This window comes from Roseateles sp. UC29_93, assembly GCF_042695725.1.
GTDB classification, from domain to species: domain Bacteria; phylum Pseudomonadota; class Gammaproteobacteria; order Burkholderiales; family Burkholderiaceae_C; genus Roseateles; species Roseateles noduli_A.
On sequence record NZ_CP170545.1, the window covers coordinates 4,029,804 to 4,084,310 of the forward strand.

59 protein-coding genes, 1 other RNA gene and 4 pseudogenes (1 of these 64 cut by a window edge) are annotated in these 54,507 nt (G+C 64.8%); 11 read left to right on the plus strand and 53 right to left on the minus strand.

Translation table 11 applies throughout. The annotated features are described in order from the left end of the window. The 6 genes and pseudogenes from ACFJIX_RS18680 to gyrA all read right to left on the minus strand — a co-directional run. Positions 1-1,449: the 5' portion of a bifunctional 3-phosphoshikimate 1-carboxyvinyltransferase/cytidylate kinase gene (locus ACFJIX_RS18680; RefSeq protein ID WP_377153594.1), read on the minus strand. The gene continues 573 nt to the left of window position 1, outside the view; 1,449 of the gene's 2,022 nt are visible here — the first part of the coding sequence; the start codon lies at positions 1,447-1,449; its stop codon lies off the left edge, out of view. A 48-nt stretch (positions 1,450-1,497) separates the two neighbouring features. Beyond that, complete coding sequence (locus ACFJIX_RS18685; protein WP_377153596.1) at positions 1,498-2,388, minus strand: prephenate dehydrogenase; 891 nt, start codon at positions 2,386-2,388, stop codon at positions 1,498-1,500. Positions 2,389-2,421: 33 nt separating this feature from the next. Continuing rightward, positions 2,422-3,582: a prephenate dehydratase gene (gene pheA, locus ACFJIX_RS18690; RefSeq protein WP_377153598.1), complete on the minus strand. Its 1,161-nt coding sequence runs from the start codon at positions 3,580-3,582 to the stop codon at positions 2,422-2,424. After that, positions 3,575-4,702 (minus strand): 3-phosphoserine/phosphohydroxythreonine transaminase, encoded by a 1,128-nt coding sequence (gene serC / locus ACFJIX_RS18695; protein WP_377153600.1) that lies wholly within the window; start codon positions 4,700-4,702, stop codon positions 3,575-3,577. Before serC ends, pheA begins: the two co-directional genes overlap by 8 nt. 107 nt (positions 4,703-4,809) lie before the next feature. Further along, positions 4,810-5,427, minus strand: coding sequence for a DUF2059 domain-containing protein (locus ACFJIX_RS18700; protein ID WP_377153602.1), 618 nt, complete (start codon positions 5,425-5,427; stop codon positions 4,810-4,812). 5 nt (positions 5,428-5,432) lie between these two features. After that, a pseudogene (gene gyrA / locus ACFJIX_RS18705) lies at positions 5,433-8,119 on the minus strand (DNA gyrase subunit A). A gap of 259 nt (positions 8,120-8,378) precedes the next feature. Between gyrA and ompA the strand changes: the two are divergent. The 4 genes from ompA to ssrA all read left to right on the plus strand — a co-directional run bounded on the left by ompA (position 8,379) and on the right by ssrA (position 11,113). Continuing rightward, entirely contained in the window at positions 8,379-9,029 is a 651-nt protein-coding gene (gene ompA, locus ACFJIX_RS18710) for an outer membrane protein OmpA (RefSeq protein ID WP_377153604.1), read from the plus strand. 171 nt (positions 9,030-9,200) lie between these two features. Next, the gene (ubiG, locus tag ACFJIX_RS18715) at positions 9,201-9,902 is read left to right on the plus strand and encodes a bifunctional 2-polyprenyl-6-hydroxyphenol methylase/3-demethylubiquinol 3-O-methyltransferase UbiG (protein ID WP_377153607.1); all 702 of its coding nucleotides are present in this window, start codon (positions 9,201-9,203) and stop codon (positions 9,900-9,902) included. Continuing rightward, on the plus strand, positions 9,899-10,606 hold the full coding sequence (gph, locus tag ACFJIX_RS18720; RefSeq protein WP_377153609.1) for a phosphoglycolate phosphatase: 708 nt from the start codon (positions 9,899-9,901) through the stop codon (positions 10,604-10,606). Before ubiG ends, gph begins: the two co-directional genes overlap by 4 nt. 133 nt (positions 10,607-10,739) lie before the next feature. After that, positions 10,740-11,113: a transfer-messenger RNA gene (gene ssrA, locus ACFJIX_RS18725) on the plus strand. A gap of 494 nt (positions 11,114-11,607) precedes the next feature. Here ssrA and ACFJIX_RS18730 read toward each other — a convergent pair. The 15 genes from ACFJIX_RS18730 to ACFJIX_RS18800 form a co-directional block, all read right to left on the minus strand. Then, positions 11,608-11,985, minus strand: coding sequence for a hypothetical protein (locus ACFJIX_RS18730; RefSeq protein ID WP_377153611.1), 378 nt, complete (start codon positions 11,983-11,985; stop codon positions 11,608-11,610). A gap of 114 nt (positions 11,986-12,099) precedes the next feature. Next, the gene (locus ACFJIX_RS18735) at positions 12,100-13,341 is read right to left on the minus strand and encodes an Arm DNA-binding domain-containing protein (RefSeq protein ID WP_377153613.1); all 1,242 of its coding nucleotides are present in this window, start codon (positions 13,339-13,341) and stop codon (positions 12,100-12,102) included. Next, positions 13,317-13,538 carry an excisionase gene (locus tag ACFJIX_RS18740; protein ID WP_377153615.1) on the minus strand — a complete coding sequence of 74 codons (222 nt, stop codon included), beginning with the start codon at positions 13,536-13,538 and terminating at the stop codon, positions 13,317-13,319. The genes ACFJIX_RS18735 and ACFJIX_RS18740 overlap by 25 nt, the downstream gene beginning before the upstream one ends. A gap of 220 nt (positions 13,539-13,758) precedes the next feature. Further along, positions 13,759-14,235: a hypothetical protein gene (locus ACFJIX_RS18745; RefSeq protein ID WP_377153617.1), complete on the minus strand. Its 477-nt coding sequence runs from the start codon at positions 14,233-14,235 to the stop codon at positions 13,759-13,761. A 19-nt stretch (positions 14,236-14,254) separates the two neighbouring features. Next, positions 14,255-14,959 carry a StbB family protein gene (stbB, locus tag ACFJIX_RS18750; RefSeq protein ID WP_377153618.1) on the minus strand — a complete coding sequence of 235 codons (705 nt, stop codon included), beginning with the start codon at positions 14,957-14,959 and terminating at the stop codon, positions 14,255-14,257. A 5-nt stretch (positions 14,960-14,964) separates the two neighbouring features. Continuing rightward, complete coding sequence (locus ACFJIX_RS18755; protein WP_377153619.1) at positions 14,965-15,399, minus strand: hypothetical protein; 435 nt, start codon at positions 15,397-15,399, stop codon at positions 14,965-14,967. Positions 15,400-15,409: 10 nt separating this feature from the next. Continuing rightward, positions 15,410-15,706 (minus strand): hypothetical protein, encoded by a 297-nt coding sequence (locus ACFJIX_RS18760; RefSeq protein WP_377153620.1) that lies wholly within the window; start codon positions 15,704-15,706, stop codon positions 15,410-15,412. Next, a complete protein-coding gene (locus ACFJIX_RS18765) occupies positions 15,703-15,903 on the minus strand; it encodes a hypothetical protein (protein WP_377153622.1) in 201 nt (66 codons plus the stop codon). The genes ACFJIX_RS18760 and ACFJIX_RS18765 overlap by 4 nt, the downstream gene beginning before the upstream one ends. A gap of 7 nt (positions 15,904-15,910) precedes the next feature. Then, positions 15,911-16,084, minus strand: a complete 174-nt coding sequence (locus tag ACFJIX_RS18770; protein WP_377153624.1) for a hypothetical protein — start codon at positions 16,082-16,084, stop codon at positions 15,911-15,913. Between the two features lie 13 nt (positions 16,085-16,097). Further along, positions 16,098-18,830 (minus strand): toprim domain-containing protein, encoded by a 2,733-nt coding sequence (locus ACFJIX_RS18775; RefSeq protein WP_377153626.1) that lies wholly within the window; start codon positions 18,828-18,830, stop codon positions 16,098-16,100. Then, positions 18,827-19,198, minus strand: a complete 372-nt coding sequence (locus ACFJIX_RS18780) for a hypothetical protein (protein WP_377153628.1) — start codon at positions 19,196-19,198, stop codon at positions 18,827-18,829. Before ACFJIX_RS18780 ends, ACFJIX_RS18775 begins: the two co-directional genes overlap by 4 nt. Before the next feature lie 110 nt (positions 19,199-19,308). Next, positions 19,309-19,632 (minus strand): ogr/Delta-like zinc finger family protein, encoded by a 324-nt coding sequence (locus ACFJIX_RS18785; RefSeq protein ID WP_377153630.1) that lies wholly within the window; start codon positions 19,630-19,632, stop codon positions 19,309-19,311. After that, a complete protein-coding gene (locus ACFJIX_RS18790) occupies positions 19,629-19,820 on the minus strand; it encodes a hypothetical protein (protein ID WP_377153632.1) in 192 nt (63 codons plus the stop codon). Before ACFJIX_RS18790 ends, ACFJIX_RS18785 begins: the two co-directional genes overlap by 4 nt. A 45-nt stretch (positions 19,821-19,865) precedes the next feature. After that, positions 19,866-20,057, minus strand: coding sequence for a hypothetical protein (locus ACFJIX_RS18795; protein ID WP_377153634.1), 192 nt, complete (start codon positions 20,055-20,057; stop codon positions 19,866-19,868). A 53-nt stretch (positions 20,058-20,110) separates the two neighbouring features. Further along, positions 20,111-20,302, minus strand: a complete 192-nt coding sequence (locus tag ACFJIX_RS18800) for a hypothetical protein (RefSeq protein WP_377153636.1) — start codon at positions 20,300-20,302, stop codon at positions 20,111-20,113. A 53-nt stretch (positions 20,303-20,355) separates the two neighbouring features. Between ACFJIX_RS18800 and ACFJIX_RS18805 the strand changes: the two genes are divergently transcribed. Next, entirely contained in the window at positions 20,356-20,760 is a 405-nt protein-coding gene (locus ACFJIX_RS18805) for a helix-turn-helix domain-containing protein (RefSeq protein ID WP_377153638.1), read from the plus strand. Between the two features lie 43 nt (positions 20,761-20,803). Here the strand turns inward: ACFJIX_RS18805 and ACFJIX_RS18810 are convergent, their stop codons facing one another. The 27 genes and pseudogenes from ACFJIX_RS18810 to ACFJIX_RS18940 form a co-directional block, all read right to left on the minus strand. Further along, positions 20,804-21,844 (minus strand): phage late control D family protein, encoded by a 1,041-nt coding sequence (locus ACFJIX_RS18810; RefSeq protein ID WP_377153640.1) that lies wholly within the window; start codon positions 21,842-21,844, stop codon positions 20,804-20,806. Then, complete coding sequence (locus ACFJIX_RS18815) at positions 21,841-22,293, minus strand: phage tail protein (protein ID WP_377153642.1); 453 nt, start codon at positions 22,291-22,293, stop codon at positions 21,841-21,843. Before ACFJIX_RS18815 ends, ACFJIX_RS18810 begins: the two co-directional genes overlap by 4 nt. 12 nt (positions 22,294-22,305) lie before the next feature. Then, the gene (locus ACFJIX_RS18820; RefSeq protein ID WP_377153645.1) at positions 22,306-24,912 is read right to left on the minus strand and encodes a phage tail tape measure protein; all 2,607 of its coding nucleotides are present in this window, start codon (positions 24,910-24,912) and stop codon (positions 22,306-22,308) included. Positions 24,913-24,918: 6 nt separating this feature from the next. Next, a complete protein-coding gene (locus tag ACFJIX_RS18825) occupies positions 24,919-25,035 on the minus strand; it encodes a GpE family phage tail protein (RefSeq protein ID WP_377153647.1) in 117 nt (38 codons plus the stop codon). 8 nt (positions 25,036-25,043) lie between these two features. Next, positions 25,044-25,337: a phage tail assembly protein gene (locus tag ACFJIX_RS18830; RefSeq protein ID WP_377153649.1), complete on the minus strand. Its 294-nt coding sequence runs from the start codon at positions 25,335-25,337 to the stop codon at positions 25,044-25,046. 14 nt (positions 25,338-25,351) lie between these two features. Then, a complete protein-coding gene (locus ACFJIX_RS18835; RefSeq protein WP_377153652.1) occupies positions 25,352-25,861 on the minus strand; it encodes a phage major tail tube protein in 510 nt (169 codons plus the stop codon). 60 nt (positions 25,862-25,921) lie between these two features. After that, positions 25,922-27,109 carry a phage tail sheath protein gene (locus ACFJIX_RS18840; protein WP_377161853.1) on the minus strand — a complete coding sequence of 396 codons (1,188 nt, stop codon included), beginning with the start codon at positions 27,107-27,109 and terminating at the stop codon, positions 25,922-25,924. 1,164 nt (positions 27,110-28,273) lie between these two features. Next, complete coding sequence (locus ACFJIX_RS18845) at positions 28,274-29,077, minus strand: DNA adenine methylase (protein ID WP_377153655.1); 804 nt, start codon at positions 29,075-29,077, stop codon at positions 28,274-28,276. 55 nt (positions 29,078-29,132) lie between these two features. After that, complete coding sequence (locus ACFJIX_RS18850) at positions 29,133-29,405, minus strand: hypothetical protein (RefSeq protein WP_377153657.1); 273 nt, start codon at positions 29,403-29,405, stop codon at positions 29,133-29,135. Further along, complete coding sequence (locus ACFJIX_RS18855) at positions 29,402-29,557, minus strand: hypothetical protein (RefSeq protein WP_377153659.1); 156 nt, start codon at positions 29,555-29,557, stop codon at positions 29,402-29,404. Before ACFJIX_RS18855 ends, ACFJIX_RS18850 begins: the two co-directional genes overlap by 4 nt. A gap of 2 nt (positions 29,558-29,559) precedes the next feature. Next, positions 29,560-30,762 (minus strand): hypothetical protein, encoded by a 1,203-nt coding sequence (locus ACFJIX_RS18860; protein WP_377153661.1) that lies wholly within the window; start codon positions 30,760-30,762, stop codon positions 29,560-29,562. Next, positions 30,759-31,268, minus strand: a complete 510-nt coding sequence (locus tag ACFJIX_RS18865; protein ID WP_377153664.1) for a phage tail protein — start codon at positions 31,266-31,268, stop codon at positions 30,759-30,761. The genes ACFJIX_RS18860 and ACFJIX_RS18865 overlap by 4 nt, the downstream gene beginning before the upstream one ends. Further along, a complete protein-coding gene (locus ACFJIX_RS18870) occupies positions 31,268-32,908 on the minus strand; it encodes a phage tail protein I (protein WP_377153667.1) in 1,641 nt (546 codons plus the stop codon). Before ACFJIX_RS18870 ends, ACFJIX_RS18865 begins: the two co-directional genes overlap by 1 nt. Then, positions 32,905-33,267: a GPW/gp25 family protein gene (locus ACFJIX_RS18875; protein ID WP_377153670.1), complete on the minus strand. Its 363-nt coding sequence runs from the start codon at positions 33,265-33,267 to the stop codon at positions 32,905-32,907. The genes ACFJIX_RS18870 and ACFJIX_RS18875 overlap by 4 nt, the downstream gene beginning before the upstream one ends. Next, on the minus strand, positions 33,264-33,935 hold the full coding sequence (locus ACFJIX_RS18880) for a phage baseplate assembly protein V (protein ID WP_377153672.1): 672 nt from the start codon (positions 33,933-33,935) through the stop codon (positions 33,264-33,266). Before ACFJIX_RS18880 ends, ACFJIX_RS18875 begins: the two co-directional genes overlap by 4 nt. 78 nt (positions 33,936-34,013) lie before the next feature. Next, positions 34,014-34,250 carry a hypothetical protein gene (locus tag ACFJIX_RS18885; protein ID WP_377153675.1) on the minus strand — a complete coding sequence of 79 codons (237 nt, stop codon included), beginning with the start codon at positions 34,248-34,250 and terminating at the stop codon, positions 34,014-34,016. A gap of 227 nt (positions 34,251-34,477) precedes the next feature. Next, positions 34,478-34,789, minus strand: coding sequence for a phage virion morphogenesis protein (locus ACFJIX_RS18890; RefSeq protein ID WP_377153678.1), 312 nt, complete (start codon positions 34,787-34,789; stop codon positions 34,478-34,480). 99 nt (positions 34,790-34,888) lie between these two features. Beyond that, the gene (locus tag ACFJIX_RS18895) at positions 34,889-35,374 is read right to left on the minus strand and encodes a phage tail protein (RefSeq protein ID WP_377153681.1); all 486 of its coding nucleotides are present in this window, start codon (positions 35,372-35,374) and stop codon (positions 34,889-34,891) included. After that, positions 35,358-35,915, minus strand: a complete 558-nt coding sequence (locus ACFJIX_RS18900) for a lysis system i-spanin subunit Rz (RefSeq protein ID WP_377153684.1) — start codon at positions 35,913-35,915, stop codon at positions 35,358-35,360. Before ACFJIX_RS18900 ends, ACFJIX_RS18895 begins: the two co-directional genes overlap by 17 nt. Next, positions 35,912-36,481 (minus strand): glycoside hydrolase family protein, encoded by a 570-nt coding sequence (locus tag ACFJIX_RS18905; RefSeq protein ID WP_377153687.1) that lies wholly within the window; start codon positions 36,479-36,481, stop codon positions 35,912-35,914. The genes ACFJIX_RS18900 and ACFJIX_RS18905 overlap by 4 nt, the downstream gene beginning before the upstream one ends. Further along, positions 36,478-36,717 (minus strand): hypothetical protein, encoded by a 240-nt coding sequence (locus tag ACFJIX_RS18910; RefSeq protein WP_377153690.1) that lies wholly within the window; start codon positions 36,715-36,717, stop codon positions 36,478-36,480. The genes ACFJIX_RS18905 and ACFJIX_RS18910 overlap by 4 nt, the downstream gene beginning before the upstream one ends. Positions 36,718-36,719: 2 nt before the next feature. Further along, a complete protein-coding gene (locus ACFJIX_RS18915; RefSeq protein ID WP_377153693.1) occupies positions 36,720-36,920 on the minus strand; it encodes a tail protein X in 201 nt (66 codons plus the stop codon). Beyond that, positions 36,920-37,228 (minus strand): head completion/stabilization protein, encoded by a 309-nt coding sequence (locus ACFJIX_RS18920; RefSeq protein WP_377161854.1) that lies wholly within the window; start codon positions 37,226-37,228, stop codon positions 36,920-36,922. The genes ACFJIX_RS18915 and ACFJIX_RS18920 overlap by 1 nt, the downstream gene beginning before the upstream one ends. A gap of 55 nt (positions 37,229-37,283) precedes the next feature. Beyond that, positions 37,284-37,391: pseudogene (locus ACFJIX_RS18925) on the minus strand (hypothetical protein); the annotation flags it as partial. Positions 37,392-37,496: 105 nt separating this feature from the next. Beyond that, positions 37,497-38,210 carry a phage terminase small subunit gene (gpM, locus tag ACFJIX_RS18930; RefSeq protein ID WP_377153696.1) on the minus strand — a complete coding sequence of 238 codons (714 nt, stop codon included), beginning with the start codon at positions 38,208-38,210 and terminating at the stop codon, positions 37,497-37,499. After that, a pseudogene (locus ACFJIX_RS18935) lies at positions 38,207-39,216 on the minus strand (phage major capsid protein, P2 family). Before ACFJIX_RS18935 ends, gpM begins: the two are co-directional and overlap by 4 nt. A gap of 37 nt (positions 39,217-39,253) precedes the next feature. After that, positions 39,254-40,090 (minus strand): GPO family capsid scaffolding protein, encoded by an 837-nt coding sequence (locus ACFJIX_RS18940; protein WP_377153699.1) that lies wholly within the window; start codon positions 40,088-40,090, stop codon positions 39,254-39,256. A 156-nt stretch (positions 40,091-40,246) separates the two neighbouring features. Between ACFJIX_RS18940 and ACFJIX_RS18945 the strand changes: the two are divergent. Further along, positions 40,247-42,042, plus strand: a pseudogene (locus ACFJIX_RS18945) (terminase ATPase subunit family protein). Then, complete coding sequence (locus ACFJIX_RS18950) at positions 42,042-43,058, plus strand: phage portal protein (protein WP_377153702.1); 1,017 nt, start codon at positions 42,042-42,044, stop codon at positions 43,056-43,058. Before ACFJIX_RS18945 ends, ACFJIX_RS18950 begins: the two are co-directional and overlap by 1 nt. Positions 43,059-43,121: 63 nt before the next feature. On the opposite strand, the gene ACFJIX_RS18955 is transcribed toward ACFJIX_RS18950, so the two are convergent. Then, complete coding sequence (locus ACFJIX_RS18955) at positions 43,122-44,567, minus strand: zinc-dependent metalloprotease family protein (RefSeq protein ID WP_377153705.1); 1,446 nt, start codon at positions 44,565-44,567, stop codon at positions 43,122-43,124. Positions 44,568-46,044: 1,477 nt separating this feature from the next. On the opposite strand from ACFJIX_RS18955, the gene ACFJIX_RS18960 reads away from it, so the two are divergent. The 4 genes from ACFJIX_RS18960 to ACFJIX_RS18975 all read left to right on the plus strand — a co-directional run bounded on the left by ACFJIX_RS18960 (position 46,045) and on the right by ACFJIX_RS18975 (position 50,272). Beyond that, positions 46,045-46,284, plus strand: a complete 240-nt coding sequence (locus ACFJIX_RS18960; protein WP_377153708.1) for a hypothetical protein — start codon at positions 46,045-46,047, stop codon at positions 46,282-46,284. Positions 46,285-46,305: 21 nt separating this feature from the next. Continuing rightward, positions 46,306-47,028, plus strand: a complete 723-nt coding sequence (locus ACFJIX_RS18965; RefSeq protein WP_377153711.1) for an SOS response-associated peptidase — start codon at positions 46,306-46,308, stop codon at positions 47,026-47,028. Between the two features lie 108 nt (positions 47,029-47,136). Continuing rightward, positions 47,137-47,526 (plus strand): hypothetical protein, encoded by a 390-nt coding sequence (locus ACFJIX_RS18970; protein WP_377153714.1) that lies wholly within the window; start codon positions 47,137-47,139, stop codon positions 47,524-47,526. A gap of 325 nt (positions 47,527-47,851) precedes the next feature. After that, entirely contained in the window at positions 47,852-50,272 is a 2,421-nt protein-coding gene (locus ACFJIX_RS18975) for a hypothetical protein (RefSeq protein ID WP_377153717.1), read from the plus strand. A 456-nt stretch (positions 50,273-50,728) separates the two neighbouring features. Here ACFJIX_RS18975 and ACFJIX_RS18980 read toward each other — a convergent pair whose 3' ends face one another. From ACFJIX_RS18980 to ACFJIX_RS18995, 4 genes are all read right to left on the minus strand, one after another. Further along, positions 50,729-51,493, minus strand: coding sequence for a FadR/GntR family transcriptional regulator (locus ACFJIX_RS18980; RefSeq protein WP_377153720.1), 765 nt, complete (start codon positions 51,491-51,493; stop codon positions 50,729-50,731). A 140-nt stretch (positions 51,494-51,633) separates the two neighbouring features. Then, positions 51,634-52,707: an ABC transporter ATP-binding protein gene (locus tag ACFJIX_RS18985; RefSeq protein WP_377153723.1), complete on the minus strand. Its 1,074-nt coding sequence runs from the start codon at positions 52,705-52,707 to the stop codon at positions 51,634-51,636. A gap of 39 nt (positions 52,708-52,746) precedes the next feature. Next, entirely contained in the window at positions 52,747-53,604 is an 858-nt protein-coding gene (locus ACFJIX_RS18990) for a carbohydrate ABC transporter permease (protein WP_377153726.1), read from the minus strand. Further along, complete coding sequence (locus ACFJIX_RS18995; RefSeq protein WP_377161855.1) at positions 53,601-54,461, minus strand: carbohydrate ABC transporter permease; 861 nt, start codon at positions 54,459-54,461, stop codon at positions 53,601-53,603. Before ACFJIX_RS18995 ends, ACFJIX_RS18990 begins: the two co-directional genes overlap by 4 nt. Positions 54,462-54,507 lie beyond the last annotated feature (46 nt).

The window sequence follows — 54,507 nt, forward strand, 5'->3', positions numbered from 1 at the left end:
GAGCACGTCGTAGCCCAGGGCCTGGGCGACCTCGTCCGTCAGCGTGCCCTTGCCGGAGGCGGTCGGACCGTCGATGGTGATGACGGGGATGTCCTCGACGTTCGCGCGGACGACGCCGAACAGCGTCTCGAAGTAGTCCGGGAAGGTCTTGGCGACGCATTGCGGATCGAGGATGCGAACCGGCACGGCCGCGCCCTGTCGATCATCCTGCAGCCCGTTGAACGCGGCCAGCGAGAAACACATCGCCACGCGGTGATCGTCGTAGGTGTGGATGGCCGCCGGCTTCCAGGCCTTCAACGGGTGGACCCGCAACCAGTCGGGACCTTCCTCCACCTGCGCGCCGAGCTTGCCCAGTTCGGCGACCATCGCGGCGATGCGGTCCGTCTCCTTGACGCGCCAGGAAGCGATGTTGCGCAGCGTCGTCGGGCCGTCGGCGTAGAGCGCCATCACGGCCAGCGTCATCGCGGCGTCGGGGATGTGGTTGCAGTCGAGGTCCAGGGCCTTCGGCGGCCAGGCGCCGCGACGGACCTCGAGCCAGTTCGGACCGATCTCGACGCGCGCGCCCATCGCCTGGGCGGCCTCGACGAAGCGGACGTCGCCTTGTACCGAGGTGGAGCCGACGCCCTCGATGCGCAGCGGCGCATCGGTCGCCGCGATCGCGCCGAGCGCGACGAAGTAGGACGCCGAGGACGCGTCACCCTCGACGTGCACTTCGCCCGGTGAGCGGTAGCGGCTGCCGGCGGGAATGACGAAGCGCTGCCAGTCCTCGTCACGGCGGACCTGCACGCCGAAGCGCGCCAGCAGTTCAAGCGTGATGTGGACGTAGGGCTTGGAGATCAGCTCGCCGGTGACCTCGATGACGACGTCGTTCGCGGCCACGAGCGGCAGCGCCAGCAGCAGGGCGGTGAGGAACTGGCTGGACACGTCGCCGCGCACGCGCACCGGCGCGTCGAGCGTCAGCGTGGCCGGGCCGTTCAGGCGCAGCGGCGGATACCCTTCCTGGCCAAGGCAGTCGATCGGGCAGCCCAAGGCGCGCAGCGCATCGACGAGGTCGCCGATCGGACGCTCATGCATGCGGGGCACGCCGGAGAGCTCGAACGTGCCGCCCTGCGTCGCGGCCAGCAGCGCCAGCGCCGCCGTCAGCGGTCGCATGGCGGTGCCGGCGTTGCCGAGGAAGAGCTTGGCCTCCTTCGTGCGCAGCGTCCCGCCGATGCCGGTCACCGACAGCACGCCGTCGGCGCCGGTCTCGAGCCGGCAGCCGAGCTCGCGCAACGCGGCGAGCATGACCTTCGTGTCGTCCGAATCCAGCAGATCGTGGACGCGCGTCACGCCGTCGGACAGGCCGGCCAGCAGCAGCACGCGGTTCGAGATGCTCTTGGAGCCGGGCAGCGACACGGTGCCCGCGGCACCGCGCAGCGGGGGCAGGTCCAGGAAGGGGATCTTGTACATGGCGCTGTCGCGGCACGCGCGACGTGCCGGCGGAGAGGAGAAGGAGGTTTACTTGGACTTCGACGAGGACGGCGCGGGTGCGCCGAGCTGCCACTGCGCGCGACCCTCGGAGGCCTGGCGGATCATCGCCTCCAGCGCGTGGGGATCGCCCTCGCGGATGGCCTGTTCCATCTGGTCCAGCACTTCGCGGAAGCGTTGCGACTGCGTCAGCAGGTCCTGCTTGTTGGCCATCAGGATGTCGCGCCAGATGGTCGGATCGCTGGCGGCGATGCGGGTGAAGTCGCGGAAGCCGGAGCCGGCCAGGCTGAGGAAGTCGCGGCCCGACGGCTGCTTCTGCACCGAGCTGAAGTACGCGTAGGCCAGCAGGTGCGGCAGGTGGCTGACCGCGGCGAAAGCCTCGTCGTGGTGGTGCGGCGCCATCTTGAGCACCTGGCAGCCCAGCGCCGACCAGAGGTCCGTCGCCTTCTGCACCATCTCCGGCTTGGTCTGTTCCAGCGGCGTCAGGATGACCTGGCGACCCTGGTACAGCGCCGCGTCGGCATGCTGCACGCCGGCGCTCTCCTTGCCGGCGATCGGGTGCGCGGGCACGAAGCTGGAGAACTGCTTGCCCAGCGCGCGCTTGGCCGCGTCGACCACGTCGCTCTTGGTCGAGCCCACGTCCATCAGCAGCACATCGGCGCGCACCAGATGGCGGATCGCCTTGAGCGTCGACTCGGTGGCCGCCACCGGCACGGCGATCAGCACGATGTCCGAGCCGGACACGGCCAGCAGCGCCGATTCCGCGGCGATGTCGATCACGCCCATGCGACGGGCGGTCTCGGTCGTGGACGGGCTCTTGCTGTAGCCGACCACGCGGCGCACGAGGCCGGCTTTCTTCATGGCCAGCGCAAACGATCCGCCCATCAGGCCGCAACCGATCACGCCGAGTTGGTTGTACATCGCGAGAAACCTCTTTCGCTCAGGGCGTCAGCGTCAGGACTTCAGCGGGTAGGCGCCGATGACCTTGTAGAACGCGCACAGCTCCCGCAACTCCGCCAGTGCGGCCGCGACATGCGGCTGCGACGGATGACCGTCCAGGTCGATGTAGAAGTAGTACTCCCACTGACCGGTGCGGGCCGGGCGCGATTCCAGGCGTGTCATCGACACGCCATGCTTCTTCAAAGGAACCAGCAGATCATGCATCGCGCCGGGGCGGTTCGCCACGGAGACGATGAGGCTGGTGCAGTCCCGCCCCGTGGCCGGGGGGGTGGCCATGGTCTGCGGCAGGCAGATCACGGCGAAACGGGTCCGGTTGTACGCCTCGTCCTGCACCGCGTGCGCGGTGATGTGCAGGCCGAAGAGCGTCGCCGCGCGCTCGCTGGCGATCGCGGCGTAGGCCGGGTTTTCGGCGGCCAGGCGGGCGCCTTCGGCGTTGCTGGAGACGGCGCGGCGCTCGGCGTTGGGCAGGTGCTTGGACAGCCAGTTCTGGCACTGCGCCAGCGCCTGGGGGTGGGCCAGCACGGCTTCCACGCCCTGCAGCGTGTTCTCCTTGCGCAGCAGGTTGTGGCGGATCAGCAGGCTGACCTCGCCGACCACGTGCGTGGGCGTGTGCAGGAACAGGTCGAGCGAGCGCGTCACCACGCCCTCGGTCATGTTCTCGACGCCGACGACGCCGTACTGCGCGCTGCCGGAGGCGGTCGCGTGGAAGACCTCGTCGAAGCTGTTGCAGTAGATGAGGTCGGCGGCGCCGCCGAAGTACTCGATCGCGGCCTGCTCGCAGAAGGTGCCGAACGGCCCCAGCACGGCGACGCGCTGCGGCGACTCCAGCGCCAGGCAGGCGGACATGATCTCGCGCCAGATCGCGGCGACGTGCTCGCCCTTGAGCGGGCCGGGATTGGCGCCCCTGATCTTGGCGATGACCTGCGCGACGCGGTCGGGGCGGAAGAAGGGCGTGCCGTCGCGGCGCTTGATCTCGCCGACCTGTTCGGCGACATGGGCGCGCTGGTTCAGCAGCGTCAGCAGCTGCGAGTCGAGCGCGTCGATCTGGTCGCGCAGCGCGAGCAGTTCCGGGTCGGCCACCGGCGCCGGAGGCACGGGGGGGCCGGCCGGCTCGAGCGGCTCAGGCGGCGTGGAAGGGGTCGGCGTGTCAGCCATGTCGGGTCTCGAAATCCTTGAGGTGGCTTACCAGGGCTTGAACGCCCTCCAGCGGCATCGCGTTGTAGATCGATGCCCGCATGCCGCCCACCGACTTGTGGCCTTTGAGTTGCAGCAGTCCGCGTTCCCTGGCGCCGGCCAGGAAGGCGTCGTTCAGACGCTCGTCGCGGAGGAAGAACGGAACGTTCATCCGCGAGCGGCAACGCGCCGCCACGCGGTTTTCATACAGCGAAGAGCCGTCCAGTGCCTGATAGAGCAGGGCGGCCTTGTCGATGTTGCGCTGCTCGATCGCCGCGAGGCCGGTCTTGCCGCCGTACTCGAAGCGCTTGAGCCATTGGAAGACCAGACCGGCGACGTAGATGCCGAAGGTCGGCGGCGTGTTGTACATCGACTCGGCCTCGGCCACGATCTTGTAGTCGAACGCGGACGGGCAGATCGGCAGCGCATGGCCCAGCAGGTCCTCGCGGACGATGACCAGCGTCAGGCCGGCCGGGCCGATGTTCTTCTGCGCGCCGGCGAAGGCGATGCCGACCTTGGACCAGTCGACCGGGCGCGAGGCCACGTGCGACGAGAAGTCGATCGCCAGCGGCGCGTCGCAGCCCAGCGCGCGGAGGTCGGGCAAGGCCTGGAATTCGATGCCGTCGATCGTCTCGTTGGTGCAGACGTGGACGTAGGCGGCGTCCTTGCGCAGTTGCCAGGTCGACGGATCGGGGATATCGAGGTAACGACCGCCGGCGGCGTCCAGTTCGGCGGCGTTCGCGGCGATCTTCACGTCGGCATAGCGCCTGGCTTCGCCGGCGCTCTTCTTCGACCACGAGCCGGTGACGACGACGTCGACCGCGCCGCCGCGCGACAGGTTCAGCGGCAGGATGGCGTTCTCGCCCAGGCCGCCGCCCTGCATGAACAGGATGCGGAAGTTCGCCGGGACCTGCAGCAGCTCGCGCAGATCGGCCTCGGCGGCTTCGTAGATCGAGAGGAATTCGCGGCCGCGATGGCTCATCTCCATGACGCTCATGCCGGAGCCGTGCCAGTCGAGCATCTCCTCGGCGACCAGGCTCAGGACCTCTTGAGGGAGGGCGGCGGGACCGGCGGAGAAGTTGAACGGGCGGACAGCTTGCATGGAGGCGCGGAGGGAGGACGCGGATGTCAGTGGCGATGACGGCGCGATCGGGATGCGATCGAGCGGTCCGACGAGGGGCGGGCCCCTCGTCGGAGGGCGATGCCCGATTACTTCTTCGGTGTCGTCGCGGGCTTGTTGGTGTTCAGCTTCGGTGCCGAGGCCGCGCCCGAGGGCGGCGGACCGGCTTCCAGGCCGAGCTGCTTGGCGATGTTCTGCTGCAGCGCGGTGAACTTCTCGTCGAGCTGCTTGCCGTTGTCGTCGATCAGCTTCTTCGTGTAGAGGCTCTGCAGTTCCTGCGAGGACTCGGCGAATTTCTTGCTCACCGGGGATTGCAGCCAGGCCAGCAGCTGCTTGAGTTCGTCCTCGGTGAACTTCTCGTCCAGCGCGACGCCCATCGTCGACGGGGCCAGCTTGATGCCCTTGTCGACCAGCGGCTTGGCGTTGTCTTCGAGGAACTTGCGCAGGTCGGCGTCGATCTGCTTGGCGGTGGCTTCGCGCTTGGCTTCCGGCACGTTGCGCAGTGCGGGCGCGGCCTTGGCGGCGAGTTCATTGACCGGACGGCTCAGCACGCCCATGGTCAGCGCCTCGATCGCGGGCCGCTGGATTTCCAGGACCTTCGCGATGACGTCCTTCTTGGACTGCGGGCTGTCAGCCTTCTGCGCGAAGACGACGGGGCTCGCCAGCAGCGAGGCGGCGATGGCGCCGGCTTGGATGGACTTCAGCAACAAGGTCATTCCTTCACGTCGGGGGTGGAGTCGCCTGCGTCGCCCGTGGCGTCGCCGGCATCGGAACCGTCGGCGCCGGTGGCGTCCGCATCGGTCGATTCTGTCGATTCAACCGCATCGTTTTCCACGATGCGCTGCAGGCCCGAGAGCTTCGCGCCCTCGTCCAACGAGATCAGGGTCACGCCCTGCGTGGCACGGCCCAGTTCGCGGATCTCGGCAACCCGCGTGCGCACCAGCACGCCGGTGTCCGTGATCAGCATGATCTCGTCCTCGGGGCGGACCAGCGTGGCGGCCACGACCTTGCCGTTGCGCTCGCTCTGCTGGATCGCGATCATGCCCTTCGTGCCGCGGCCATGACGCGTGTATTCCGCGATGTTGGTGCGCTTGCCGTACCCGTTCTCGGTCGCGGTCAGCACGCTCTGCGTCTCGTCCTCGGCCACCAGCATGGCGATCAGGCGCTGGTCGGGCTCAAGCATCATGCCGCGCACGCCGCGGGCCTGACGGCCCATCGGGCGGACGTCGTCCTCGTCGAAGCGCACCGCCTTGCCGCCGTCGGAGAACAGCATCACGTCATGCTGGCCGTCGGTCAGCGCGGCGCCGATCAGGTAGTCGCCCTCGTCCAGGTCGACGGAGATGATGCCGGCCTTGCGCGGGTTGCTGAAGTCCTTCAGCGAGGTCTTCTTGACCGTGCCCAGCGCGGTGGCGAAGAAGATGAAGTGGTCTTCGGGGAAGGTGCGGAACTCGCCGGTCAGCGGCAGGATGACGTTGATCTTCTCTTCCGGCTGCAGCGGGAACATGTTGACGATCGGCTTGCCGCGCGCGTTGCGGGAGCCTTGCGGCACTTCCCAGACCTTGAGCCAGTACACGCGGCCGCGGTTGCTGAAGCACAGCATCCAGTCGTGCGTGTTGGCGATGAAGAGCTGGTCGATCCAGTCGTCGTCCTTCGTGGCGGTGGCCTGCTTGCCGCGGCCGCCGCGGCGTTGCGCGCGGTACTCGCTCAGCGCCTGGCTCTTGATGTAGCCGGTGTGGGAGAGCGTCACCACCATGTCGGTCGGCGTGATCAGGTCCTCGGTGCCGAGTTCCTGCGCGTTGTGCTCGATCACGCTGCGGCGCGCGCCCAGCTTGGTCTGGCCGAATTCCTGGCGGACCGAGGCCAGCTCGTCGCCGATGATCGTCGTCACGCGGGCGGGCGTGGCCAGGATGTCGAGCAGGTCGGCGATCTGGGCCATCACGTCGCGGTACTCGCCGACGATCTTGTCCTGCTCCAGCCCGGTCAGGCGTTGCAGGCGCATCTGCAGGATCTCGCCGGCCTGGTCGTCGGACAGCTTGTACAGGCCGTCCTCCTGCATGCCGTACTGCGCGGGCAGGCCCTCAGGACGGTAGGCGTTGCGGCCGCCGGCGGTCTCGCCCTCGGCGCGGGACAGCATCTCGCGCACCAGCGACGAGTCCCAGGCGCGGGCCATCAGCTCGGTCTTGGCGACCGGCGGGCTGGGGCTGCGCTTGATGATCTCGATGAAGTCGTCGATGTTGGCCAGCGCGACGGCCAGGCCTTCCAGCACGTGGCCGCGCTCGCGGGCCTTGCGCAGTTCGAAGACGGTGCGGCGGGTGACGACCTCGCGGCGGTGCTCCAGGAAGACCGTGATCAGGTCCTTCAGGTTGCACAGCTTGGGCTGACCGTCGATCAGCGCCACCATGTTCATGCCGAAGCTGTCCTGCAGCTGCGTCTGCTTGTACAGGTTGTTCAGGACGACTTCCGGGACCTCGCCGCGCTTGAGCTCGATCACCACGCGCATCCGTCCTTGTCGGACTCGTCCTGGATGTGGCTGATGCCCTCGATCTTCTTTTCCTGGACCAGCTCGGCGATGCGCTCGAGCAGGGTCTTCTTGTTCACCTGGTAGGGGATCTCGTCGACGATGATCGCCTGGCGCTGGCCGCGGTCGATGTCCTCGAAGTGCACCTTCGCGCGCATCACCACCTTGCCGCGGCCGGTGCGGTAGCCCTCGCGCACGCCGCTCAGGCCGTAGATGATCCCGGAGGTCGGGAAGTCCGGCGCCGGGATGATCTCCATCAGCTCGTCGATCGAGCAGTCCGGGTTCTTCAGCGCATGCAGGCAGGCGTCGACGGCCTCGTTGAGGTTGTGCGGCGGGATATTCGTCGCCATGCCGACCGCAATACCGGACGAACCGTTGATCAGCAGATTCGGCAGGCGGGCCGGCAATACCAGCGGTTCTTTCTCGCTGCCATCGTAGTTCGGACCGTAATCGACGGTTTCCTTGTCGATATCGGCCAGCATTTCATGGGCGATTTTCGACAGCCGGATTTCGGTGTATCGCATGGCGGCGGCGTTGTCGCCGTCGATCGAGCCGAAATTGCCCTGGCCGTCCACCAGCATGTGGCGCAGCGAGAAGTCCTGCGCCAGCCGCACGATGGTGTCGTACACGGCGCTGTCGCCGTGCGGGTGGTACTTACCGATGACGTCGCCGACGATACGGGCCGACTTCTTGTAGGGCCGGTTCCAGTCGTTGTTCAGCTCGTGCATCGCGAAGAGCACGCGCCGGTGCACCGGTTTGAGGCCGTCGCGGGCGTCGGGCAGCGCGCGGCCGACGATCACGCTCATCGCGTAGTCGAGGTAGGAGCGGCGCATCTCCTCCTCGAGGCTGATCGGCAGGGTTTCCTTGGCGAACTGGGTCATGCGCGTGTGCCGCGCACGGAAGTGCACGGCCTCTGGAGAGATCGGAAGACGATGATTCTAATTGCGCCCGCTTGTCGTGCTTCTGCAACAGGTTCATGAACGGAAGTCGCCACTGCCGTGAGAATGCAGACGTCCTGTTGCCCTATGGCACAATCGGTTCGTCCCTAGGAGAAACCCTTGGTCGGGGAGACTCCTGAGGTTTTAGTTCCGACATTGGACGTTTCGCAGGGCAACTGCGGCTTTCCTTGAGAGGAGAATCATGAAGAAATTGAACCGCGTGGCAGCGCTCTTCGCTGTCGCCGCCGTCGCCACCTCGGGCGCTATGGCCCAAACCGTGGATAACTGGCGCGCAACGGATGGCACCGTTTGGAAGAACGGCACCAACGAGCTGTGCTGGCGCGATGCTTTCTGGACCCCGGCTACCGCTGCCAAGGACTGCGACGGCGCGCTGAAGCCGGTGGTCGCTCAGGCTCCGGCCGCAGCGCCCGCTCCGGCTCCTGCCGCGGCGCCGTCCGCTCCGGCGCCGGTGCCGGTCCCGGTGGCACCGACCAGCGAAAAGGTCACCTACGCCGCTGACGCCTTCTTCGACTTCGACAAGTCGACGCTGAAGCCGGAAGCCAAGGCCAAGCTGGATGACCTGGTCTCCAAGACCGGTGGCATCAACCTGGAAGTGATCATTGCTGTCGGCCACACCGACGGCATCGGCTCTGACGCCTACAACCAGAAGCTGTCGGTTCAGCGTGCTGAATCGGTCAAGTCCTACCTGGTGTCGAAGGGTCTGGAAAAGAACCGCGTCTACACCGAAGGCAAGGGCAAGAAGCAGCCCATCGCCGACAACAAGACCGCGGAAGGCCGCGCCAAGAACCGCCGCGTCGAAATCGAAGTGGTCGGTACCCGCGCCGTCAAGTAAACGGTCCGAGGGCGACTTCGGTCGCCTCTCGACAAACCCCGCCAGCCGTCAGGCTCGCGGGGTTTTTTCATTACGGCGTCATGTCGTGGGTGTGCCCGGGAGGGTGCATGGCGTCGGCAATCTGCGCGATGTCGGGCAGTGGCGCCGCGCTGCTCGGCTACCATTGCGCCCATGGCGAATGTCGATGCAAAAGAGCTCGAGAAGTTCAGCGAGCTGGCCCACCGCTGGTGGGATACCGAAAGTGAATTCAAGCCGCTGCACCAGATCAATCCATTGAGATTGAACTGGATCGACGGGTTGTGCGGCCTGCAAGGCAAGACGGCGCTCGACGTCGGCTGCGGCGGCGGCATCCTGGCCGATGCGATGGCGCGCAAGGGAGCGAACGTCCTGGGCATCGACCTGGCGACGAAGTCGCTGCGCGTGGCCGAGTTGCACGCGATGGAGGCCGGCACGGAGAACGTCGCCTACCAGGAGATTGCGGTCGAGGACCTGGCGGCCCAACGCCCGGCCTCCTTCGATGTCGTGACCTGCATGGAAATGCTGGAGCACGTGCCGGATCCCGCGTCGGTCGTGACCGCGCTGGGGCAGCTGGTGAAGCCGGGCGGCTGGGTCTTCCTGTCGACCTTGAACCGCAACGCGAAGTCCTTTCTCTTTGCGATCGTCGGCGCCGAGTACGTGCTCCGCATGCTGCCCGCCGGCACGCACGAGTACGCGCGCTTCATCCGTCCGTCGGAGCTGGCGCAGATGTGCCGCGATGCCGGCCTGGAAGTGCAGGGCGCCAAGGGGCTGACCTTCAATCCGCTCACGCAGCGGTATGCGCTGAATGCGGATACCGACGTGAACTACCTGCTGGCCTGCCGCCGTCCCGCATGAGCACGGTGATGCTGAACTCGCCGGTCGGCATGCCGGCGCGCACGACCATCCGGACGGTGCTGTTCGATCTCGACGGCACGCTGGTGGACAGCGCGCCTGATCTGGCGGGCGCGACGAACGAGATGCTGATCGCGCGCGGCCTGCCCGAAGTGCCGTTCGAGCGACTGCGTCCGATGGTCGGCGCAGGTGCGCGCGGCATGATGGGCGTGGCGTTCGGCGTGTCCCCGATGGAGATGTCGTTCCCCGCGCTGCGCGACGAATTCTTCGATCGATATGAGCAGCGCCTGCTGCGCGCGACCTTTCCGTTCGACGGCGTCGCCGCGATGCTGCAGTCGCTGTCGGACGACGGCCTGAGCTGGGGCATCGTGACCAACAAGTCCGAGCGTTTCGCGTTGCCGTTGACGCGAGGGTTGGGTTGGGAGGCGCAAGCCGCGGCGGTCATCTGCGGCGACACGACGCCGCACAGCAAACCGCACCCCGAGCCGCTGCTCGAAGCGGCCAGACGTGCCGGCGTTGCGCCGCAGGAATGCATCTACGTCGGTGACGATGCGCGGGACATCCTGGCGGGTCGCGCGGCGGGCATGCAGACGGTGGCGGTGCGTTGGGGCTACCTGGGCGATGGCGAGCCCATCGAGGCCTGGGGTGCGGACGTGGTGCTGGACACGCCGGCGCAACTGATCGAGTGGCTCCGGGCGTCGCGCTGAGGGCGCGCCGATTGGCTCGGCGACACACGCCTGTCGAACTTCAGAAGCGTCTTTGAAAGACTCTTTGATGAACTTGTCGAGATCGGGCTCTTGAAGTCTGGGGCGGCAGGCATAATATGAGACTTCTCTCTCTGGGGCCGACCTGGTTTCGACGTGGGTACGGATTTGGAGTAGGGCATGCCGAGGGCCAGGCACCTCGTAAATCCATCTGGAACAAACCAACTGCGAACGATCAAACGTACGCTCTCGCGGCTTAAACCCCGCGGACCTCTCACCGGTTGGCCAATGGGCCGGGTGACGGGACGCAAGTCCTGACACAGAGAGGTTATACACATTGGCTGGCTGTCATTCGTGCACCTTGGGTGACGGCGAGATTTAGGGTGCTGGCCCGTCCGGTAGCGTGCTCCTGCGCGACCGGATAGGTGAGAACCAAATCAGAGAGCTAAGCATGTAGAACTGCCCGATGAAGGCTTGCGGACGCGGGTTCAATTCCCGCCGGCTCCACCATTTCAGACACCCAGCGCCAATGAACGACAGAGGCGCTGGGCTCGTCAAAACATCGGAAATTGGCGATGGTTGGCGTTCGGTTCGCACCGATTTCGCACCGAAAATCGCACCGATGTCCCTTCGATCGTCGCCCAGCCGGGAGGTTGCAGGCGCTCCCGACCTCTGACTTCGTCACCTTCCGAGGTGTGTGCGTCTGAACGCCCTCGCTGGCGGATGCCACCGACGCGGTCACCGGTGGTTGGGCGGATCAATCGCTGCGCATCAACTGGAGTGTCGTGCTCAGCATCTCAGCTGCAAAGTTTCGCGCTTCGGTGAGGCGGCGAGATTGAGCTTCGGCTCCCTGAAAATTGAGTTGAATGATTGCGCGGGTAAGGTCGCGTTCGATCCCACGAGTCCGGGCTTCCGCCTCAAACCAGGCACTCAACGCATGCTTCAGGGTTGGTTCCATAACCGGTGGGAGCAACCGACATGCCGGACAGGTAAGCTCGAATTCGCTATCTGCGCCGACGCACGGCGAGAACCTGGCTGAGCAGCTCCATCGCGGTCGGCTTGACCAGGCTGAAGTCGAAGAGCGTCGGCTCGTATGCGGTGTCATCTCCAGTGCGGCCAACCGTAGTCATGGCGACCAAGAGGGGGCAGCCGAATGGGCTCTTGCGGGCCGCCTCTGCGACTTCCATCGCACTGCCGCTGCGCAAATGGGGCTCCATCACCAATGCGTCGATCTGCTCTTGAGCAAGGATCGCAAGGGCTTCCTCGACGGTGGACGTCATCAGCGGGCGCCACCCTTCAATTGCAAGCCACGTCGCGACGGCTTCCGACGAATCCGGGAAGTCATCCAGGAGCAGGATCGTGGGGCGCGCTGCTTTTTGCACGGGGGAAATGCTACGCGAACAAATTCGTTCGCCAACATGGAAACGCTTACAGCGTTTGGCCGATACGCGGTTGATGGACTGTGGTCAAGAGAAGGGGGCCGCAGCCCCCAATGTTCATTCGCCCGTTGGCGATCCCTTTCCCTCGAGTCTGGGGCGCTGATAGTCGGCGGCGATGAACTTCCCGTAGATCCGAAACACCATCTCGACGTCCACATGGCCGAGCTGTTGGGCCACGTACCACGGGTTCTGACCCGCTGTCAGCATCGCGCTGGCGTAGGTGTGTCGTGCCTGATAGGGCGCGCGGTATCGGACGGCGGCGCGTCGAAGCAGCGGCTCCCACAGCGTCTTCCGGATCTGAGCATCCGATTCCCAAGCCGCGCCCGATCGTGGATTCAGGAACACATGGTCGCCAGCTTCGAACGAGAAGGCCTTCTGCTCGAGGAGCGCGGCGATCGCCTCGCCATTGAGATCCAGGTCGCGGATTCCTGCTGCGGTCTTGGGCGCCTTCTCGGTTCTGACGACCCAGTTGGTGTCGATGCGAGCCGTGCTCGCCGCCCAGTCGACCTTGGACCATCGCAGCGCGATCAGCTCGCCGGGGCGCAGACCGGAATTGAACCAGAAGCGAACCAGGGGGGCCTCGTCGGATCGAGCGTGCTTCAGAACGGTCGATCGCTCCGACGCGTCGAAGGGATCGACTTCATACTCGCTCGGCTTGGTCGTCTGGCGCAGGAGTTTGCTCAGGGCGACTCTGTCGAACGGATTGGACTCGATGAGTTCGCCATTGAGCGCGTCCTCGAAGACCGAGCGTAGCGGCGTGAGGAGGTTGCGGGCGGCCTTCGCGGTCAACCCCAATCCCGTGACCCACTCGCGCAGACAGCTTGGCGCCGAGGCCTCGGTGAGTGACAAGGGCCGCCAGAACTTCATACGCTCACCGGTGAGCGCCTTGCGGTAACCCTCGTAGGTGCTCGGCGAGAGCGTGCCGTTCTTGACCTGCAGCTCGTAGGTCTCGAGCTGGGCCGTGAGCAGCTTGTCCATGAGGATCTGACGTCCGCCCCGATCGAACTGTGCAGCGCGGCGGCTCTTGGGAAAGTAGTCGCTGTACACGAACGTTTCAATCGAGATGCGCCTGGTGATTTCCGCCCGAAGGCCCCCCGCCTTGTTCACCGCCGTCTGGGTGATCAGTTGCGGCTCCAGCAGTTCGCGGCACTCGACCCCGTGGATCGTGAAGGCGATTTGCAGCCGATCGCCTTGAGCCAGCTTGCGGAGCGTCACGCCGACCGGGAAGACCAGTCCACGTTTCTTGTCACCGGTCGCGCCCGTGGCGCTGCGGCCTATCGTTGGCTGCTTTCCACCCACTTGTTCACCTCCTCCGGGTTGATCCACAGATTGCCGTCAGGGCCGACGCGGCATTGCATGCCGTCGTGCCACTGACCCTTTCTTCGCCTCGCGTGCACGGCATCGCGGGTGTCGCCACTCAACGTGCAGTACTGGTCGAGCTTGATCCAGCGCAGCGGGCTCACGTACGCGCTGCTCGTTGTCGCTGAAGTCGTCATAGCTTCGATGCCTTCAAGATGCGGCCGGTCTTCGCATGGTCCTCCCGTAGACCCTGGCCAGGAATGGCGCCCGAGGCGAGCGCTCGTTGATAGGGGTCATCCGACGCCCGCATCGCCTCCACCCGCGCGCTCGCCTTCCGTGAGGCCATGGCGGCCTGGCGGCCAAGGGGTGACGACGCTGCGCTTGCAAGACGGCCCACGTAGTTGGGATCGAAGGCGTTCAATGCGCGGCCCTCCGGTAGACCTCGGCGCCAGCGACGTCATCCATGCGAGCAGCGCCCACACGCACGCGCTCGGCTAAGAAGTCGGCGCGGCCTTGAGCTTCGAGCGCCGCCGATGGGTGTGTCATCAGCAGATCGCTGGCTTCCTGCACCGCGGCCCAGATCGACTCCGCCAGGTCGGCACGCCAACGACAGTCGTTGACCGCGAGGTGGAGCACGTTGCGCAGGACCGAGTGTTGATGGCGAGCAGTCGGGCTGCCCTTCATCGCCTGCAGCGAGATCTCGGCGCCCATTCCGACGATCCAGACCAAGTGCGACAGAAGCCCCTTCGCCTGGTCGCCGTCTTGGGTAAGGAACAGCTCGATCCCGACGCTGCGGACATGGCAACGCATGGTGTTGCGCGCAACGGCATGTGCAACCGGGTTGTTCATCGGATTGCCGCGCGAGGGAGCGCGGCGCTTGTTGTTCTTGGACACGTTCTCTCCCTCTGGTCCCTTACGCCTGCGCCAGGCCGGCCCAGAGCCCGTCCAGCTCATCCTGAGCGGACTCGGCCATGCCCAGCGTGGCGATCGCGCGCACGACGGCCAGCCGCTCCTCAGGCGACTTCGCGGTCTTGCGCGCCAGCTCGAGCTGGCCGAAGTCCTGCATCACCACCTCGGCGATCGTCTGGCCCGAAGCGGCCAGGCGGCCATAGACCTCGCTGTCGCTGATGTGGCCCGGCACCACGCTCCCACGCTTCGTGTCCGCCAGGTAGGCCAGCAGCGGGGCGAAGGCCGTCGAGGCGGTCTCCGTCGCTTCGAGGCCGTTCAGGATGACCTTCACCTTCTCGGAGGGCACGCCGATCTGCGACAGCGCGTCGATGGTGGCGATCGCGTCGCGGATCTGCTTGGCGCCCGGCATCACCGGCACCACGAAGGCGTCGAAAAGTTGGTGCGATCGCCGGGTCTGGGCCAGACGCTGCAGCCAGTCCTCGACGTTGCTCGCGCCGACGTCGACGACGACGCCGTTGTCGCTGATCGCGACGACGTCGAGCAGCTCGGTGAACTGGCGACCGCGCAGGGTGACGTCTTCCTTGCCGTCAGCGTTGATGCTCTCCACCGAGGCCAGCAGCGCGCCAGGGATGCGCGGCGCGAAGAGGTTGCGGGCCAAGGTGGTCTTGCCAGCGTTGCCGGAGTAGGAGAGCAGGACGACGTTTTTCATGTTGGTCAGGGCTTTCGATTGGTCTTGCTGGACAGCAGGCGCGTCACCAGCGGGTTGTGGATCTTGTTGAGGTACTCGTCGCCCACTGCCTGGGCGCGGTCCTTGAGGGTTGCGTCGGGCACGGGTCGTGGGTTGGCGCTTGGGTTCGTCGATGTCTTCCATGGCTGCGTGGCGGTTGCCTCTCCTTGCGTGTGCCTCTGCGGCTGGTCGCCGCGCGGTTGCCGGTTGGTCGCCGGCGTGGACGCCGGTTCGGATGCCAGGGCCTTGGTCACGGCCTGGCGGGACACCTGGATGCCTTGAGCGGCCAACCAGGTGCGGATCGCTTCATGCGTATAGCCAGCCTCGTAAAGGCGCTGCATCGCCTTCCTGTACGGTGCGAGCGGGCCGCGTTTGGCGGGCGGGTTGCTCGCCATCCAGTCGTCGAGGGACTTCTCGTTCATGGGTGGTCCTTCAGTCGTCGCGGTCAGCCGCGGCGGCGCGTTTGCGGTCCAAGAGCAGCGCCGCTCGGATCTGGGTGGGGTTGGGCTGGCGCACCTCCGTTTGAGCCTTGGCAGGCCTTCTCGCCGCGTTGGCGGCCCTCCTCGCCTCGGCTCCGGCTGCGATTCGCAGGACTCGCGAGATCAGTGCGTCCTGCATGGCCGCGTTGAACTTGGTCGGCCAATGGTCGCGCCCGGGGCGCATCCGGGTCCAGGCGGCTTGGAGCTGGTCTTCGCGGAGATCTGCGTGCGAGATGAACGCGAGGCTCATTGCTGGGCTCCCTTTGCGCTGTCCGGCGCCGTTGCCCGCGCTGTGTCGACCAGGGCGAAGGCCAGGGCCGCGCCGAAGGTCCGGTTCAGACGATCCGACTGCTCGGTCGCGATCCGGCGGCGCTCGAGCTCGAAGGACTGGCGGACGTCCGTGGCGTGCCACGGCGTGTAAGGCTTATTGAGCTGGGGTTTGACCATGGCGACCTCAGGCGGCGGGACGCACGCTCAGGCGCAACAAGTCGTCCCCCAGCAGGCGGGCGGCGATTTCAGCAGCGTTGCAACCGCAGCTCGTGACGATGACCAGGCGTCCACGCTGGCCTGAGGCCAGCAGATAGCGAGCGCGATAGCGGCGCACGCGATTGGTTCTGTTGCTCTGCATCTCTCCCGCCCTTTCAAGCCCTGGCGGCCTTGTTGCGCTCAAAGGTCCAGCAATGCACGGCGACAGAGCGGACGTCGCGTTGCTCATCGAGCTGGCCTCGGATGGCGCTGTTGACGTTCTTGATGTCCTTGAAGCGGTGCAGGCGGCTGGTCTTCAGCACTTTCTTCAGGTCGCCGATCGACGGCACCTGCTGATTGCGCTCGCGAGCGACCTGGATGAAGTGGTTCAGGTTGATCGCGATCTCTTCGTCTGGCTTGCGCGAGTGGTTCAGCGGCGCGCTGCCGCCGTCCAGGTACTCGTAGGCCTCCCAGAACTCCTGCACCAGCGGGTGGTCGCTGTTGATCGCCTGCTGGCGTTCCGTCGCCATGACCACGATCTGCTCCTGCAGCGCCTGGTGCTGCTCCTCGCTCAGCGGCACGACATGCAGCAGTGCGTCGGACAGTGCGAGTAGCTGCGCGTGGTTCTTGGCGATACGGGTGCTGCGCACCTGGGGGTGATCCAGTAGGGCAGCTTCGTGCTTAGGCGTGTTGACCGCGAGCGTCGTCAGGATCTGCTCCTCGCGCTGCGCTGCCAGCAGGATGAAGCCGCTGACTTCCTCGACAGGCATGCCTTCCAGCGCAGTCGCGTCCTGGCGGGTCTTCGGCGTCTGGCGTGACTTGTCGAAGGTCAGGTGGACGATCCGCTGCAGGATCGGGTCACTGGCGTTGACCTCGTTGTTCTGGCTGATGACGATCGCGCCCCGGAAGGGCGGCTCATACGTCTCGTTGCCGCCGGTCGCCATGCCGCGCGCTCGCACGGAGCGGCCATTGAAGGCGGTCTTCAGCTCATCCCAGTCGAAGGACTTCACGTGCGGGCCCTTCTCGCTGCCCAGGCGCTCTCGGTCGGACTCGATCAGCACGACAGGGAGGTTGCTCACCTGCGCGAAGTTCCGGGCGCGCGCAGCCAGCGAAGACTTGCTCGGGTCGAAACCTTCGTAATCGCGCCGGCCGCACAGCTTCCACAGGAACTCGATCAGCGTGGACTTGCCGGCGCCGGCCTCGCCGACGATCTCCAGGAACGGGAACGACTTCTGCGCGGCGCGAATCTGCTCGGCGAACAGGGCGCCCAGCCAGAAGGTGAGGGCGGCCAGGCCCTTGGCGCCGAAGCAGTTCCAGAGCAGGCCCAGCCAGTCGGCGTTGTAGTCGGCCAGGTCGCGGTTGATCGTGAGCTGGACGGACTGGTTGAGCGACTTCAGCGACAGGTTGCCCATGTCGAAGAAATCCTCGGCGTTGATCTCGTGCAGCCGACCGTCCTTGACGGCGGTGTCGCCCAAGACGAAGGCGCCGTGCTCCCGCGAGTAGCCGATGTAGTCGATCGTCTCGACGCGCTGGATGTTGTAGAGCTGGCGCTCCATCATCCGCTCGAGCATCTGGCTGGTGCCGGTGAAGACGGCGCCAGGCGCAAGATGCAGCAGCCGCTTCTTGAACTCCGCCGCCGCGCTGAGATGCGAGCTGGTGAAGGTGTTCTTCACCGCCGGCGCGTCGTGCGGGAAGTCGACCCGGAAGTAGTACCAGCTCTCGTCCGTGAGCGCGTTGCGCTGGTAGTACAGCGGTGAGGGCAGGCAGTTGGCGATCGGGCGGATGCTGTGGGACTTCTTCAGCGCCTCTTCGCGGATCTCGTCATCGCTCAGCCTTCCGTCGTTGCCGTCCTCCAGGGACCGCGAGGCGCGGTCGAAGGACTCCAGGTCCAGCTTGAACCAGTAGAGCCGCTTGCGGAACGAGACGTCGAACTCGGTCTTCTGTCCGCCGAAGTGGCGATAGATCAGCAGAGCCTTCTCGGCGGCGGTCTGCGCGATGAGGAGGGCGCCGAGGTGACGGTACTCCACGATGTCCTTCACCGCCAGGCGGTCGCGCAGATGAAGGTCGTTCCAGTCGACCTTCCCACGCTGGGGCTGCTCGATCTGTGCGGCGTAGCACTGCCAGCCCGCCTGGCGGGCCTTGTCGACCCACTTCGCGGTGTAGCCCTGGCCGGCCTTGTCGGAGTCCAGCGCCCAGACCAGCCGCACCTCGGGATGGCCCGCGACCGCGACGGCATTGCGCAGCTCCTCGAGCGCGCGCTCGGGGTAGTTGTTGCAGCTCAGCAGCGCCACGGCGTTGATGCCGTGATGACCCAGAGCGATCGCGTCGAAGATGCCCTCAACCAGCCACAGCTCGCCGGACTCCTCCGGCACAAAGTTGGGCGGGCACCACCAGGTGCCGTGATAGCTCATGCCTGGCTTGAACATGGCCTTCTTCTTGCCGAAGCGGGCCGTGCGGTCGATCAAACGTTCCCAGTGGCCCGTGCCGACGACGAAGCGCACGGTCGCGCTCCCGGCGCCCTTGCAGTTGTCGGCCTGGCGGTCGAAGTGGGTCTCTTCCGTGTACCAGCCCTTGATGAACGTGAGGTCGAAGCCGCGGGCCTGCGCCAGGTACATGTCCGCAGCGGCGTTCGGGTTCGTGGCCTTCAGCGGCTCGGCGCGCTTGCTCCAGTCCTCGAAGAGGAATGGATACAGATCTTTGACATGCGCTTCGAAGCCGCAGTTGTTAAGGCGCCCGCAGCGAACGATCCAGGGCCGGTCCTCTTTGACGTACAGCTCCTTCTTCTTGCAGGACGGGCACACGCCCTTGCGCAGCCAGCCGCCTGGTCGCGCTTGGAACTGGAACTCGTCCAGCTCACGTAGTACGTCGCCACGCAGCTCGTCGAGGCGTTTCTCCAGCTCGGCGTTCACGCGGCGTCCTTATCGGTGTGGACGGCGACGTTGAGGCGCAGGGAACCTTTCTGCAGATCGACGAAGCTCAGTCCCCCGACGAAGTCTTGACGAACGCACTCGGCGTAGCCAAGGACCAGCAGTTCGCGATACAGCAGGTTTGCGTCGTCCTTGCAGGCCATGTGCAGAGCGAGAGATCCTTTGTTGGGCAGCCAGGTGATCTGACCTGGCTGTGGCGCGATGCGCCGCTTCTCCAACTCAGGCAGGTCAACGTCCAGGAGGTCGAGGCTTTGGCGCATGCCGCGCAGTTCGCTGCAGCGCGCGTTGAAGGCGTTGGATGCGTCGACGACGGCACGGGAAAAGAGCGTCTGTCTCTTGGCGGTGTTCATGCGGAAAGACCTTTTGGGGTGAGCGCTGCCCGCGTTGCCTCCAAACAGGCATCGCTAGGCATGAATTCGTGGGGATCAGGGGTAGGGCTACCTACCCGGGCGCGCGTGGATCAGGGGCCGTGTGCGGCGCCTTCGAAGAGATCCAGGTTCCGCGCCGGCGCGTCCAGCTCACGGACAGGCGACACCGGAGCAACGTCGAGTTGCACGCTGAGCAGGCGCCGCTCGACATGCGGGCTGAGGGGGATGTTGACCTGAGGGTTGGGCATCGCGCTGGGTGACAGCGTGCGCATGACCTCCAGGCCGGCGACGTAGGTGTGGCCGCAAAGCACGTTCGTGCACTGGTAGGTCACCTCACGCATCGTCACCGTCATCTCGCGACTCTTCACTGCGCGGGCGCGGGAAGAGCAGTGCGGACACTTGATCGTCACTCTCATTTGCGTGCCCCCCTCGGCACTAGATACAGGGCTCTCCCTCGGCCCGTGATGCTGCGCACGGAACGGCGCAGCCTGCTCTTCAGCAGCCACTCGGCTGCTTGCTCCACCGTGTCGAGCCCTTGCTGCAGACGGACGCGTTCAAGCACGTCGCGGTCGGCTTCGTTGATGGCGATCTGCAGCTCGGGCATGGGTAGCTTTTCGTCAGACGTTGATGCGCTTCAGAAGGCCTGGCATCAGGCCGCGCCCGTCTCGACACTGGCGCTGCCTGCCAGCACTTGCTGAGCCTCGCGCAGCACCAGCTCGCGAACCATCGTGCTCGGCTGATCGCCCTGGTAGTTCGCAAGTGCTTCGATCAATGCGTACTCGTAGTCGTCCAGTCGCAGGGTGATGCGGTTGTCGCGGACGCGCTTCGGGTCTGGATACATGGGTGCCTTCGAAATGACAGAACAGGACCGATGAACAGAAGGGAGAGAGGAATTCAAGAAATGGACTTGCCGGCCTCGAAGGCCTTCAGGGCGAAGAGCACGAGCAGCCGGGCGAAGGCAGCGTCGGTACGCTGTTCCTTGTGCGCGCCGGCCTTCAGGCGCTTCAACTCGTCCTCGTACAGCCGCAACGAAACCGGGCTGCGCGTCAGCACGCCGGTCGGGGCTCGAGTCTTCTTTTCGGGCACTCGTTTCGTTGCAGTTTTGGGCATAGGTCCTTACGGGCTTCTGAGGAAACGGTGTGTATCCTCGCGATGCAAGTGGATGCACAAAATTATGGTCGAAATATTTCGACCTAGTCAATGAATTTGGAGGTCGTTTGGCTACCTTTGGGGATCGTTTGCGCGAGGAGCGCATCAGGGTGGGTCTGAATCAGATCGATTTCGGAGCGCTGGGAAGCGTCACGAAGTCGACGCAGATCAACTATGAGAAGGGCGAGCGCAGCCCCGATGCGGACTACCTCATGAAGCTCATCCCCCATGGCGTCGACGTCGTGTATTTGCTGACGGGGGAGCGTGCCCAGTTCGACGCCGCGAAGCTGACGCCAGATCAACTCAGGCTTATCAGCGACTTTGCAGGCCTGTCGTTGCAGGACCGCCAGGTTGCGCTTCGAGTGGTCAGGGCACTGGGGCAGGAGGTCGAATGACGACCTCGCCGAGCGGGCTTGTAAGCCGCCGAGCGCTTCCCCGCTAGCTGCTTGCTGCATCGCCATCCTCCACTCGGTAGGACCCGTCGGCGGTGGCACTGGTCTCCAGCTCGATCCGAGTCGTCAAACCGCCATCGCCTAGGCTGTGCGTGGTCTTCACGGCCAACCAGGACACGGCGTCGATGACCGGCTTGAAGCCGGCCACGGTCACCGGAGTCTGAGGTCCCAACTCGGGCCGACCGCGCGCCAGTGTCAGTTCCAACGTCGCAGCGCCACGTTGGATCCGCTGCCATTCGGCCTTCGCGCCTGCGAGCGCATCGGCCTGGTTGGCGTATGTGTCCCGCAGCCGCTTCGCGTTGCCGCTGAGGCCCACCAGGACACCGCGACGTTTTGCCCGCTTCGCGTCGTGCCAGTACGCTCGCACGCCGCTGTAGACCTCTCGTTCGGCGGAGTGAAAGCGATGGCTGTCGCCGGCGTCGCGCGAGATGGACTGCGGGCTCAAGGCCTGGCCCCGGCTGTCGCGCGTGCCATTGATGGGCACGAAGATCAGCGCCCCCTTCTTGACGGTCGACACGGCGTCGTAGCGCTTCGCCAGGCGTGAGATGAAGTTGAGGTCGCTCTCGTTGGTCTGATCGATGTGATCGACCACGGTGGCTGCCAGTCGCTTGTCGATACGAGGCGTGAGGCCGTGCTTTGCCGCGATCGATCCGACGATCGTGCCGAGGGTGTGCTGGTGCCAGCTCTTCTCGACGCGGACCTTGATCGTCTGCGCCATGTCCGCACTGCGGGCCCGGATCTGGAGCTGGTCCGGGGCGCCACTGTGCTCGACCTCGTCGACTACGAACGTGCCCTTGTCGACCAGCGCCTGGCCGGCCCACCCCAACTGCAGGGAGATCGTGGCCTTCTTTGTAGGGATCGCGAGTCTGCCGTCGGTGTCGTCGAGCACCAGGTCGAGCTGGTCGGCCTCGCCACCCCGGCACTCGGTCAGGCTGAGGCTGATCAGTCGAGGGTTGATCTTCACGGTGATGTCCGTGCCGTCGACGACCAGGCGGTAGTCCGGCGCCGGATAGCTGCTGCGGGTCACTCGCTGCCTTCCGTATCCGTTGGCGTGGCGTCACTGGCCGTGGCCTCGTCCACGCCCAGCTCGGCGCCGTCGTCCTCGTCGACGCGTGTCAGCAGGATCTGGAACTCGATGCGTCGGGCGCTGCCGTCCGCCATGAAGGCGGTGCGTGTCTCGTTCAGGCTCTCGATGACGAAAGCGCCGATGACCTCACCGTTGCCGGACACGAGCGGCCAGGCGCGGCCCGAGTCCGCCATCTCGCGCAACTGGTCCAGGCTCGCGATGTCGCCGGCGAATTCCGGCGCCACGATCCCGGACAGGTTGATCGTGTCCTCGCCCGGGCCGAGGAACTGGCGGGCAGGACGCGCGCCCACGCGGCTGTTGCTGGGATGGCGCCAGGCCGACTGGCGTTGCAGGTCCTGATAGGCGAGCGTTGGCAGGCTGAAGACGAATTGGCCGTAGCCCATCATCATGGTGCGGTCCCCTTAGCTGATGTCGCTGAGGCTGGAGCGGCGCGCCGCCAGCTTGGATCGTTCGCGCCGGTCCAGTTCGGCTGCGACGGCGCGCGCGATCGCGCGCTCGTCCATGCCGGGCGCGGCGTGGATGTGGATCTCGTACTTGTCGCCGGCAGACATCGGCGCCGCTGCGGCCGGCGCGGACAGCGGAACCCTCCGGTCCATCTGGACGGATGGCGCGGCAGACAACGGGCCCGCGCCAGGCGCGACGTTCATCGCAGCCGCAGGGATGGCAACCGTGGCGCCGACGGCCATCGCCATGACCGCACGCCGGACGCTGTCCTGCCGGTTTGCGACGCCGGCGGCGGCGCCGTTGGAGATCTCCTCGCCGGCGTCGATGAAGACACGGCTCGGGCTGCGGATGCCCAGCTTCTCCTTGAACCAGCCGATCGCGCCGTCTGCGGCGCCGCTGATGGCGTCTCGCACCATCGCCAGGCGGCTCGTGATGCCGCTGGCCAGGCCTCGGAGGATGTTCGCGCCGAACTCGCTGAACTTCTGCGGCAGGTCGAAGCCGAACCAGCGCATGACGCCGGCGAATGCCTGGTACAGGAGCCCCAGCGGCGACCAGTTCAGCAGCAGCGCGGAGACGCCGCCGATGCCGCCGGCGAACGCCTCGCGGATGTTGGTCCAGATACCGCCGAAGAACGCCTTGATGGGCTCCCAGTAGCGGATGAGCAGGAAGGCCGCCAGCGCGATCGCGGTGATCGCGAGGCCGATGGGCGTGGTCATCAGCGCGCGCCCGATCCAGAGGACCGCCTGGCCGGCGATGCGCAGCGCGCTGCCGATGCGCCCGATCACGGAGACGACGCTCACGCCGCTGAAGCTCAGCATCGCCATGCCGTAGCGAAGTAGCGCGAAGGGTCCGATCAACGAGGCGAGGGCGACCGTGACCGTGCCGCCGACGACTAGGAGCACGGACAGCGCTGCGGCGGCCTTCAGGATGAAGCTGACCAGGCCAGGGTGCGCAGCGGCGAATGCCGCCAGCTTGGAGGCCATGACCCCCAGCGTGGTCATGATGTCGACCAGGGCTGGCTTCAAGGCCTCTCCGAGCGTCGTCGTCAGTTCGAAGGCCCGGTTCTTCGCCATAACCCACTGCGCCGACGTCGTCTGGTTGCGGGCGTCAGCCTCCCGCCGCATGGAGCCCTTCGCCGCGGTGCCGCTCGCGAGTTCGCGCTGGCGCGCCAGCTCCTCGGGCTTGTCGACCAGCTTCGCCAGCGTGTCGGAATGCTCCAGTCCGACCAGTTCTACCATGACCCCGACGCGCTGGCTCTCTGGCAGCTTGCGGATGCCCGCGATGACCTTGTCGAAGGTGGCCGACGCGTCGGTCGCCATGCCCTGCTGGATGTCCTTGCTCTTGAGGCCGATCTCGTCGACGGCGGCCTGGAACATCTTCGTCCCCTTGGTGGCGGCGGCCAGCTTCTGCGTGATGGCGTTGATGGCCGTCGCTGCGGTCTCCGGGCGCTCGCCCAGCGTCAGCAGCGTGGAGGACAACGCGGCGGCGTCCTGCGCGCTCATCTTGACCGTTGAGACCACGCCCGAGATCCGGTTCAGGACGTTGATGATCTCGTCGCCCTTGGAGATCGCGTTGTCGTCGAGGTAGTTGATCGAGTCGGCCAGGCCTTCGATCTGCAGGATAGGAATCTTGAAGTTCTTGGCGACCTTGCCCATCTGCTCGGCGATCTCGCCAGGCACGGCGTCGAACGCCGTCGCCATCATCGCCGCCGTGCGCGTGAAGTCCTTGAGCTGCTCGGTCCCCACCTCCATCCGCGCGCCGGCGGTGACCATGTCGGCGATCTCGTTGGTCGCCAGCGGGATCTCCCGGCCGAGCTCGCGGATCTGCTGCCGGACTGCGGCGTAGATGGGCGTGAGCCTTCCGGCGTCATCGCGTGCGCCTTGCACCTGGCGCGCGATGCCCAGCATGTGGTCCTCGAAGGAGGCGAAGTCCCGCACGGCGATCGCGATCGGGGCACCGATCGCGGCCCCCGTTGCGCCCATGGCGACGCCGGCGCCGGTGAGCTTGCCCTGCAGGGCCTGAGCTTTGGACAGCGCCGCGCCGGCGGCGGCGCTGCGGCGCTGGCGCTCGGCCAGCTCGCGCAGCGCCGCCGTCTGCCGTTCGATGTTCTCGGTGGTCGACGCGATGCTCGAGCGCAGATCTCGCTCATGCGTGGCGAGGTCCCGGGTGCTGATGCCAGCGGCGCTGAGCCGGTCGCGCACGGCCTGAAGCTGCACGCTCTGGCGCTGATGTTGATCGGCCAGGTCGCGGGCGACCTGGCGCGCTGCGGCGAGCTGGCCCGTCATGGCCTTGGTCGGCGGACCTGCCTGGCTGAGTTCTCGGGCCAGCCGGGCGGCCTTCTCCCGGGCGTTCTCGAGCTTGGCGCTGGTGGCGTCCAGGCCGGTCCGCATTTCGCGGAACTCGCCGATCGCCTTCTGTTGGGTGCCCAGCTCCTTCAGGCGCTCGCGCGTCTCGCGCAGCGCCTTGGCGGTTGCAGTGCTGCCGGTCTTGATGCGCTGCAGTGGCGCCGTGGCGCGGTCGATTGCATGAAGGATCACCTGCAGGCGCAGGTCGCTCATTGCCATGGCGGCTCACTCGGACGGTTCATGCCGGGACCGCGCGCGCTCTCGCCAGTCCATCAGCTCGGGGATCGAGAGGCCGTCCAAGTCGGACGGCGCCCAGTGGAAGACGATGGCGAGGTCCGCCATCGCGTCCTCTACGCGGTCTGGTAGTCCAGCGCCTTCGCGGCTTTCGGAGACAAAAAAGCCGCGATCTCCGCCGAGAGCTGGAACAGGTCAGCCGGGTCGAGCCCGTCGATCTCAGGACGCGTCAGCGGAGGCACGGTGATGCGCGGCAGGACGGTCTGTGCCGCGCCGACGTCCATGCGCACCAGGTCGAAGAGGGACACGCCGCGCAGCTCGCCGGCGGTGGGCTTGCGCAGCTCGACCTCGGAGATATCCTGGCTGCCGCGCTTGATGGGTTGGTCGAGGGTGACGGTGGTGGTGGTCATGGTCGGTCAGGGAATCAGATGGACAGGGCAGCGCGGACTTCGGCCAGGCGGTCGATCCCGCCGATGTTCTCGATCATGTTGACGAAGTCGATCTCGATGAGCAGCTCGCCGTCGAGCGTGAGCTTGTAGTAGCTCAGGGCCGTCTTGATCTTGACCTCGGTGTTTTCGCCGGCCTTGGCCTTGCCTGGGTCGATCTCGGTGTGGCGGCCACGGACGACGACCTCCAGCGTCTGGGGGCGCTCCATGTCGTCAGCCTGCATGGCACCGTTGAAGCGCAGCAGCACGCCGTCGACCTTCAGCGTGCCGAACTGAGTGAAGACCTCGCGCAGGTAGCCCGCGGCGGTCCATTCCATCTCCATGCCTTCCATTCCGCCGTCGAGCTTGATGGGGCCGTTCATGCCGCCGCCGCGATAGTCCTCGGTCTTGCGGCTGAGTTTGGGCAGGTTCACTTCCGGGATCTCGCCCATGTAGCGGACGCCGTCGTTGAAGAGGATGAAGTTCTTGAGTCTGCGAGGCAGGGCCATGGCTTAGATCTGCAGGGGAAGAGGAGGGCGCCGCCGGCGTCCGCCGGCAGCGAGGTGGCGTCAGGCGTTGACGCGCGCGGCGAAGTCCGCGAAGTACTTGTCCGTGATGCGCTGGCGGAAGGTGAGGTCTTCCACCGGCGGGATCGGCGTGTAGTCGTAGTCGATGATCAGCTTGCCGGACTTGAGCGAGGAGGAGGAATTGGCCTCCTCGTCGTACCAGGCCTTGCCATCGAGGATGTAGCCGAAGTTCTTCAGCTCGCGGAACTTGGCGTTCACGCCTTCGAGGATGTCCTTGACCAGCGACGGGTGCAGCGGCTTGTCCACGGCCCAGAAGTGCGCCTCGGCGATCGAGTCGGCCAGGACCTGCGCGGTGCGCGTGGCGCTCTCGAAGGCGAACAGCGGGTCATCGCTGCAGGTGCGCGAACCCCAGAAGCGATAGCCCTGGGCGTTGATGAGCGCGGTGACCTCGTTCTCGTTGAGCAGGCCGGCGTCGGTCGCGGACTCCTGCAGGTCCCAGTAGATGTCGCGCGACAAGCCGGTCACACCGTTGATCGGCAGGTTGGACAGCGTCTTGTGCCAGCCGACCTCTTGGTCGATCTTGGCGCGCAGGCCCAGGGCGTAGGCCACCGGCGACATGCTCACCGTCGCGTTGGTCGTGGTGTCCCAGCGCGTGAACTCGGGGTGCAGCAGCATCAGCTCGCGCGCTCCGAAGTTGTCCCTGTAGGTGATCGCCTCGGCGATCGTCTCGGCGCCGGCGGTGCTGGCGTAGGCGAAGGCGCGCAGCTTCTGCGCGATCGCGACCAGCGCGGTCGTCACCTCCTCGGAGTCGTACTCGGGGACGCCGAGGATGCGCGGCTTCACGCCGAGCTGGGTCTGAGCCGCGAGCAGCGCCTTCATGCCCGTGTACTGGCCGGAGGGCAGCGTCGTGCCGATGATCTTGCTGACCTGGTCAGCGGCCTTCGCTTCAGCGGTCTCGCCGACGCCGTCGGCGACGCGCACGACGACGATGATGGGCGAGGTCTGCTGGCTGATGGCGTCGAGGGCCGCGGCGAGCGTGCCCTTCGTGCCTGCCTTGCCGATGGCGGAGTTGACGTTGGTGACCAGCGCGGGCTTGTCCAGCGGGAACGTCGCCGCGTCAGCGTCGGGGCCAGTGGCCACGAGACCGATGATGGCGGTGGAGATGGATCGGATCGGACGGACGCCCTCGTTGATCTCGATGACGCGTACGCCGTGGTGATAGGAGTCGATTGCCATGGGGCTCCTTGGGAAGAAGGGGGGAGCCCGCACCGGGACGAAACCCTGACGTGCTGGCGGCTCCGAGAAGGAGCCGCCAATGTGCGCGTGGCCTCGCACGAAGTCACTTGATGTGGGGTCTATCGGAAGTGTGCAAACCCCTTGTCAAAAATCTACTTGCCGGGATGGCGACGGCTGTGCTCAAAGCGGTGGCCCTTCTACCCGTGATGCACGCTAGTCACACAGGATGAAATGCAGAAAAAAGCGCGATCGCTGCTAATCGGGACACGATTGAATCGAGTACAGATCGCCCGAAGAGCTGATGACTGTTGAAATAGATCCGGACGAAACTCCATTACGGTCTATCACACCGATCGCCTCCAGACGTTCCGCAATACCTTCTGCCCGAATTTGCTTAGTCTCTATGCGGCAAGGGCCGCGCTTAGCGTCGCAGTTCGTCCGCTGGGAGGACATCATGGACTCGCTAACGCGTTGCAGTGCTGCCTGGAAGTCAGCGCCCAGCTTCTGGCGAAAGATCAGGCGACCGCATGCGCCCTCGGTGATCTTGTAGCGCTTGCTTATCGTGACCAACGGGAACGGCGGTATGCAGGCACCCCTGCGGGGCAACGTGTCGCAGTCGTAGTTGTACTCGAGGCGCTCCACAGTCCCCGGTAGCGTGTCGCAGATCTCCGCACTCCAATCTCTAAGGACGAACGCAACGGACGCTCCGCGTGATGGCGTGACGACGCTTTGACCTTGTTTATCCGGCACCGATTCCCGCCTCAGGACGAGAAGCCCTTCGTCTTCGACAGTTCCCGTGATCAAGGCTGTGCGAAATTTTTCGCCTCTGACGAAGTTATGGTGCTTCGGTTTTGGTGCTTCGAACGTGACGGCTGAGCAAGACGCCACCTTGACGGAGACCCACCGCGGACCCTCTGGACGAATGACATCGGCCCAAGCTGGCGAGTGGAGGAGCGTGCTCGCCAGCAGGGTGCAACAGACGGCATGAAGTGGTGATCGTGTTGATTTAAGGAGCTTGCCGCGAGCGCAGTTCTTGATTCCCATAGATTGCCTCGACATTCGATTGAAGGCGACTACAACGACTGCGAAGCATAGTCCGAACGGCGCCTTCGTCGGAACGTTGGCTGGCGGCTGTTCCTCTTTCATCCAGGCAGACGTTCAGAAGAGACCACCCGCAGTTGACGCATCCCAGTTCGTTATGACCAACTCGCCAGCTGTGGGGCGCTGCTCCACAGCGCGGCCATTTCCCACGGAATACCGGATCTCCAGCCCTTCCATCCAGAAGCCTTCGAAACAGCGCCGGATTTCGGGATGGTCGTTAATGCTGACCATGACTCTGCCCTTCGCGCTGCGCATGAGCTCGGCCATACGCTCGTAGTTGTCGAAAGTCCAGTCGGTACCGTAGCCCTCGGTCTCCCAATACGGAGGATCCGCATAAATGAAGGTGTGAGCGCGGTCATACCGCTGCATCACGTCGAGCCAGGGCAAGTTCTCGATGTACGTCCCGGCCAGGCGCAGATGGGCCGCGCTGAGCTGCTCCTCGATGCGACAGAGGTTGATGGCCGGCGCAGTCGTCGCGGTGCCAAAGCTCTGACCCGCGACACGGCCTCCGAAGGCATGGTGCTGCAAGTAGTAGAACCGTGCGGCGCGCTGGATGTCGGTGAGCGTCTCCGGGCGCGTGAGCTGCTGCCACTTGAAGACTTCGCGGCTGGAGAGGGCCCATTTGAACTGGCGGACGAACTCCTCGAGGTGGTGCTGGACGACCCGGTAGAGGTTTACCAGCTCGCCGTTGATGTCGTTGAGGACCTCGGTCTTCGCTGGCATCGGCCGGAGGAAGTAGAGCGCGGCCCCGCCGCAGAAGGCCTCGACGTAGCAGTCGTGCTGCGGGAAGAGGGGGATCAGGCGGTCTGCCAGGCGACGCTTGCCGCCGAGCCACGGAACGATGGGGGAGGGTTGATACATCGGAAGGAAAACGGGCGCCGCGAGGGCGCCCGACTACTGCTGGGAACGGGATGGACTAGAGGCCGCCGGTGCCGCACGCGAGGGCGATCAGGCCCCCGATGACGGTCGCTGCGGCGTCGACCAGGTCGGGCGTGTGTTTGGCGCGATGGTGGAGGTCGTAGGCTTCCTTGGCGCATGCAGCGATAACCACGACCGCGCAGGCCGCGATCGCGGCCTCGACGGCGGCGGCACCAAGGACCAGCACGACCCCGCGCGCGATCGCGAACAGCACGACGCCGGCAAAGGCATGCAGCGCTTTGTCATGGGGGATGAGCGTGGCGATGCTCACAACTCGACCACCTCGGGCTCATTGCCCTCGGCGCACCAGGTCTGGAAGGCCTGGTAATCGCCGTTGTTCTCATCGGCAGGAATGAAGGCGCCGTCCGTCTCGCGCTTGATGGACTCGATGCTGTCGTCGGGGTGCTTGAGGATCGTGTACATGGTCAGAGTTCCGCGTTGAGGGAGTAATCGAAGGCGTAGGCGCGACCGGCGGTGAAGAGGTTGAGGCCGATCATGCGAGGGGTGCCGTGCGCGGGCGCGCTGGCGCTGGTGAAGGTCACGTTCGCGCCGCCAGTCCAGTCGGAAACGGTGCCAGGGGCTCGACCGCCCGTCGCGGACTTCACGATCACAGTCGGGTTGGCACGCATGACCACCGGCGGCGTCGGCGTCATGGAGAAGCACCAGTTGTTGTTCGGCGAAACGCCGTAGGCGCCAGCGCCGCTCTGGTCAGATTGGGCGATCGTCTCGAATGCGTCCGTCTGGTAGTAGTAGCGCTGACACAGCGCCAGCTCCGTCGTGATCGGCCGGAACTCGAACGGCGTGTCTTCGTTGCCCTTCTCGAACTGGCAGCCGCTGAGCTGCCAGGTGCTGATCTGCTCGATGAGGTTGACGTCGCCTGGGGTGCGGAATGCCCGTCCGACTGCCCAGACGTTCTTGTTGTTGCTGATGAAGTTCGCGCCGCTGCCGAGGTTCCAGTCGAGGCGAACACCGACACCCGTGCCCGCGCGCTGCCAGGTGCCGGTCTTGGGTGCCGGCAGGGCGATGACCTTGCGCTCCCACGTGTTCGCGGCGTTGACCGTGTAGTTCGCGAGGTACTGGGTGTCGGTGGCCGTGGGGCCGGAGGACAGTGCCACCGTGTAGGTGCCAGGGACCGTCGATTTGACCCAGAAGGTGAGGCAGGTCGGCACCGCGTCATCCGTCCCGAACGCGAAGTCCGTGACGTTGGACGCCTCGATCAGCGTGGTCATCGTCCCGATCTTGTCGGCGGCGGGCGCCTCGGCGGTGGTGACGGCGACCTTGATCGAGTGGCTGAAGCCCGAGGGCGCGTCGCCGTAGACCTGCTGGAAGCTCACGATCCCGGTGGGCATCTGGCTCCAGTTCGAACGGAAGCGATCTGCCGCGAAGACGGAGACGCCGCCCGTGAAGCTCAGCGCCGCCTGGACGGCGCCGGCCTTGCGCTGGTCGATGCGCATGTCGCCGTTGATGATGCGGTTCTTGAAGGCTGCGGTGCGCAGGGACGCCTTCAACTTCAGGTCAGCGGTCGCCGCGGCGACCGCCGCGTCGATCTTCCCGATCTTGTTGACGACCTCGGTCGTGAGGGCGCCGGTCGAGGTGACCAGGTCGGCGACTTGCTGTTCCAAACTCATTTCAGGGCTCCGGAGAGGTAGGGTTTCAGGGTGATGCGCTGAAGGTCGACGACGGACCTTGCCAGCGTGGCGAACTCGCCGGCCATCGACAGATTGAGGTCGCCGCTCGCCTCGATGACGATCGAGCCGGCAGGGATGCCGGACAGCGCCAGGTCAAAGCCCAGCAGCAGGTCGGTGCCGGCGGCCTTGTAGGCCAGGGGCTTTTGCGGGTCGCTCCAGACGGCGAGGAAGGTGCCGTCGCTGAGCACGAAGCCCACCTCTCGGACCCAGAACTCGCTCGGGCCGTCTGCCTTCGCGGCGACGTGGAACTGGCGCGGCCCGACGACCTTGCCGCCAGCGATGGGGAACCGGGCTCGCTCGCTGCGGAGGCCGAGCTGGCTCTGCACTGGCGTGTAAGCCGCATCGCCCAGGGCGATTTGAGAGATCTTCCCGGAGAGACCGTCGCCGGTCAGCAGCAGTAGCGCCGCCAGGCCGACCTCCAGGGTGGTGGTCACGAGGGTGGTCATCAAGACTCCATGCTTGCGCGAACGATGGACACGACCCGTGCAGCGGTCGCGACGCGCAGGGGTTGGGACATGGGCGAGGGCTGCACCGGCAGGGCGTCGACGGCGGCGCGCGCGATCGCGGTGGTGGTCACCGCCGAGCCGAAGCGCACGCCACCGTCGAACCTGGCGCCGACGTTGAGCTGGTAATGGCTGCGCTCGTTCTTCACCGCGTCGACCATGCGGCGGATCCGGGCGTACAGCTCGAGGTTGATCAGGCCGTCATCGCCGGCGGTCGGGTTGTTGCCGGCCCAGACGGTGAGCGTGAACGTGTAGGGCGCGCCGCCGGTCTGCTGCCACTCCGCTAGGTCGATCGAGGCGCCGATCGCGTCCAGCACCCGCCGGATCGCGCCGGCGGTGCCCTTGCGCTGGTGGATCGCCACGGAGTCGCGCACGAGCGCGCGCCTGGCCTGCTCCGTGAGGGCCTCTTGCCAGCCATCCGTGGACGAGCCCCAAGCGAGCCAGGGAAGGAATGCCGCCGGGATCCTGCTGGAGTCGCCGAGGGTGCGCAGTGGGGCCGCATCAATGGCTGGCGCCGAGACCGCTGCGGCAGCGCGCTCCAGGCGTGTCGCGGAGGGCGGCAGCAGCGAGGGGATCGTGCCGAGGGTCATGCCTGGGCAGGCGTAACGGTCACGCCGGTGCAGTTCGGGTAGTGGCGCAGATCGCAGACGACGTCGACTGGCGGCTGGTCGAGCAGGACGCGGCGCACGCCGGGCGCTTGCAGGGCCGCGAACAGCACCGATCGGGGCATCAGGCCGCCGAGCTTGCGACCTGCCGCGATCGCGTCCTGCAGACGCTGGTTGGCGTTGGCGAGCACCACGGTGTGGTCCGGGCCGTCGTCGAACTCCAGCACGGCGTTGACCAGGTAGTCGGACGGCACGCCGCTGAGCACGCGGGGGGCGGTCCGTCAGCGGTCGCACTTCGTCCGCCGACAGCGCCGCCTGGGTCGTGCCCACGAGCTCATCGACGGGGATGGTGGCGGTCGACGTCGCCAGCACCGCCACGGTCACGTCACCGGGCAGCGGGTCGACCAGGCCGGCGGCGTAGCTGCAGGTCAGAACGATGGCGCCGGCGGGCAGCATCGCTCGGACTTCGGCGCCGACGTCGACCGCCTCGAAGGTGGGCGAGTCGATCGAGGCGTCGGAGATCTGCGCGTGGGCCGACAGGGCGTGGAAGTGGTACGCGCCGCGGCTTCCGGCAACGGTCAGGCCCTCCAGCGCCATCTGGCAGCGGTAGCGAAGCCGATCGTCGCTCTCGTACACCGCCTCGATGGGCGGAACGGCATCGGGGTCCGCCGGCGACAGCAGCAGCCGCGTGATGCCGTAGTCGGCGGCGCGGTTGTCCAGGTCCGTCTTCTGGGCGTAAGCCAGCAGCGAGGCCTTGGCGGCTTCGTTGACGCGCTGCCGCCAGAGCAGCTCTCGGTAGACGTTCTCCTCGAGGAGCTTGGTCAGGGGCTCGGACTCGAGGCTGAGGACCTGCGCCAGGTCGGCGCGCTGGTCATCGGGCATCAGCTCGAGGAAGGCGCTCTTGCGCGCGGCCAGCAGCGTCTCGAAGTCCAGGGCCTCGACGATGGCGGGGGCGGGTAGTTGGGCGAGGTCGATCACAGGGCGGCCCTAAGTTGAAGCGGGAGCACAAGCGCGAGGGCCTGTCGCTGGCCCTGCAGCGGCTGGTAGACGCCCTCCAGCTCGACAACGACCTGGCCGGGGCGATCGCCGTGCGACAGGCGGATCCGGCTGACCTTGAGGCGTGGCTCCCAGCGCATGAGCGCGCCGGCGGTCGCCGCGAAGATGCGCACGCGGGTGGCGCCGTTGTCCGGTTGATCGACCAGCTCGGGCAGCAGGCTCCCGTACGTGCGCCGCGCGATGCGGCTGCCGATGGGCGTGGTGAGGATGTCCGCCACGCTCTGGCGCAGGTGATCGACACCGTCGATCGCGCGGCCCGTTCGTTGGTTCAGGCCATTCATGCGACGGGCATCCCGGAGCGGTCCTCGCCTGTCCGCACCTTGTCGTGACTGTGCTGGGTCAGGCTGATGTTCTCGACGACGATGTCGGGCGATCCCTTCACGCCGGCGGGGCCGATTGTGAGCGACGCGGCGCCGACCTTGAGCGTGATGCTGGCGCCGGCCTCGATGACGATGGACTGGGCGGCCTTGATCGTCATGGAGCCGCCGGCGGAGGCAGCGACGCCGCCTTCCGCCTTCAGCGTCAGGTCGCCGCTGGCCGTGCTGGTGATGTTGCCCTCGGCGATCGCCACGATGTCGCCGACGCACTTGACCAGGTGGCGATGCGCGGAATGGTCGTACTCGAGGAGCGTTCCGTCGGGGTACAGCGTTGCTTCGGTGTTGGCCCGGTTGTCGTTGGCGGGGTGGTCGTCGCTGTAGAGGCCGACGAGCGCAAAGCCATTGGCAAGGTCACCGCCTGGCGAGAAGAGCAGGCACTGCTCACCGACCGACGGCGGGCTCCATTCGCGGACGACGCCGGCGCGGCGCGCGAATGCGCGAACCCAGGACGACAGCAGTCCGCCCGTGCGAACGCGGACGAGCGCTGCCTCGTGGTCGACCTGCTCGATGGTGCCGGCGCGCAGGAGGTTTTCGAGGCGGCGGATGACATCGCTGATGTCCGGAGAATCCATGCCGCTCATCTTGCCGACATGCCTCGCGCGAGGCACGTGCTGCGGGGTCTGCCCGCAGTGAGCAAGCCCCCGGGCGGACTACACGTTGTCGAGCAGCGCCGCACTCGCTCGTTGCAAGGCAGTCGAGTGAGGTCGCAGGAGTGCTGCAACGCTTGCTGCGGAGATATGACCTGGCGCTGCGTCAAGCAGCTCAAGAAGAGCGGCGATACCGTCGTCGGCCAAGCTGATCGCCAAGGCGATCTCCGCGACCGGTTGATTCACTGCGGCACCGATCTGACGAATGCCGTTCCCTGACGTTTTTCTTTGGATGTCCATACTGCTTTCCTCTAGCTGATGGCTCGAAGTCAGTGCACGCATGAACTGCCCTGAGATCGGGCCGAATGGCGCGCGACTTCCCAAGGGGCCGCTCTGGGGCGGTTGACGATGGGACGTACTGCGCGGGCGCCATTCTGGGAAGTTCCGCGCGCTCCGCTTAACGCGCTCTTAATGCCCCTCAGGGCCGATCAGAAGCCAGCATGCGCAGGATCCGATCGCGGATTCCTTCACGGTCGGTGGAGGTCAGCCCCAACAGTCGGCGCGCCGCGTACTGCACTTCCGGGACCGTCTGGGCGGACGCGATCGCGCAAACCGAGCTGGTGCACCGATGCGATCCGCGCCACGCGACCAGCGAAGCCGACGCTCGCCTCGTCGGGCGAGGCCTCGATGCGGAGGTGGGCCGCTGTTCTGATCTTCGCGAACATGGCACCTCGCCGGATCTTGCCCTTGCGATCGCGCAGCGTGGCCTTGCGCGCCTCGAATCGCGAGCCATCTGGGTTCAGCTGAGCGGCGATGCGCTGCTGCTGTTGGCGGCGCAAATCTCGGCGCCAGGTCGCGCGCCAGGCGCCGGCGTGCCGACGGGCTGACGTTGGCCAGCAGCGGCACCAGCCAGTCGTCCAGGGCGCGAAGATCCTCGGTCATGCCAGGTAGTCCCAGCTCGCGAGCAGCTCATCGCCGAGGAAGAACTCCCAGCGTTCGCCGACGGGCATCGCGCCGACATGCGCGGGCTCGCCGACGTGCCTGACGTCAAAGCCTGTCGTCCCCTCGCGCGGCTTGACCAGCACACGCTCGGTGAGGTCGACCTCGATGGAGAGGTCCACGGTCTTGGCGTTGAGGAACTCCACCTCGAAGCGCAGCGCCTTCTCCCGCAGCTCTGCGTTCTCGGCGATCTCGGACTGGTGGATGCGCAGCCAGGCCAGCAGCGGCACCATGACCGCGTCCGCGTGCTCCGCGTAATCCAGCAGGACCAGGTTGAGCGTGTAGCGGTACTCGAAGGACAGCATCCCGGCGGCGGTGCTCACCAGTTTGCCCTCCTTCACGAACAGGCTGAGCTTGTCGGGGTCGCGCTTGAGCGCCGGGACGGCCCTGGAGAGGTGATCGCGCAGGCTATTGGGCTTGAGCATGGGTGATCCCGTCGCGCAGCGCGTTCAGGTGCTGGCGGACGTCGTTGTAGCGGTCGATGCAGGCGTTGAGCTGGACGATGGCGGCATTGCCGTCGGCGGCGATGGCTGCAAGATCTTCAGCAGCCGCAGGCGCAAGTTCGGCTCGCGTTTCGTGCCCATCTCCGGCGGCAGCGGCGCGATCTCCGGCCAGGCCGGCGCCACAAGCCGCACCGGTGGTGGCGACGATAGGGACTGACAGCCGGACAGCGCCAGCGCGCAGGTCAGCCACCAGGCGGTCGTGTTGCTTTTTCTCATCGATCAGCGTCCGTTTCAGGGATTCGGTGGCGGCGGCGGAGCGGACCAGCAGCTCGGCCTCGCTGCGGCGGTAGCGCGCGTTGGCGGCTTGCATGGCGGCGATGTGTTGGGCGGAGACCTGGCGCTCGCGCAGCTCGGCGGCGAGCTGCTCCCGGGCGCCGCCCAGGGCCTGGCCCTGCAGCGAGCCCAGCCAGAATGCCAGGAGCGTGGCCACGAGGAGCAGGCCCGCGCCGTAGAGGCGCTTCATTGGGCCGCCATGCACTGTTGGTGCCGGCGCTGCTGGCGCGTCCACACTCCAGCGCAAGTCCGGTTCCCGGGCGTGGCGCAGTCGAACCGCCAACGAGTCGGCCGGCCGGCGGCGTCTCGTCGCGTGACCTCCCAGCCGTCGTGCGGTGTCGACGACGTCATGAACCGGTACTGCAGCAGCGCATCGCAGGCCTGGTCGTAGCGCAGGGCGCGCAGGTTCTCCACGATCGGCGAGGCGCACAGCGTAGGCATGCCGTACTGGTAGGCGAAGTCCAGGTACACATCGAACTCCGCCTGGTGCAGCGGCACGTCGACGCAGCGCCGAAAGCCGGCCTCCGCCGTCTGCATGTAGGCCAGCGAGCGCTGCAAGGCCTCGACGGGCGTCGTGCGATCGCCGAGCTTCACCGGCGTGCCGTCGAGCTGCCTGGTGCTGCCGAAGCCGTTCGTCGGGACGTCGCCCTTCACGGGCACCGTGGCGACCTCGGCATAGTTCTCGCTGACCGCCAGGTTCACCAGGGCCACAGCGCTGAGCGTGAGCGCCCCGATCGCGATGCGGGCACGGCTCACGATTCCACCTCGACGGCGCGCGTGCTGACCGGGCGGCCCGTGAGGCTGCGCATGCGGCGGCCCCATTCGGTTTCCTCGCGCCACCACTTGCGCAGCAAGTAGGCGGCCTGCAGAACGCCCAGGATCAGTGCGATCCACTGCGCCAGGGTGAGCGAGGTGATGAGCGCCCAGGCGCTGGTCGGCGTCGCGACGATGGCCTGCACGGCGATGTCCTTGAACTCCTGCTTGATGGTCACGGTCAGGTCCAGAGCTGCACCATGGGACGGGTGCTGGGTTGTGGAATGGGGAGGTCGACGAGCAAGCCGACCGGGAGCACCGGGCCGTGGTCGGCCAGGCCAGGGTTGAGAAGCAGCGTCTGGGCGACGACGCCCTCCGTGCGCCCGAGGTGGCGCCAGCACAGCGCGTCGACCGTGTCGCCCTGGAGCGTGCGCACGCGCATCAGATCAATTCCACCGTCGTCTGGCGCCGGCCATGGATGGCCGAGATCGCCCAGCGGCGATCACGCCGCAGGCCGTCGACGCGCAGCTCGAGCTTCTCAGCGGCCTTGTCGCCCGCGCCCGTGGTGTCGAAGTCCCGGTACAGCTCGATCAGGTCGGCCTGCACCGTCGCATAGACGGCGCGGCGGTAGCGCTGCAGCTGCACGCTCTCGCCGTCCAGCGTGGGCGCCGGGACTTCGGGCAGGCCGGTGTAGCCGGCAAAGGTCTGCGCTTCCTTGAACCCGGCCAGCTCGGCGTTGACGCTGGCGATCGCCCCCCAACGTCGCCTCGCGCAGTCGCTCGGACGTCACCGTGCCGTCGAACCGGCAAGCGGCGCGCAGATGCACCAGGTCCACGTCGGGGAACCAGCCGTCGTTCTTCAGCGAGGGCTCGTCGACGGCTGCGGGCAGGGGCGGGGTACCGAGGAAGCTCATGACAGGGGAGGACGAATAAGGTCGGCGGTGGTCGGGCGTCACGCGTCGAGACCGAGGTCCTTGGCGATCAGCCCGAGCCGCCGGGGTTCCGGGGTCCGGAAGCGGTCAGGCGCTCAGCTCGCCGGCGGTTTTCAGCCGGCGTTCCAGGCGCTCAATGTCTTTCTTGACGCCGACCTGGTCGAACAGCTCCAGGGCGCGGCGGCAGTGCTGCAGGGCGAGCTTGGCGGCGTCGACGGGGACGGTGCCCACGTCGACCTCGCTGGCGCCCGAGCGGCCCATGTACGCGTAGCCCAGCGCCTTGTGGACCTTGGCCCGCGCCTGATCGGGCGTGTCGGCATCCTGCGTGAGGTCGAGCACCGTCTGCATGTATTCGATGCACTCGGCCACGGTCAGCTTGCCGGCGAGTGCCGCGCCGCCGATCTCGTCGAGCAGCACCGTCGGCAGGTTGCGGTCGTACTGGTCGGGCATGGACAGACCGTGCTCAACGGCGTAACGGGCGACGTAGAGCGCGTCGCCGATTTGGCCGACGTCGATGAGCCAGACCAGGACCGTCATGAGCACCTGGTCCTGCGCGCCGCGGCCTTCCTCGACCGCCGCTTGGACCCAGTCCTTATAGACGGGAAGGAACGCGCGTTTGGCCTCGATCTTCCGTTCCAGCGACTGGATGCCCTTGAGCTGCCGGCGGTGCTCCACGAGCTGGGCCTGCATCAGCTCGTAGGCCTCGCCGACGACTTCGCCGCCGGCGGGCGACGAGGCGAAGGCCTGCGCGGCCAGCACGCGGGCACGGTGCGCCCGGGCAGGGCTCATGCGCGTGCTCACGCGCCCACCTCCTCGAGCTGGATGTTCTCCAGCAGCGCCGCCAGGCCGTGGTCCTCGACCACAAAGGCGTCGTTGGAGGATTCGTAGTTCTCGATGCGATCGCGCTTGGGGTTGTCCTCCAGCCGGCGGCGCCGGGCGCTCTCCTGCCAGTAGATCGACAGGTTGTCGAAGCGCGTGATCAGGAGGGCATTGGCCGGGAAGAAGGCACCGTCGCCGCCGGCAGGCCGCCCACGCGCCTCTGCGACAGCACGACGTCCGCAGCCAGGATCTCGGTGGGCGCCTTGTCGCTGTTCACGATGGGGAACAGCTTGTCGTGCATCAGGTCCCGACCCAGGATGGCGACCAGGCCCGGATCCTCCTGGAACCACGGATCCAGCAGCTGCCGAGCGTCGTAGACGGCGGCGTCCAGGTTCTCGTAGTCGGCGTCCTGGTCGCCACCGATCTTGATGGGTGCGTCCTTGCCCATGACGCGGGCCGGTGCATCGACACGCATGTGTTCGAGCCAGCCGATGTTGACGTCCTGCAGCAGCGGGTTGGCGACCGGGTCGGTATCCGCCGCGACCGAGGTGCCGTTGAACCCGATCATGATCCGGTCCAGCGCCTGGCGCTGCACGATCAGGTCGCGGATCATGTTCTGGAACTCCGGGAACTTGGCCCAGGCGTCCAGCTTGGCGTAGCCGACGTGCGTGTCGAAGTTGGTCTTCTCGCACTTGTAGCTGCGCGCGTCGACGCCTGTCAGGTCGCGCGTCTGGCGGTCCTTCTGGGTGGTGTTGGTGCGGCTCGCCACCGGGCCGGAAATGCCCAGGCCAAGCTTCTCGCCCTGCATCTCGGCCACGCCGATGATGTTGACGCGCTTGAGGAAGTCGGAGGTGTCCTGGATCTTCTTCTCCAGCGTCTGCTGGACGGACGGGGCCACGGCGAACGAGTGCGCCGCGCTGGCGACCGAGCTGAGGGCGGCGACGCGCGCCAGGTAGGAGTTGAAGGCGATACGGGTGTCGTTGCGCATGAGGGTCCTAGTTGCGATTCGGGGTGGTGGCGGCTGATCAGCAGTCGGTCTGCGCGCCGGCGTTGGGGTTGCTGCCAGTGGCCGGCGGGCGCTGCGTGTAGCCCGGCGCCGGGGTGGTGTCGAACCGGTCGACGGTCGCCTTGATCTGATCGAACTCGGCCTTCAGGGTCTTGAAGGCCTTCTCGGCGTCGTCGGCGCGGCGCTTCTGGCCGGCGAAGGCCTCGGCCTGGTCGGTCAGGTGTTCACCGATCTGCTCGAGCGCGTCGACGACCTCCCCGAAGCGGGCGTCGTCGCTCTTGCCCTTCGTCGTGAACGTCTTGACCAGGCTGCGCAGCCGCTCGCCGAACTTCTTCGTGTCCTCGCTGGTGGACTCGTCCTCGAAAACCAGCTCGGTCTCCACGGCCTCAGTGAACAGCGCGTCCGGGTGCGTCTTGCGGGCCGCGAAGGGGCTTGCCTTGGGGTTCTGCTGCGCGAAGCTCAGCATGTCGGTACCGAGGCTCGCCGGGTTGTCCGTGACCGCGACGCCCACCAGGTAGGCCTCGCCCGTGTCGGCGAACTTCGGATTGATCTCGATGCTGGTGAACAGCTTCTGACCAGCCTTGGTCAACGTGACCAGCTCGGGCAGGGGCGCGATCTCGGCGTACAGGCGCAGCTTGCCGTCTTCCTCCCTCGTCTCCGCCGACAGGATGTCGCCATAGGCGCGGAACGTGCTGTCGGGGTACACGCTGCGCAGGTGTTCCATGTTCACGCGCGCGGCGTAGGTCTTGGGGTTGTAGTTCTTCGCCGCCTGCACGAGCCACTCGCGCTGGATGGTGCGGCCGTCGGTCGTGGCGCCTTCGGTGGCGACGCGGAACTTGCGGGACTTGATGGTCATGATGAGCGTGACGGACAGGGCAGGTTGCTGGTGTCGTCATCGTCTTCGCTGGGGGCGGGGCTTTCAACGCGATACGGGTCTGTCGGCGACCGGTAACGCCGCCCAGAGGCCCCTATCCATCGCGTATGCGCGCGCGCGCCCATACCCTCGCTGCCCATGACTTCGCAAGCCGACGAAGCCCACCCGACCGTGCGCGAGAAGCCGGCCGAGGGCACCAACGCAGACAAGCGCCGCACCGCGCGGCACCTCTACTGGCAGGGGTGGCGCGTGTCGTCGATCGCCGAGTGGATCGAGGAGCCGCGCTCCACCGTGCAGGGCTGGAAGGACGCCGAGGCCTGGGACAAGGCGCAGCCCATCGAACGTGTCGAGGGGGCGCTGGAGACGCGCCTGGTGCAGCTGATCGCGAAAGACCAGAAAACCGGAGGCGACTTCAAGGAGATCGATCTGCTGGGCCGTCAGGTCGAGCGCCTGGCGCGCGTGCGCAAGTACGAGAAGACGGGCAAGGAGTCAGACCTCAACCCCAACATCGAGCGCCGCAACGAAGGGCCGAGAAGAAGCCCGAGCGCAACCACTTCCACGAGGAGGCCATCGAGAAGGTGCAGTCCGCCTTCAAGGACTCGCTCTTCGGCTACCAGAGGGTCTGGCTGCGGAACGGCCATCAGCGCACGCGCATGATCCTGAAGTCGCGCCAGATCGGCGCCACTTGGTACTTCGCGCGTGAGGCCTTGATGGACGCGATCGAGACCGGGCGCAACCAGGTCTTCCTGTCTGCGAGCAAGGCTCAGGCGCACATCTTCAAGCAGTACATCCTCCAGTTCGCCGCGGAGTCCTGCGGCGTCGAGCTGGCCGGCGATCCGATCGTGCTGTCCAACGGCGCGCACATCTACTTCCTCGGCACCAACGCGCGCACGGCCCAGGGCTACCACGGGAACTTCTACTTCGACGAGTTCTTCTGGACCCACCGCTTCGAGGAGCTGAATAAGGTCGCCTCGGGCATGGCGATGCACAAGCAGTGGCGCAAGACCTACTTCAGCACGCCCAGCTCGATTCAGCACGAGGCCTACCAGTACTGGAGCGGCGACAAGTTCAACAAGCGTCGCCCCAAGAACGACCGCTTGCCGTTCGACCTCAGCCACGATCGCCTGGCCGGCGGCGGCTTCACGGGCGAGGACAAGGTCTGGCGCAACATAGTCAACATCATCGATGCCGCCAACAGCGGCTGCGACCTGTTCGACATCGACGAGCTGCGCCTCGAGTACACGCCTGAGGAGTTCGAGAACCTGCTGATGTGCGGGTTCATCGACGACACCTACTCGGTGTTCCCGCTGCCGGAGCTGCAGCGCTGCATGGTCGATAGCTGGGAGGCATGGGACGACGTCAAGCCGTTCTCGCTTCGGCCCTTCGGTCACCGGCCCGTCTGGGTCGGCTACGACCCGTCCCACACCGGCGACACCGCCGGGTGCGTCGTCGTGGCGCCACCGGCCACCCCTCGCGGGAAGTTCCGCGTCCTCGAGCGTCACCAGTTCAAGGGCATGGACTTCGAGGCCCAGGCTGAGTCGATCCGCAAGATCACCGAGCGCTTCAACGTGCAGCACATCGGGATCGACACCACGGGCCTAGGGCAGGGGGTCTATCAGATCGTGCAGAAGTTCTTCCCAGCGGTGAAGGCGATCAACTACTCGCTGGAGACGAAGACGCGCTTGGTGCTCAAGGCCAAGAGCGTGATTGCGAAGGGCCGTATGGAATTCGACGCGGGCTGGGTCGACCTGGCGCACGCGTTTCTTGCCATCCGCCGCACCCTCACGGCAAGCGGTCGCAGCGTCACCTACGACGCGGGCCGCAGCGAAGAGACAGGGCATGCAGACTTGGCCTGGGCCTGCATGCACGCATTGGACAACGAGCCCCTGGAGGGCTTCACGCTGCAGAGCCGCAGCATCATGGAGATCTCGTGATGGAAACGATTGGAGCGAATGCGCCTCAGGGGCGACGCGAGCCTCGCGTCGAGGCGTTCACCTTTGGCGAGCCGGTGCCGGTGATGGATCACCGGGACCTACTCGACTACCTGGAGTGCGGCCTGGTGGGGAAGTGGTACGAGCCGCCGGTAAGCTGGGAGGGGCTTGCCAAGAGCTTCCGGGCAAGCACCCACCACAGCAGCAGCATCTACTTCAAGCGCAACGTCCTGGTGTCGACGTTCAAGCCGCACAAGCTGCTGAGCGCGGAGACCTTCGGTGCGCTGGTGCTGGACTTCTTGATCTTCGGCAATGCCTACCTGGAGCGTCCTCGATCGCTCACGGGGCGGGGGCTCGAGCTGCGGCATGCGCTCGCGAAGTACGTGCGCCGCGGTGAGGACCTGGAGACCTACCACTTCGTGCGGCGGTGGGGCGACGAGCACGAGTTTCAGAAGGGCTCCGTGTTCCACATGCGCGAGGCCGACATCAACCAGGAGGTGTATGGCCTACCCGAGTACCTCAGCTCGCTGCAGGCAGCTTGGCTGAACGAATCGGCGACGCTGTTCCGGCGCCGGTACTACAACAACGGCAGCCACGCCGGCTTCATCATGTATATCAGTGATCCCGCGCAGCAGCAGGAGGACATCGACGCGATCCGCCAAGCGCTGAAGGACAGCAAGGGGCCGGGGAATTTTCGCAATCTCTTCTTGTACTCACCGAACGGCAAGAAGGATGGCGTGCAACTCATTCCCGTCAGCGAGGTCGCGGCAAAGGATGAGTTCTTCAACATCAAGAACGTGAGCCGTGACGACGTTCTTGCGGCTGATCGGATCCCGCCTCAACTGCTCGGCATCGTGCCCAGCAACACGGGCGGCTTTGGTGCCGTACTCCCGGCGGCACAGGTGTTTGCGCGGAATGAGATCGAGCCACTACAGGCGCGATTCCGAGCGCTCAACGATTGGGTTGGAGAAGAAATATTAGATTTCGTCCGCTATGAGATGGAGCCACTCGGCGATTAGTGGCGGGGAAGCTGAAAGCTGAATTATGCTTTCTCGGAAAGGTATTTCTAATTGAATCGATTGCTAGTCGTTGATAATGTCTTGCAAGAGTTTTGATACTCTTTTTATGTATTCTGAAGTTTGATTTCCGTTCGAACCCGATCCACGGTAGGCGGAAACGGCTGCGACATTGCTGATTAAGGCGGCTGTGTTGTTTGCTATGGCAGACCCAGCTGCGTATCTCACGCCCCTGACTTGCGTGGAAAGAAACCTCGACGGGGATGAAAAGTATGGGATTCTCGTTGGCGTTAAACAGGACTGGCTCATAAACGTCGAATATGCCATGACGGTGTATGAGCAATTGACCTCTGTCAAGGGCGGGTTTCCACTCACAAAGATCTGTTGATCGTTGGCGTCGGGCCATCCGTGCGCAGATCCCGATTTGACGTATGCGTCAGTAATGTTGTGATCGCCGCCGATTAGGTGGCCGACCTCGTGTGCAAAGGAAAACTTGCTTTCGGGGCAATTGATAATGTCGACCGCCACTACCGCATAGGCAGTGGCCTGATTTGGTGGGGCATATGCAATGCCACAGGCAGTGACATTGGTTCCGGCCATGAGGACAACGATATCTGCACCTACAAAGTTTCGCCTTTCAATGACATCCCTACGGCTGGAGTAGTCTTTAAGTGCTACATCCAGTTTCGCGTTGGAATCTTCGTAAAAGGTTAGTAATGGAAATATTTCCACTAGTCGTAATTCTGCGGCGATTCCGCTATTGGATAATATTCTATTTGTGTTTGAAATATGGTTGTTGATTCCTGTGGTCAAACCTTGCTCGCCACCATAAAGAATGCGCGCAGTTGGGGACGTTACTACCATGATGTCTATAGTAGCAATGCTTGCTGTCGCAGCTAGCTGAATGGGTTTGCTGAGACTGGCGTCAACATCGGCGGGCCCTTGCGGTGTCTTGCCCTTGCTTCGTTGATATTCCTCCTCCATTTTTTGAAGAACGGGAGGGGGAGTCGGTGGTGTTGGGGGATCATCGCGTTTCTCAGATGCCCTGGGCATTTCGGAAACGATTGATACGCCTCTATCGGCCGTAGGTTCGATTCGATAGTCGACACCTTTGACTCTCACGTTGCCAGTCAACTTTCCGTCGGAAAGAATAAAGCTGGCGAAAATATCATTGTTGTTGGTCTGTCCCGTCCAAGCTACATGTGTTGGTAATCGCCTGAGTACGCCGTTTGGTACGGAAATTGACGTCCCATTTGGTAAGTCTATATTGACCTGCGTTTCCTCTAAGCGGCTCGCGTTTACCGCAACTGCAATTGATCTGCCTCCAGGTGCATTCATCTTCCTGCTTGCCAACGAATTCTCTAGAGATTTACTCCATTCCTTGGCGCTGGGGGACACTTGTTTTAGCAAAGGCGCGTTTGACTGCGTCCAGCCAGGCTGAGCTATTGCGAAAAGCGCAAGAATCAGGAAGTTTGTAATTAACTTGGCGAGAATCAGTGCTTGCTTATTCATGGCGTGCGCGTTTACAAGATTTGGCGTAGATGATGCTTCATTCTAACCAGCGTGAACTTCAATAATTCGGCACCAGCTCCCGCCATCTTTGGTGACATTGACGTTCACGGTTCGGCCCAGAGTGATGGCCATCATTAATACAGATACATATGATTTTAGCGCCGGATCGTTGCCGCTAACATAGGCAAACCCGCCCGCGCATGCCGCGCTTGCTGGGACGCCAAAAACGCGAAAGTGATAATTGTCAATTCCTGCCACATATGGACCTGTGGGATTGAAGACGCCGACCCAACCGTCGGCAACAGCCGCATGCTGAAAGCCGGCGAAAATAAATGCAGAGATAAGAATTTTTCGAAGCAATTTGTTCCCCTGAAAACATAGCTATTGGGTCGCTGTCAGCAAGTCGAGCGACGGCCTGCTAACACTCGGACGTTGCCAGCGCGGCTTAGAATTCTCACTCGGGTTAACCCTCTGCCGTAGCACGTCCCGTCAAGCGAACCGGAGTCGTTGGTCGATGCCTCGGGCTTTAGCCTTACGGCTCCCATCCCACGCCACCGTTTCCGGCGGAATTCGGGCCAAAGCGGCAACGGGAATGAAACCGCTCGGCGACCTCTCGGCAACCGACTGGCAACCAAGGGGAGAGGCGGTGTGTCGGGAGATGTGCCGCGATCCATCCAGAGCAGTGCTGACGGAGTCTCGAGTCGTCCTCTGGCGCCGAGTCCCATGTCCTGAGGCTCTCGAGGGCGTAGGGTGTCACAGTCGGCGCAGGTCTGGAGATACCACGGCCAGTCATCCCACGAGGCTCGGCCACCCGATGCAGTCACACAAGGAAAGGCCCTCGGCGCGCGGGCAAGAAGCTCAGGGCAGTTGCAACCGATGTAACCCGCCGGCGCGCGCTCGGGACCCCGCCCCGCCCGCGCGCTAAATGGGGCGCTTTCGACGGCACTGCCGGATGGGCGCCGCGCCAGGCGCAGTGCGGCCCGGCGCGGTCCAGATGCCCGTAGTCGCGGTGACGGGTTCTGCCGGAGTTTTGCGGTCGACGCCGGCCCGAGCCGTGGGCGGCAGAGATCCACGCGACGGCGCCCACCACGCGTCTCTCGGTGGCCTTCAGGGAAGCAGCTCGGGAACTCCCTAACCTTCCTAACCACCCCTGAAAAAGCGAGGTAAGTCGTTGTCCTGTATGCAATTTTCGGATTAGGGTGTGAACCTAATCAGACCTAACCACAAACCTAATAGTTCCGTAAGTGATTGATTTAAAAGGATAAATTTCCACACGAAAGTTAAGGTCCAACTTCCTAATCTGATTAGGTTGAGGTTAGAAAAAGGTTAGGGTTGATGTGTTTTACTAAGCTGTTGATTTGCATAGTGATTTCGGCACGTCGCCACTGCTGGTTAGGAAGATTAGGGAGTTCCCTACACCGTTACGATTTTGGAGAAGCGGCTTCCACGAGCCGCCGGCGGCCCCTACAGTCGTCTCATGGACGCTGAGAATTTTTGGGCTGATGTCGAGGTCGAGAAGACCGAGCAGGGGACCTTTGTCGCGGTCCTTGTGATGGGGATCGCCGAGGATCCCGACCAGGTCACGCGTGTGCCGCTCGCCGGCGAGCACGCGCTGCCCGACCTGGCCAGGAGCGCGGCGCTCGACGCGATCGCGGCTATGTCCCTCGAGGGTAATGCGGACTGCAACGACGCTGCAGCGCCGCCGGCGGATGCGTGACCTATGTGCAATCTGTACCGCATGTCGCCGAAGACCGATCTGGAGGTCTTCATCCGCCGCCACCTGGCGACGGTCTGGCTTCCTGACGACCTGGCGAAGCCCTTCGTTGGGCCGTTCGATCCTGGACTCTTCCTTCGCGCCGACGTCGACGGCGAGCTCGTTGGCGAAGTGGGCCAGTGGGGCCTGATCCGACCAGGCGCGCCTGCGCGCAAGGACATGATCCAGCCGAAGGCGATCCCGGGGAAGAAGCCGGGCGCGGCCAGGCCGAGGAGCACGAACAACGCGCGATTGGAGACCGTGGCGACGAGCCCTACCTTCCGAGCGGCGTGGGGAGAAGGGCGCCGCTGTCTGATCCCCGCGAGCTGGTACCAGGAGCCGAACTGGGAGACAGGGCGCAACGTGTGGTGGCAGCTCAAGCGAGCTGACGGCCAGCCATGGATGTTGGCTGGCATCTGGAACCACTGGACCGACCCGGGGACCGGCGAGATCGTGCCGTCGTACACCATGCTGACCTGCAACTGCGATGGGCACCCGCTGCTTGGTCGACTGCACAAGCCCGATTCGAAGCTCCCGATAGATCAGCAGGACAAGCGCGCTGTGGTCCACCTCGAGCCGGCGGACTGGTCGACCTGGTTGTCCGGATCCGTCGACCAGGCGCGAGATCTGATCCGTCCCGCGACCGCCGAGTTCTTCGACCAGGCCGACGCGATCGCAACAGACGATCTGCTCGCCGCGGTGAAGTAGATCTCGTCGCTGGCGTGCTCGAGATCACGCCGACGTCCAGCTCGTCGAGGCTGTGTTCACTGCACTGTGCATCCGCTGGATATACTGTATGTAAATACAGTATTTGCCATGTTGGTCCACGCGCTCCGCCTCCGGTTTCAAGGCGTCAAGTTGACGCCGGCGGAGCTGCGAGCTCAGACACCGCTGATGGGGCATCTGAACTTCAACCAGAGCTTCTATCAGGGCCGGGACGAGCGGGGCCTATGGGTGTGTACGCTGATGCCCGAGTTGGGCGAATGTGGATGGTCCGTGGAACTCTTCGATGCGCGCGTACTGCGAATCGAGACCCGAGGAATCCTAGTTGGTGGGGTCGAGGACACCTGGCTGCGCAAGAAGCGCACGAGCTACACGCAGGTGCTCTGGGCCTGGCCGGTGAGCGGCGAGAAAACGCGGGTCCGACCGCCTAGTGCGACCACGGAATCGATGAAGTTCATCGAGCAGCTCGCCGAACTGGTCTAAGGCGGCAGCCCGCTCTGCAGACATTGGTGACGGCCGCAGAAGGTGTCCATACGGCAGCGATGCACTCAGAGCAGCCAGACGAACACCGTTGGTAGCTGGTCGGAAAGCTGTGTCTCAAGTTTCGAGCTAACCAACAGACTCGCTTGAGGAGTGGCGTCGCGGTGGCTGCGTGCCTCGATAAGCTTTGCCCGCAAGTGATTTGGAACGCGTCTGCTCCCGGCGTGTCGTGACCCGCGAACATGCTCTATTCTCCGCGTGACCGCCCTCTGTACCTCGCGACGTGAGGGTGTGCGCGAATAAGGCCTTTGCACCACAAGGACAGCGGATGAATGACTCGACGTCGAAGCCGAAGCCCAGGCTCACCATAGGTGTCAAGAAGACAACTGGGGCCAAAAAGGCAGCACCCGCGCCCGCGGGCGCTATTAAGCCAGTCCTGTTGAAACCTTCGTATGTGGCGACCGATGCCGACTCGACTGGCGAGAAGCTGAAGACCAGTGAAGGCGACGGAGGCGTTGCGAGACCGTCCGCAAAAGTCACTTGGCAGGACCTGGAAGCAATCGTGCGGGCCGGTGCAGAGGCAAAGTTCGGCGCCCGAGCGAGAGCGGAGACCATTGCTGGCGTCAAGTGTGACTGCGTAATCGATCTACAAAACGGAAGCGTCGTCCTTATTGAAATTAGCAAGGAAAACAAGTTAGAGAAGCTGAGAACTGACCTCGCGAAGTTCAACAGCCTCCGGCCGCATTTCTTCGGGAAAGGAATATTTCCGAGATGCTATTTCATAACGCTTGATGAACCGACCGAGTCATTGATTGAGTCGGGCAAGGCGAATTTCGTTGATGTGCAGTCGATTCTGCAGTTCCTGAACTATCTCTTTGGAACGCTGACGTATAGCACCGTTCGCCAGACGAAGCCATTTGGGTCGGCTGTTGATATCTATTCTGGACAGCCGGATCAAACGAAGTACATCAAAGTTAATTATTTCGACGAGGCGGGAACTCCGTTTAGTACAGAAAGAATTGCGCAGGAACTCCTCAACAATAGGACAGTTGTATTAATTGGAGACTATGGCGCGGGCAAGAGCCGTTGCGTTAAAGAACTTTTCGAGTTGCTCCAATTGCAGCAGAAAGTGCATTACCGCCACACCGTCGCGATAAATCTCAGAGATAACTGGGGGTTGAAGCGGGCGTCTGAGATTATTACACGCCATTTCACTGATATTGGGTTGGAGAACCAGGTTCCCGATGCGCTCAAGATTTCGTATTCTCCGTCTGCGATCTATCTGCTTGACGGGTTTGATGAGATTGGCGCCCAAACCTGGAGTGATGATCCGACGAAGCTCGTCGCAATTAGAAGACAGTCGCTGGTTGGTGTGAAAGACCTCATTGACAAGGCGCGTGGCGGTGTCTTGGTGACCGGTAGAGAGCACTACTTCAACAATGATGCTGAGTTGCTTACTTGTTTGGGATTGGACAAGAAGAATCCGCTCTTCCTGCGATGCAACCAAGAACTTTCTGCAGCTCAGTTTGCAGAAATGATAGGACGAGAGTCCCCCGAATTTCCCGCTTGGATGCCAAAGAAGCCCCTTATAGCGAGCATTATCAGGGATATTGATGCACAAGTATTTGATCCAATAATCAAGACGGCCTCAGGGCAAATTGATTTCTGGAATCTTCTCATTGATACGTTCTGTGAGCGAGAGGCTAATATTAATGCCATCCTAGATCAGGCCATTATCAGGGAGCTGTACACGAAAATCGGAAGGCTTTCTAGAACCACTCAGACGGCGCTCGGGCCTATCTCAATCAAGCAGATCAACGATGCTTTTGAAGAGACGACTGGTAGGCCTCCCACAGATGAGTCAGCGATAATCTTGCAGCGCCTCCCTGGGTTGGGAAGAATCGGTGCGGAGAGCCTCGATAGGCAGTTCGTCGACAGCTTCATACTCGATGGATTAAAGGCTGAAGATTCAATCAGCTTGCTTGGGCATGTTGATGGAGACTGGCTGGATTCTGATTGGAAGAATCCTGTAGAGGACTTTGGAGCGTTCTACATCGCTACTCGACTGACGGCAAACAGGCAAATCGGAATGGCTTCGTCATTTGTGCAGCGAAATGTAGATAGGAAAAACAAGATAATTGTTTCTGACTTTCTTGCAGCGTTGTTCCGATTGAATGAGGGTGACATTGACCTTGGTGGATTGGTGTTCGAGGGCGGCAAGTTCTGTCACGTTGAACTCGGCGACTCGAAAGTTCGGAATGTGAGCATTCGGGATTCATCATTTGATTCATTAGACTTGACTGATGCGGAGCCAGTCGGCATCAAGATTTCCGAGTCTGTTATTACAAGAATGTCAGGAGTTGCCTCGTCGGAGCATTTGCCCGCTTGGATTGTTGATTGTCTGATAGAAGACTTTCAGAATCTCAAAACATTGGTTGCTATTCGCGAAGCCGGTCTGTCAGTGGCGCAGACTTTCCTATTATCGAGTCTGAGGAAACTATTTCTCCAACCTGGATCGGGACGGCGTGAGTCAAGCATGTACAAAGGTTATGGTGACTCGACCACCAAGCGAGTCTGCGAGAAGGTCATTGCACTGCTGGTAAAGGAGGGCTTCTGCAGCAAAGTGAAGGGAGCTTTCGAGGCACTGTATATCCCCGATAGAAGTTTCGGTGGGCGCGTCCGGGCAATCATGAGCCAGATGACAACGTCCAAAGATGACTTGTGGACGCAGGCTTCAAGAATCGAATAGGGCTAGGGCCGACGAGTCGGGCGAGCGGCAGCGATCCGCAACGGCACGTTGTTGACCCTTGCATACCAGCGGCCAAGGACGGCAACCAGTCTGCAGCGGAAGTTGGGGCCATGGATGGGGCAGCGGATTGCGAATTTGGCCGTGGCCTACGGGTGCCCTGCGGCGTTCAAGGTGCTGATCGATTAATTGACCAGATTCGGACCGCTTGATCGCTGTGAGCGAATCGCACCGATTTCGCACCGACGAGTTCAGGAGCCTGCCAAAGCAGCGTTGCACGCGGGTTCAATTCCCGCCGGCTCCACCATCTTCCTGAAAGGGCCCGGACGTTTCGTCCGGGCCCTTTTCATTTTGGGCGGCGAGGGCGGCAGCAGTGGCACGCCATCACGCCATCACGCCGCCGCGCGGGCTCAGCACGAGGCTGCCGTGCAGCGAGGGCAACGCGGCGCCGCGTTGCGCCTAACGCGCCACCGTCTTGCCCGACCGCGCCTTCACCCGCGGCGCCGGCAGGCCCAGCTGCGGCAGCTTCCGGCGCGAGTTCAGCACTGCGTCGATGTCCTCGTTCGCGCCGTCGATCAGCAGGACGATCGCGCGCTCGGCTTTCTGCGGCGAACGCGCGATCACCGCGTCGAGCACCGCGCGGTGCAGCGGCAGCGACGACGCCGGCCCGTCCGGGCGCAGGTTCGAGATCTCGAAGCTGGTGCGCAGCAATGCGTCCAGCGCCTTGCTCATCTGCGCGACCATGCGGTTGTGGCAGGCGCGCAGCAGGCCATGGTGAAAGCGCAGGTCGTGGGTGACGTAGTCGCCGCCTTCCTCCACCGACCGCACCATGCCGGCGTAGGCCGACTCGATCTCGGCAATGTCTTCCTCCGTGGCGCGCTCTGCGGCCAGGCGTACCGCGACCGGCTCGACGAGGCGGCGCAGCTCCTGCAGATCACGCAGGAAATCGCGCGACAGTCCGGCGCGGGACTGCCACCTCACGACGTCGGGGTCGAACCAGTTCCACAGGTCCTCGTTGAGCACCCGCGTGCCGACCTTCGGGCCGGTCACCAGCAGGCCCTTGGCAATCAGCGACTTGACCGCCTCGCGGATCACCGTACGGCTCACGCCGAGCTCTTCGCACAGCAGCGGTTCGGGTGGCAGCGAGCTCCCGACGGGATAGCGGCCCGTGACGATCGCCTCGCCGAGCAGATCGACGGTGCCGCCGTGTACGTTCTTGATCATCGCGAATGTGTGTTCAGAGCGTGGTGATCACGCTGCCGTCGCGACCGGCAAGCCTTTGGTCTGCTCTTCACGACCCCCTTGTCCGCAGTGTAGACCACGGTACCGCGCAGGCCGGGCGCGGTGCGGATGTGACGGCGAGCTCAGCCCAGGCGATGGCCGCTGGCCGAGTCGAACACATGCGCCTTGTCCACGTCGATGGCGAGGTGGAGCGTGTCGTCGGGCCGTGCGGCGGTGCGGCCGTGGATCACGGCGATGACTTGCGCGTCGCCGACCTGCAGCAGCAGCTCGGTCTCGGCGCCAGTGGCCTCGACGACGATGACCTTCGCCGCAATGCCCGAGCCCTCGGACGCCAGATGGATGTCGCCCGGGCGGATGCCGTAGTGCACGGCCTGCCCGTCGCTGCCGCCGATCTGCGGCGGCACCGGCCACCGCGTGCCGGCCGCCAGGACCTCGGTGGCGCCGCCGCTGCCGCGCAGCGTGCCGGGGAGAACGTTCATCGCCGGCGAGCCGATGAATTGCGCGACGAACAGGTTGTCGGGCCGGTCGTACAGATCGAGCGGCGTGCCGATCTGCTCGATGATGCCGTCGTGCATCACGACGATGCGGTCTGCCATCGTCATCGCCTCGATCTGGTCGTGCGTGACGTAGACGGTGGTGGTCCTGAGCCGCTGGTGCAGTGCCTTGATCTCGGCGCGCATCGCGACGCGCAGCTTGGCGTCGAGGTTGGACAGCGGCTCGTCGAACAGGAAGACCTTCGGGTCGCGCACGATCGCGCGCCCCATCGCGACGCGCTGACGCTGGCCGCCGGAGAGCTCGCGCGGGTGGCGGTCGAGCAGGGTGTCGAGGTTGAGGATCTTCGCGGCCCGGGCGACCCGCTCGTGGATGAGCGCCGCATCGGCCTTGCGCAGTTTCAGGCTAAACGCCATGTTCTCCCCGACCGTCATGTGCGGGTACAGCGCGTAGCTCTGGAACACCATCGCGATGTCGCGGTCCTTCGACTCGAGATCGTTGACGACCTTGCCGTCGATCGTGATCTCGCCGCCGGTGATGTCCTCCAGGCCCGCGAGCATGCGCAGCAGCGTCGACTTGCCGCAGCCCGACGGACCGACCAGCACGACGAACTCGCCCTCGGCGATGTCGACGCTGACGTCGTGCAGCACCTTGACCTTGTTGCCGTAGGTCTTCTCGATCTTGTGAAACCCCACCGTGGCCATGTCTCGTCCCCTCGTCGCTCTGTGGTTGTCGGCGGCGCTTCAGCTCTTCACGGCGCCGGCCGTCAGGCCGCTCACCATGTAGCGCTTGAAGGCGTAGTAGATCGCCGCCGGCGGCAGCGCATAGATCAGGCCGGTGGCCATCAGCAGCTCCCACGGCGAATCGTCGGCGGAGAGAAAGTTGCCGAGCGTGACCGCCAGCGTCACGCTCCTGTCGTTGGACAGCAGCAGGAAGGCGTACAGATATTCGTTCCACGCCAGCAGCAGCGCGTACGTGCCGACCGCGACCAGCGAGGGCACCATCAGCGGCAGGTAGACCAGGCGGAACAGCTGCAGCGGCGAGGCGCCGTCCATGCGCGCGGCTTCGTCGAGCTCCGGGGGCAGCTTGTCCGACGCCTGCTTGAGCACCCAGATGCAGTAGGGCGAGGCGATCGTCACCATCGCGAGGATCAGCGACCACTGGCTGTTTAGCAGCCCGTAGTTGCCCATGGTCTTGTACATCGGCACCGCGAGGAACGCGGCCGGGATGAAGTAGGTGAAGAGGGCGAGGTTCATCACCGTCCGCCCGCCGCGCACCTTGAGCCGGCTGATCGCGAACGCGGCCGAGGTGGCGACGAACAGCGTGATCGCCGCGACCGCCACCGCGATCAGCACCGAGTTGCCCAGCTGCAGCCAGAAGTGGTCGAGGTAGAAGTGCTTCTGTCCGAACACGTTCTCGAAGTTCTTGAGCGTCGGGTGATCGGGCCACAGCTTGCCGGTCGTGCCCTCGTCCTTGGGCGAGATCGCGAACAGCACGAGGTGGTAGACCGGGATGATCGTCCACAGCAGCACCGGGATGCCGATCAGCAGCAGCTTCGCTTCGGTGGTCACCGTCGTCCAGTTCAGCTTCCCGCCGCTCATTTGGACAACCTCTTCATCATGATGCAGACGAGCGGCAGCACGAGCGGCAGCGCCACGACGATCGACGCCATCGACAGATCGATCTGGTCGAGCCGCAGGTAGCGGATGCCCAGGGTCGCCAGGACATGCGTCATGTCGGCCGGGCCGCCGCCGGTCAGCAGGTAGACGCTGTTGAAGTCGCCCAGCGTCCAGATCATCGACAGGATCAGCGAGGTCACGTAGAGCGTGCGCATCGACGGCCAGGTGATGAAGCGGAACTTCTGCCAGCGGGTCGCGCCGTCGACCGACGCGGCCTCGTACTGCTCGGAAGGGATGGCCAGACGCCCGGCGATCAGGATCAGGGTCCAGAACGGCAGCGACTTCCAGATATGCATGAGCATCGAGAAACCGAGCGCCAGCGGCGGGTGGTTCAGCCAGTTCGGGCCGTCCCGCCCGGTGAGCTGGAAGATCAGCGTGTTGATCACGCCCCACTCGGGGTTGAGCATGAAGCGCACCGACAGGATCGTCGGGATCGACGGCAGCGCCCAGGGCAGGATGAAGACCAGCGACAGGATCCGGATCCACCAGCGCTCGGTCACGAAGAAGCCCGAGAGCATCATCGCCACCACCATCTTGATGTTGATCGCGACGATCAGGAACACCAGCGTGTTGAGCAGGCTGCGCAGGAAGATCGGATCGTCGAAGAGCTTTTCGTAGCTGGACGGATGGCGCGCCAGCCACATCCCGTAGCCCAGCGGATAGAGCACGAAGACCACGAAGACCAGGAGGTAGGGCAGCACGAGCATGCGCCCCCAGAACTGCCAGCGGTCTGGCGTTCGTCCCGGGCGCGTGCCCGCGCCGGCCGGATCGGCACTCATCGGGGCGCTCACATCGGCACTCATCTCGGCACTCATCTCGGCGCTC

Bases quoted from the DNA above. Each gene is read 5' to 3' on its own strand.
- ACFJIX_RS18685 (WP_377153596.1), bottom strand. From the start codon at position 2,388: ATGTACAACCAACTCGGCGTGATCGGTTGCGGCCTGATGGGCGGATCG.
- pheA (WP_377153598.1), bottom strand. From the start codon at position 3,582: ATGGCTGACACGCCGACCCCTTCCACGCCGCCTGAGCCGCTCGAGCCG.
- serC (WP_377153600.1), bottom strand. From the start codon at position 4,702: ATGCAAGCTGTCCGCCCGTTCAACTTCTCCGCCGGTCCCGCCGCCCTC.
- ompA (WP_377153604.1), top strand. From the start codon at position 8,379: ATGAAGAAATTGAACCGCGTGGCAGCGCTCTTCGCTGTCGCCGCCGTC.
- ubiG (WP_377153607.1), top strand. From the start codon at position 9,201: ATGGCGAATGTCGATGCAAAAGAGCTCGAGAAGTTCAGCGAGCTGGCC.
- gph (WP_377153609.1), top strand. From the start codon at position 9,899: ATGAGCACGGTGATGCTGAACTCGCCGGTCGGCATGCCGGCGCGCACG.
- ACFJIX_RS18740 (WP_377153615.1), bottom strand. From the start codon at position 13,538: ATGACGACTTCAGCGACAACGAGCAGCGCGTACGTGAGCCCGCTGCGC.
- stbB (WP_377153618.1), bottom strand. From the start codon at position 14,959: ATGAAAAACGTCGTCCTGCTCTCCTACTCCGGCAACGCTGGCAAGACC.
- ACFJIX_RS18755 (WP_377153619.1), bottom strand. From the start codon at position 15,399: ATGAACGAGAAGTCCCTCGACGACTGGATGGCGAGCAACCCGCCCGCC.
- ACFJIX_RS18760 (WP_377153620.1), bottom strand. From the start codon at position 15,706: ATGAGCCTCGCGTTCATCTCGCACGCAGATCTCCGCGAAGACCAGCTC.
- ACFJIX_RS18765 (WP_377153622.1), bottom strand. From the start codon at position 15,903: ATGGTCAAACCCCAGCTCAATAAGCCTTACACGCCGTGGCACGCCACG.
- ACFJIX_RS18770 (WP_377153624.1), bottom strand. From the start codon at position 16,084: ATGCAGAGCAACAGAACCAATCGCGTGCGCCGCTATCGCGCTCGCTAT.
- ACFJIX_RS18780 (WP_377153628.1), bottom strand. From the start codon at position 19,198: ATGAACACCGCCAAGAGACAGACGCTCTTTTCCCGTGCCGTCGTCGAC.
- ACFJIX_RS18785 (WP_377153630.1), bottom strand. From the start codon at position 19,632: ATGAGAGTGACGATCAAGTGTCCGCACTGCTCTTCCCGCGCCCGCGCA.
- ACFJIX_RS18790 (WP_377153632.1), bottom strand. From the start codon at position 19,820: ATGCCCGAGCTGCAGATCGCCATCAACGAAGCCGACCGCGACGTGCTT.
- ACFJIX_RS18795 (WP_377153634.1), bottom strand. From the start codon at position 20,057: ATGTATCCAGACCCGAAGCGCGTCCGCGACAACCGCATCACCCTGCGA.
- ACFJIX_RS18815 (WP_377153642.1), bottom strand. From the start codon at position 22,293: ATGATGATGGGCTACGGCCAATTCGTCTTCAGCCTGCCAACGCTCGCC.
- ACFJIX_RS18820 (WP_377153645.1), bottom strand. From the start codon at position 24,912: ATGGCAATGAGCGACCTGCGCCTGCAGGTGATCCTTCATGCAATCGAC.
- ACFJIX_RS18825 (WP_377153647.1), bottom strand. From the start codon at position 25,035: ATGGCGGACCTCGCCATCGTCTTCCACTGGGCGCCGTCCGACTTGGAC.
- ACFJIX_RS18830 (WP_377153649.1), bottom strand. From the start codon at position 25,337: ATGACCACCACCACCGTCACCCTCGACCAACCCATCAAGCGCGGCAGC.
- ACFJIX_RS18835 (WP_377153652.1), bottom strand. From the start codon at position 25,861: ATGGCCCTGCCTCGCAGACTCAAGAACTTCATCCTCTTCAACGACGGC.
- ACFJIX_RS18845 (WP_377153655.1), bottom strand. From the start codon at position 29,077: ATGTATCAACCCTCCCCCATCGTTCCGTGGCTCGGCGGCAAGCGTCGC.
- ACFJIX_RS18855 (WP_377153659.1), bottom strand. From the start codon at position 29,557: ATGTACACGATCCTCAAGCACCCCGACGACAGCATCGAGTCCATCAAG.
- ACFJIX_RS18860 (WP_377153661.1), bottom strand. From the start codon at position 30,762: ATGAGTTTGGAACAGCAAGTCGCCGACCTGGTCACCTCGACCGGCGCC.
- ACFJIX_RS18865 (WP_377153664.1), bottom strand. From the start codon at position 31,268: ATGACCACCCTCGTGACCACCACCCTGGAGGTCGGCCTGGCGGCGCTA.
- ACFJIX_RS18875 (WP_377153670.1), bottom strand. From the start codon at position 33,267: ATGAATGGCCTGAACCAACGAACGGGCCGCGCGATCGACGGTGTCGAT.
- ACFJIX_RS18880 (WP_377153672.1), bottom strand. From the start codon at position 33,935: ATGGATTCTCCGGACATCAGCGATGTCATCCGCCGCCTCGAAAACCTC.
- ACFJIX_RS18885 (WP_377153675.1), bottom strand. From the start codon at position 34,250: ATGGACATCCAAAGAAAAACGTCAGGGAACGGCATTCGTCAGATCGGT.
- ACFJIX_RS18895 (WP_377153681.1), bottom strand. From the start codon at position 35,374: ATGCTCAAGCCCAATAGCCTGCGCGATCACCTCTCCAGGGCCGTCCCG.
- ACFJIX_RS18900 (WP_377153684.1), bottom strand. From the start codon at position 35,915: ATGAAGCGCCTCTACGGCGCGGGCCTGCTCCTCGTGGCCACGCTCCTG.
- ACFJIX_RS18915 (WP_377153693.1), bottom strand. From the start codon at position 36,920: ATGCGCGTGCGCACGCTCCAGGGCGACACGGTCGACGCGCTGTGCTGG.
- ACFJIX_RS18940 (WP_377153699.1), bottom strand. From the start codon at position 40,090: ATGACCATCAAGTCCCGCAAGTTCCGCGTCGCCACCGAAGGCGCCACG.
- ACFJIX_RS18950 (WP_377153702.1), top strand. From the start codon at position 42,042: ATGGAAACGATTGGAGCGAATGCGCCTCAGGGGCGACGCGAGCCTCGC.
- ACFJIX_RS18955 (WP_377153705.1), bottom strand. From the start codon at position 44,567: ATGAATAAGCAAGCACTGATTCTCGCCAAGTTAATTACAAACTTCCTG.
- ACFJIX_RS18960 (WP_377153708.1), top strand. From the start codon at position 46,045: ATGGACGCTGAGAATTTTTGGGCTGATGTCGAGGTCGAGAAGACCGAG.
- ACFJIX_RS18965 (WP_377153711.1), top strand. From the start codon at position 46,306: ATGTCGCCGAAGACCGATCTGGAGGTCTTCATCCGCCGCCACCTGGCG.
- ACFJIX_RS18970 (WP_377153714.1), top strand. From the start codon at position 47,137: ATGTTGGTCCACGCGCTCCGCCTCCGGTTTCAAGGCGTCAAGTTGACG.
- ACFJIX_RS18975 (WP_377153717.1), top strand. From the start codon at position 47,852: ATGAATGACTCGACGTCGAAGCCGAAGCCCAGGCTCACCATAGGTGTC.
- ACFJIX_RS18980 (WP_377153720.1), bottom strand. From the start codon at position 51,493: ATGATCAAGAACGTACACGGCGGCACCGTCGATCTGCTCGGCGAGGCG.
- ACFJIX_RS18985 (WP_377153723.1), bottom strand. From the start codon at position 52,707: ATGGCCACGGTGGGGTTTCACAAGATCGAGAAGACCTACGGCAACAAG.
- ACFJIX_RS18990 (WP_377153726.1), bottom strand. From the start codon at position 53,604: ATGAGCGGCGGGAAGCTGAACTGGACGACGGTGACCACCGAAGCGAAG.
- ACFJIX_RS18995 (WP_377161855.1), bottom strand. From the start codon at position 54,461: ATGAGTGCCGATCCGGCCGGCGCGGGCACGCGCCCGGGACGAACGCCA.